50 protein-coding genes (1 of these 50 running past the window's edge) are annotated in these 57452 nt (G+C 62.7%); 40 read left to right on the forward strand and 10 right to left on the reverse strand.

Annotation, left to right across the window (positions count from 1 at the left end; genetic code table 11):
• On the forward strand, positions 1-225 hold a 225-nt coding region (locus OX460_RS27745; protein ID WP_289900579.1), incomplete at its 5' end, for a hypothetical protein.
• On the opposite strand, the gene OX460_RS27750 is transcribed toward OX460_RS27745, so the two are convergent.
• Positions 203-763, reverse strand: coding sequence for an acyloxyacyl hydrolase (locus tag OX460_RS27750; RefSeq protein WP_077408864.1), 561 nt, complete (start codon positions 761-763; stop codon positions 203-205). The two genes, OX460_RS27745 and OX460_RS27750, sit on opposite strands and share 23 nt — an antisense overlap.
• 119 nt (positions 764-882) lie before the next feature.
• Between OX460_RS27750 and OX460_RS27755 the strand changes: the two genes are divergently transcribed.
• Positions 883-1767: an NAD(P)-dependent oxidoreductase gene (locus OX460_RS27755; RefSeq protein WP_289900639.1), complete on the forward strand. Its 885-nt coding sequence runs from the start codon at positions 883-885 to the stop codon at positions 1765-1767.
• Between the two features lies 1 nt (position 1768).
• Here the strand turns inward: OX460_RS27755 and OX460_RS27760 are convergent, their stop codons facing one another.
• Complete coding sequence (locus OX460_RS27760; RefSeq protein ID WP_289900580.1) at positions 1769-2962, reverse strand: M20 aminoacylase family protein; 1194 nt, start codon at positions 2960-2962, stop codon at positions 1769-1771.
• A gap of 207 nt (positions 2963-3169) precedes the next feature.
• Between OX460_RS27760 and OX460_RS27765 the strand changes: the two genes are divergently transcribed.
• From OX460_RS27765 to OX460_RS27780, 4 genes are all read left to right on the forward strand, one after another.
• Positions 3170-5245 carry a molybdopterin oxidoreductase family protein gene (locus OX460_RS27765; protein WP_289900581.1) on the forward strand — a complete coding sequence of 692 codons (2076 nt, stop codon included), beginning with the start codon at positions 3170-3172 and terminating at the stop codon, positions 5243-5245.
• 2 nt (positions 5246-5247) lie between these two features.
• On the forward strand, positions 5248-6297 hold the full coding sequence (locus OX460_RS27770; RefSeq protein ID WP_289900582.1) for an aminopeptidase: 1050 nt from the start codon (positions 5248-5250) through the stop codon (positions 6295-6297).
• A 277-nt stretch (positions 6298-6574) separates the two neighbouring features.
• On the forward strand, positions 6575-8257 hold the full coding sequence (locus tag OX460_RS27775) for a long-chain fatty acid--CoA ligase (protein ID WP_099666194.1): 1683 nt from the start codon (positions 6575-6577) through the stop codon (positions 8255-8257).
• A gap of 55 nt (positions 8258-8312) precedes the next feature.
• Positions 8313-9995, forward strand: coding sequence for a long-chain fatty acid--CoA ligase (locus OX460_RS27780; protein WP_289900583.1), 1683 nt, complete (start codon positions 8313-8315; stop codon positions 9993-9995).
• Here OX460_RS27780 and OX460_RS27785 read toward each other — a convergent pair.
• Positions 9992-11164, reverse strand: a complete 1173-nt coding sequence (locus tag OX460_RS27785; RefSeq protein WP_289900584.1) for an acyltransferase family protein — start codon at positions 11162-11164, stop codon at positions 9992-9994. The genes OX460_RS27780 and OX460_RS27785 overlap by 4 nt on opposite strands.
• Positions 11165-11322: 158 nt before the next feature.
• Between OX460_RS27785 and OX460_RS27790 the strand changes: the two genes are divergently transcribed.
• A complete protein-coding gene (locus OX460_RS27790; protein WP_289900585.1) occupies positions 11323-12189 on the forward strand; it encodes a LytTR family DNA-binding domain-containing protein in 867 nt (288 codons plus the stop codon).
• Here the strand turns inward: OX460_RS27790 and OX460_RS27795 are convergent.
• Positions 12186-13778, reverse strand: a complete 1593-nt coding sequence (locus tag OX460_RS27795) for an alkaline phosphatase D family protein (RefSeq protein WP_289900586.1) — start codon at positions 13776-13778, stop codon at positions 12186-12188. The two genes, OX460_RS27790 and OX460_RS27795, sit on opposite strands and share 4 nt — an antisense overlap.
• Positions 13779-13820: 42 nt before the next feature.
• Positions 13821-14261 (reverse strand): acyl-CoA thioesterase, encoded by a 441-nt coding sequence (locus tag OX460_RS27800; protein WP_052139932.1) that lies wholly within the window; start codon positions 14259-14261, stop codon positions 13821-13823.
• Between the two features lie 61 nt (positions 14262-14322).
• Here OX460_RS27800 and OX460_RS27805 point away from each other — a divergent pair, with 61 nt between their 5' ends.
• From OX460_RS27805 to OX460_RS27855, 11 genes are all read left to right on the forward strand, one after another.
• The gene (locus tag OX460_RS27805; protein WP_289900587.1) at positions 14323-16173 is read left to right on the forward strand and encodes an ABC transporter ATP-binding protein/permease; all 1851 of its coding nucleotides are present in this window, start codon (positions 14323-14325) and stop codon (positions 16171-16173) included.
• A gap of 195 nt (positions 16174-16368) precedes the next feature.
• Positions 16369-17325, forward strand: coding sequence for an amino acid ABC transporter substrate-binding protein (locus tag OX460_RS27810; RefSeq protein ID WP_099666199.1), 957 nt, complete (start codon positions 16369-16371; stop codon positions 17323-17325).
• A 99-nt stretch (positions 17326-17424) separates the two neighbouring features.
• On the forward strand, positions 17425-18174 hold the full coding sequence (locus tag OX460_RS27815; RefSeq protein ID WP_289900588.1) for an amino acid ABC transporter permease: 750 nt from the start codon (positions 17425-17427) through the stop codon (positions 18172-18174).
• A gap of 1 nt (position 18175) precedes the next feature.
• On the forward strand, positions 18176-18868 hold the full coding sequence (locus OX460_RS27820) for an ABC transporter permease subunit (RefSeq protein ID WP_099666200.1): 693 nt from the start codon (positions 18176-18178) through the stop codon (positions 18866-18868).
• A 19-nt stretch (positions 18869-18887) separates the two neighbouring features.
• On the forward strand, positions 18888-19613 hold the full coding sequence (locus OX460_RS27825; RefSeq protein ID WP_099666201.1) for an amino acid ABC transporter ATP-binding protein: 726 nt from the start codon (positions 18888-18890) through the stop codon (positions 19611-19613).
• Positions 19614-19650: 37 nt separating this feature from the next.
• Positions 19651-21099 carry an amidohydrolase family protein gene (locus OX460_RS27830; RefSeq protein WP_289900589.1) on the forward strand — a complete coding sequence of 483 codons (1449 nt, stop codon included), beginning with the start codon at positions 19651-19653 and terminating at the stop codon, positions 21097-21099.
• 151 nt (positions 21100-21250) lie between these two features.
• Positions 21251-22303, forward strand: coding sequence for a dihydroorotase (gene pyrC / locus OX460_RS27835; RefSeq protein WP_289900590.1), 1053 nt, complete (start codon positions 21251-21253; stop codon positions 22301-22303).
• 7 nt (positions 22304-22310) lie between these two features.
• Complete coding sequence (locus tag OX460_RS27840; RefSeq protein WP_289900591.1) at positions 22311-23129, forward strand: DUF3025 domain-containing protein; 819 nt, start codon at positions 22311-22313, stop codon at positions 23127-23129.
• 1 nt (position 23130) lies between these two features.
• Positions 23131-24120 carry a Gfo/Idh/MocA family oxidoreductase gene (locus OX460_RS27845; RefSeq protein ID WP_289900592.1) on the forward strand — a complete coding sequence of 330 codons (990 nt, stop codon included), beginning with the start codon at positions 23131-23133 and terminating at the stop codon, positions 24118-24120.
• An 11-nt stretch (positions 24121-24131) separates the two neighbouring features.
• Positions 24132-25346, forward strand: a complete 1215-nt coding sequence (locus tag OX460_RS27850) for an MFS transporter (protein ID WP_289900593.1) — start codon at positions 24132-24134, stop codon at positions 25344-25346.
• The gene (locus OX460_RS27855; protein WP_255206293.1) at positions 25346-25471 is read left to right on the forward strand and encodes a hypothetical protein; all 126 of its coding nucleotides are present in this window, start codon (positions 25346-25348) and stop codon (positions 25469-25471) included. The genes OX460_RS27850 and OX460_RS27855 overlap by 1 nt, the downstream gene beginning before the upstream one ends.
• Positions 25472-25478: 7 nt before the next feature.
• On the opposite strand, the gene recG is transcribed toward OX460_RS27855, so the two are convergent.
• On the reverse strand, positions 25479-27581 hold the full coding sequence (gene recG / locus OX460_RS27860) for an ATP-dependent DNA helicase RecG (protein WP_289900594.1): 2103 nt from the start codon (positions 27579-27581) through the stop codon (positions 25479-25481).
• Between the two features lie 177 nt (positions 27582-27758).
• Between recG and queA the strand changes: the two genes are divergently transcribed.
• The 9 genes from queA (at position 27759) to OX460_RS27905 (ending at position 36144) form a co-directional block, all read left to right on the forward strand.
• The gene (queA, locus tag OX460_RS27865) at positions 27759-28814 is read left to right on the forward strand and encodes a tRNA preQ1(34) S-adenosylmethionine ribosyltransferase-isomerase QueA (protein ID WP_289900595.1); all 1056 of its coding nucleotides are present in this window, start codon (positions 27759-27761) and stop codon (positions 28812-28814) included.
• A 1-nt stretch (position 28815) separates the two neighbouring features.
• Entirely contained in the window at positions 28816-29955 is a 1140-nt protein-coding gene (gene tgt / locus OX460_RS27870; RefSeq protein ID WP_077408846.1) for a tRNA guanosine(34) transglycosylase Tgt, read from the forward strand.
• Between the two features lie 196 nt (positions 29956-30151).
• Positions 30152-30484 (forward strand): preprotein translocase subunit YajC, encoded by a 333-nt coding sequence (yajC, locus tag OX460_RS27875; RefSeq protein WP_077408845.1) that lies wholly within the window; start codon positions 30152-30154, stop codon positions 30482-30484.
• Between the two features lie 97 nt (positions 30485-30581).
• Positions 30582-32447: a protein translocase subunit SecD gene (gene secD / locus OX460_RS27880; RefSeq protein ID WP_251351345.1), complete on the forward strand. Its 1866-nt coding sequence runs from the start codon at positions 30582-30584 to the stop codon at positions 32445-32447.
• Between the two features lie 90 nt (positions 32448-32537).
• Positions 32538-33560, forward strand: a complete 1023-nt coding sequence (secF, locus tag OX460_RS27885) for a protein translocase subunit SecF (RefSeq protein WP_099666210.1) — start codon at positions 32538-32540, stop codon at positions 33558-33560.
• Positions 33561-33634: 74 nt separating this feature from the next.
• A complete protein-coding gene (locus tag OX460_RS27890) occupies positions 33635-34384 on the forward strand; it encodes a hypothetical protein (RefSeq protein ID WP_251351344.1) in 750 nt (249 codons plus the stop codon).
• The gene (locus OX460_RS27895; RefSeq protein ID WP_251351343.1) at positions 34381-35082 is read left to right on the forward strand and encodes a YafY family protein; all 702 of its coding nucleotides are present in this window, start codon (positions 34381-34383) and stop codon (positions 35080-35082) included. Before OX460_RS27890 ends, OX460_RS27895 begins: the two co-directional genes overlap by 4 nt.
• Positions 35083-35156: 74 nt before the next feature.
• Entirely contained in the window at positions 35157-35783 is a 627-nt protein-coding gene (locus tag OX460_RS27900) for a glutathione S-transferase family protein (protein WP_289900596.1), read from the forward strand.
• Positions 35784-35979: 196 nt separating this feature from the next.
• The gene (locus OX460_RS27905; protein ID WP_289900597.1) at positions 35980-36144 is read left to right on the forward strand and encodes a hypothetical protein; all 165 of its coding nucleotides are present in this window, start codon (positions 35980-35982) and stop codon (positions 36142-36144) included.
• On the opposite strand, the gene OX460_RS27910 is transcribed toward OX460_RS27905, so the two are convergent.
• From OX460_RS27910 to OX460_RS27920, 3 genes are all read right to left on the reverse strand, one after another.
• Positions 36141-36989 (reverse strand): HDOD domain-containing protein, encoded by an 849-nt coding sequence (locus tag OX460_RS27910; RefSeq protein WP_046684532.1) that lies wholly within the window; start codon positions 36987-36989, stop codon positions 36141-36143. The two genes, OX460_RS27905 and OX460_RS27910, sit on opposite strands and share 4 nt — an antisense overlap.
• Positions 36990-37280: 291 nt before the next feature.
• Complete coding sequence (locus OX460_RS27915) at positions 37281-37565, reverse strand: hypothetical protein (protein WP_070220679.1); 285 nt, start codon at positions 37563-37565, stop codon at positions 37281-37283.
• A gap of 45 nt (positions 37566-37610) precedes the next feature.
• Positions 37611-38045, reverse strand: coding sequence for a MarR family transcriptional regulator (locus OX460_RS27920; protein ID WP_289900598.1), 435 nt, complete (start codon positions 38043-38045; stop codon positions 37611-37613).
• A gap of 131 nt (positions 38046-38176) precedes the next feature.
• Here OX460_RS27920 and OX460_RS27925 point away from each other — a divergent pair, with 131 nt between their 5' ends.
• The 10 genes from OX460_RS27925 to OX460_RS27970 all read left to right on the forward strand — a co-directional run bounded on the left by OX460_RS27925 (position 38177) and on the right by OX460_RS27970 (position 53192).
• The gene (locus OX460_RS27925) at positions 38177-39121 is read left to right on the forward strand and encodes a helix-turn-helix domain-containing protein (protein ID WP_289900599.1); all 945 of its coding nucleotides are present in this window, start codon (positions 38177-38179) and stop codon (positions 39119-39121) included.
• 140 nt (positions 39122-39261) lie between these two features.
• A complete protein-coding gene (gene astC / locus OX460_RS27930) occupies positions 39262-40503 on the forward strand; it encodes an acetylornithine/succinylornithine family transaminase (RefSeq protein ID WP_289900600.1) in 1242 nt (413 codons plus the stop codon).
• A gap of 94 nt (positions 40504-40597) precedes the next feature.
• The gene (locus OX460_RS27935; RefSeq protein ID WP_251351340.1) at positions 40598-41629 is read left to right on the forward strand and encodes an arginine N-succinyltransferase; all 1032 of its coding nucleotides are present in this window, start codon (positions 40598-40600) and stop codon (positions 41627-41629) included.
• 13 nt (positions 41630-41642) lie between these two features.
• The gene (astA, locus tag OX460_RS27940) at positions 41643-42695 is read left to right on the forward strand and encodes an arginine N-succinyltransferase (protein WP_287777029.1); all 1053 of its coding nucleotides are present in this window, start codon (positions 41643-41645) and stop codon (positions 42693-42695) included.
• Positions 42688-44184, forward strand: a complete 1497-nt coding sequence (gene astD / locus OX460_RS27945) for a succinylglutamate-semialdehyde dehydrogenase (protein WP_289900601.1) — start codon at positions 42688-42690, stop codon at positions 44182-44184. Before astA ends, astD begins: the two co-directional genes overlap by 8 nt.
• Positions 44185-44193: 9 nt before the next feature.
• Positions 44194-45534 (forward strand): N-succinylarginine dihydrolase, encoded by a 1341-nt coding sequence (gene astB / locus OX460_RS27950; RefSeq protein ID WP_289900602.1) that lies wholly within the window; start codon positions 44194-44196, stop codon positions 45532-45534.
• A 153-nt stretch (positions 45535-45687) separates the two neighbouring features.
• Complete coding sequence (locus tag OX460_RS27955) at positions 45688-50415, forward strand: NAD-glutamate dehydrogenase domain-containing protein (protein ID WP_289900603.1); 4728 nt, start codon at positions 45688-45690, stop codon at positions 50413-50415.
• Positions 50415-51446 (forward strand): succinylglutamate desuccinylase, encoded by a 1032-nt coding sequence (locus OX460_RS27960; protein ID WP_289900604.1) that lies wholly within the window; start codon positions 50415-50417, stop codon positions 51444-51446. Before OX460_RS27955 ends, OX460_RS27960 begins: the two co-directional genes overlap by 1 nt.
• Positions 51447-51592: 146 nt before the next feature.
• Complete coding sequence (locus OX460_RS27965) at positions 51593-52573, forward strand: DUF2167 domain-containing protein (protein ID WP_289900605.1); 981 nt, start codon at positions 51593-51595, stop codon at positions 52571-52573.
• A gap of 109 nt (positions 52574-52682) precedes the next feature.
• Positions 52683-53192, forward strand: coding sequence for a DUF1993 domain-containing protein (locus OX460_RS27970; protein ID WP_251351333.1), 510 nt, complete (start codon positions 52683-52685; stop codon positions 53190-53192).
• Here OX460_RS27970 and OX460_RS27975 read toward each other — a convergent pair.
• Complete coding sequence (locus tag OX460_RS27975; protein WP_289900606.1) at positions 53189-53761, reverse strand: glycine zipper 2TM domain-containing protein; 573 nt, start codon at positions 53759-53761, stop codon at positions 53189-53191. The two genes, OX460_RS27970 and OX460_RS27975, sit on opposite strands and share 4 nt — an antisense overlap.
• Before the next feature lie 163 nt (positions 53762-53924).
• On the opposite strand from OX460_RS27975, the gene OX460_RS27980 reads away from it, so the two are divergent.
• The 3 genes from OX460_RS27980 to OX460_RS27990 all read left to right on the forward strand — a co-directional run.
• Positions 53925-55037: an NADH:flavin oxidoreductase/NADH oxidase gene (locus tag OX460_RS27980; RefSeq protein ID WP_251351331.1), complete on the forward strand. Its 1113-nt coding sequence runs from the start codon at positions 53925-53927 to the stop codon at positions 55035-55037.
• Positions 55038-55198: 161 nt separating this feature from the next.
• Positions 55199-56782 (forward strand): ATP-binding cassette domain-containing protein, encoded by a 1584-nt coding sequence (locus OX460_RS27985; protein WP_289900607.1) that lies wholly within the window; start codon positions 55199-55201, stop codon positions 56780-56782.
• Between the two features lie 254 nt (positions 56783-57036).
• On the forward strand, positions 57037-57452 hold the 5' portion of the coding sequence (locus OX460_RS27990) for a RidA family protein (protein ID WP_076571881.1). It continues 43 nt past the right edge of the window; 416 of the gene's 459 nt are visible here — the first part of the coding sequence; its start codon is at positions 57037-57039; the stop codon falls past the right edge of the window.

The following is a 57452-nucleotide window of genomic DNA, read 5'->3' on the forward strand; positions in this document are numbered from 1 at the left end:
ATCCCGAACAGGACCGTGAAACAACTTTGCGCCGATGATAGTGCTGCAACCAGTGTGAAAGTAGGTTATCGTCAGGCTTGTTATTCGAAAAAACCCCTTCCGGTGATCCGGTTGGGGTTTTTTTTACGTCTGGCGGTTTTGTCAGCAGATAGGCGTAAAAAAAGGCACCGCTACGCGGTGCCTTGTTCATTTGTCATAACCATTAAAAATGGTAAGCGACTTTGACATTCATGTAATTGACGCCGCTATTCGGTTTCTTGTAGCCGCCGTTCGAGAAATGCTGGATCTTCGCAGCGACTTCCCATTTGTTATTGAAGATATAGCCAACGCCGATATGGTCGCCGAACTGGAAGTGGGTCGACAGGCGGTTATCGTCGTTATCGTACAGCTTGGACAGCATGTGTACGCCAATGCCGCCTTCCGCATAGAAGCCCAGCTTGTTCGTGTTTTCAAAGCGGAACACGGGGGTAAAGCCCAGGTCCCACAGCTTTTGATGCTGGCCGGGGACATTGCGATAGCTCTTGCCATCCCAGCCGCCGATGCTGGCATCCCAGTAACCGCTCAGTTGTGTGCCATTCGATACGAACCAGGCCTTATCCCAGTTCGAGGTCACGCCGGCGCGTACCATTTGTACCTTCACGCCCTTGGCATATTCGCCGTAGACGGAGTCGATCAGTTTGTCGTCGGCGGCAAAGCCGGCGTTGGCTGCCATCAGCGCGGCAACGGCGGCGATGGATTTGAGGATATTCTTCTTGAAGGACATAGAGGCTTTCATCGTAAAATTGGCCGTAAGGCTCGTCTTGTTTGCGCAGACATCCAGTTTTGCACAGTGTTCCCGCCACCCGTTTGATTTCAGAGGTTCAATTGACATTCTCTACAAAAATCGCATTTCTCGGTATCGGTCTGATGGGGGATCCGATGGTCCGGTGCCTGCTGCGCGCTGGATATTCTGTCACAATTTGGAATCGCACGCACAGCAAGGCCCAAGTCCTGCGTGAGGCAGGGGCGCAGCCCGCCGTTTCCGTGGCCGGGGCGGTCAATGGCGCGGATGTGGTCATTTCGATGCTGGAAGCCGGTCCCATCGTGGCGCAGGTGCTGCAAGAGGCGCTGCCAGCCTTGCGTGCAGGGGCGCTCTGGGTCGATATGAGTTCCACCAAGCAAGCAGAAGCCCAGCAATTCCATGCCACCTTGCAGGCGGCAGGCCATGCCTTCATCGATGCGCCCGTGTCGGGTGGCGTCGGCGGGGCACAGGCGGGCACCCTGGCCATCATGGCCGGTGCCAGCACCAGCGATTACGCGCGGGTTGCAGTGATTCTGTCGGCCATGGGGCGCCCGACCCTGGTGGGGCCGGCCGGCAGCGGCCAGGTCGCCAAGCTATGCAATCAGCTGATCGTCGGCGCCACCCTGAATATCGTGGCGGAAGCGTTATTGCTGGCGCAGGCGGCCGGCGCCGATGCGAGCGCCGTACGTGCAGCGATACGTGGCGGTTTTGCCGAGAGCAAGATTCTGGACGTGCATGGCCAGCGCATGCTGGAGCGCAATTTTGTTGCCGGTGGACAGGTGAAAAGCCAGATCAAGGACATGCACAACATCCTCGCGGCAGCCGAGGCGGCCCACGTCACCTTGCCGGTGACGCAATTGGTGACGCAGCGCTATGAAACCCTTGCCGCCAGCCACCCGACGGCAGACCACGCGGCGGCCTTGCTGGCCCTGGAAGCGTTGAATCCGGGCCAGCGCCTGGGCACCGGTCCGGATAAGCTGAGCTGATTTACGTGACGGGCAGGCTCGCTTCGGCCAGCTTGACCCAGAAACTGGCGCCGATAGGCAGCAGATTGTCATTGAAGTCGTAGCTGCCATTGTGCAAGACGCACGGACCCAGGCCGTGGCCGCCATCGCGGTGTTCGCCATCGCCGTTGCCGATGAAGATATAGCAGCCAGCTTTTTCCTGCAGGAAAAACGCGAAGTCTTCCGCGCCCATGGTCGGTTCGACATTCGCGTTGACCTTGTCGGCACCGACCACGCTTTTCATCACTTCGACGGCAAACGCCGTTTCCTTCGCGTGGTTGACCAGCGGCGGGTAGTTGCGCTTGAAGTGGAAATCGACTTCCGCGCCAAAGGCGGCGGCCGTGTGCACGGCGATCTCGCGCATGCGCTCTTCGATCAGGTCCAGCACGGGCGTGGTGAAGGTGCGCACGGTGCCGACCAGGCTGGCGTCATCGGGAATCACATTGGTGGCGCTGCCCGCATGGATTTGCGTGATCGACAGCACGGCCGTGTCGAGCGGACTTTTGTTGCGCGTGATGACGGTTTGCCAGCTTTGCGCGATTTGCACGGCTACCATGACGGGGTCGATGCCCTTGTGCGGCTGGGCCGCGTGCGCGCCCTTGCCTTTGACGGTGACGTGGAATTCATTGCTGGACGCCATCATTGGCCCTTCCACCACGCTCAGGGTACCCGTTTCCGCGCCTGGCCAGTTGTGCATGCCGTAGATGGCATCCATGGGAAAGCGTGTAAACAAGCCGTCTTCGATCATTTCGCGCGCGCCGGCGCCGCCTTCTTCCGCCGGCTGGAAGACGAGGTAGACCGTGCCATCGAAGTTGCGGTGTTGCGCCAGGTAATGGGCGGCGCCGAGCAGCATGGCCGTGTGGCCGTCGTGGCCGCAGGCGTGCATCTTGCCCGGATGACGTGAAGCATGCTCGAAGGTATTCATTTCCTGCATCGGCAAGGCATCCATATCGGCACGCAAGCCGATGGCGCGCTTGGACGTGCCATGCTGGATGATGCCGACCACGCCAGTGCGGCCCAGGCCGCGTACCACGGGAATGCCCCATTCCGTCAGTTTGGCGGCGACCACGTCCGAGGTGCGCTGTTCTTCGTAGCACAGCTCGGGATGCGCGTGCAGGTCGCGGCGGATACCTTGCAGCTCGGATTGAAACGCCAAGATCGGATCAACTAGTTTCATGGGACTCTCCTGTGGATGCTGGCGCGCAGCAATGTATGGCGCGCCGGACCGCGCTTGTTTGATCAAAAACAGACACGGCTAATAGTGCATTGTAGCCCTTGTTTGCCGGGTAAATCCAGCGCACGGACGTGCTTGCCACGGCGCCAACAGCAAGCGCGCGGAATGGTTTACAGTATCGCCTTCCCCCAACGTTTTTGGATTGCCCCCATGACCACCACCCAAGTGCGCGCCGCCTGCCCGCTCGACTGCCCCGATACCTGCGCCTTGCTGGTCACCGTGACCGACGGGGTGGCAACAGCCGTCAAGGGCGATCCCGACCACCCGACCACGGCGGGCGTGCTGTGCACCAAGGTGTCGCGCTTCACGGAGCGCACCTACCATGCGGACCGGCTGCTGCATCCGCTGCGCCGCGTGGGCAAGAAGGGGGAAGGCAAGTTCGAGCGTATCAGCTGGGAAGAAGCGCTGCAGACCATCGCGGCCCGCTTGAAACCGATCGCCGCGCGCGATCCGCAGGCGATCTTGCCGTACAGCTACTGCGGCACCATGGGCCTGGTGCAGGGCGAGTCGATGTCGTCGCGTTTCTTCAACCAGCTCGGTGCTTCCTTGCTGGACCGCACCATCTGCGCCTCGGCGGGCGCCACGGGCTACCGCTACACGGTGGGCGCCAGCATCGGCACGGACCTGGAACAGTTCCAGAACGCCAAGTTGATCATCATCTGGGGCGGCAACCCGATCGCCTCGAATTTGCACTTCTGGATGCGCGCGCAGGAAGCCAAACGCAATGGCGCCACCCTGATCGCCATCGATCCCTACCGTTCGTTGACGGCGGAAAAGTGCCATCAGCACGTCGCCTTGCTGCCGGGGACCGATGCGGCCCTGGCGCTGGGTTTGATGCATGTCTTGATTGTGGAAGATTTGCTCGATCATGATTACATCGAGCGCTACACTGTAGGCTACGATGCCTTGAAACAGCGGGCCCTGGAATGGCCGCCCGAACGGGTGGCTGAAGTGTGCGGCATCACGGCCACGGAAGTGGTCGACTTGGCGCGCCTGTACGGCCAGGCGTGCCGCTCCGGCGAGGGCGCCGCCATCCGCGCCAATTACGGCGTGCAGCGCGTGCATGGCGGTGGCATGGCCGTGCGCAATATCGCCTGCCTGCCCGCGCTGACGGGCGCCTGGCGCCATCCGGCCGGCGGCATGCAGCTGTCGAGCTCGGGTTCCTTCCCCATCAACCGCAAGGCCCTGCAGCGCCCCGATTTGCTCAAAGGCACGCCGCGCACTATCAATATGAGCACCATCGGCGACGATCTGCTGAAAACGGCGTCGCCCGAGTTTGGCCCGCAAGTCGAAGCCGTGATCGTCTACAACTCGAATCCGCTGGCGGTGGCGCCCGATTCCTCGAAAGTGGCGCAGGGTTTTGCCCGCGAAGACTTGTTTACGGTCGTGCTCGAACATTTCCAGACCGATACCGTCGACTACGCGGACATCGTGTTGCCCGCCACCACGCAGCTGGAACACGTCGATACGCATGCCACCTATGGCCACCTGTACATGATGGCGAACAATGCGGCCGTGGCGCCGCTGGGTGAAGCGAAGGCGAATACGGAAATCTTCCGCCTGCTGGCCCAATACATGGGCTTTGACGACCCGTGCTTCCAGGAAAGCGACGATGCGCTGGCGGCCAAGGCATTCGATGCGACGGATGCGCGCGCCGTGCATTTCGACTGGGAATCGCTGAAACGCACGGGCTGGCAAAAGCTGGCCATGCCGGAAGCGCCATTTGCCGAGGGGCGTTTCCCCACGCCATCGGGCAAGTGCGAGTTGTATTCGGAAGCCATGGCGCTGGCGGGCCTCGATCCCTTGCCCGCGTATATCGCGCCCCACGAATCGCTGGCCAGCAATCCCGCGCTGGCGGCCCGCTATCCGCTGGCCATGATTTCCCCGCCGGCGCGCAATTTCCTCAATTCCACTTTCGTGAACGTGAAAAGCCTGCGCGCGGCCGAAGGCGAGCCCCACCTCGATATCCATCCCGACGATGGCGCCGCGCGCGGCATCGTGGCCGGCGACATGGTGCGCATCTTCAATGACCGCGGCAGCTTTGTGGCCAAGGCCAGGGTGACGGACAAGGCGCGACGGGGCCTGGTGGTGGGCTTGTCCGTGTGGTGGAAAAAACTCGCCAGCGACGGCAAGAACGCCAACGAAGTGACCAGCCAGCGCCTGACGGACATGGGCCGCGCGCCGACCTTCTACGATACGCTGGTTGAAGTGGAAAAGGCTGCCTGACCATGGCGCGCTGGCCGGCCCGCTTGCTTGTCGGCACGGTGTGCCTGCTGCTGGGCGGCTGCACGCAATTGCGCTACTACACGCAAGCGGCGCAGGGGCAATATGCCCTGTGGTCCGGCGCGCGTCCCATCGGCGACTGGCTCGATGACCCCGCCACCGAGCCGCGCCTGAAAGTGCGCCTGGCCAAGGCACAGCAGATCCGCCGCTTTGCCGTCAGCGAGCTGGACTTGCCCGACAATGGCAGCTACAAGAACTATGCGGCGTTGCGGCGCCCGTTCGTGCTGTGGAACGTGGTAGCCACGCCGGAATTGTCGCTGCAGCCGCTGCAATGGTGTTTTCCAATTGCCGGCTGCGTCAGCTATCGCGGCTATTACAGCAAGGAGGAGGCGCTCGCGTATGCCGACGAGTTGCGGGCCCAGCATTACGACGTGCAGGTGGGCGGCGTGCCCGCATATTCTACCCTGGGCTGGTTCGACGATCCCCTGCTGTCGACCTTTATCAATTACAACGATGCGGAGCTGGCGCGCCTGATCTTTCATGAACTGGCGCACCAGGTGGTGTACGTGCCTGGCGACTCGGCCTTCAACGAGTCGTTTGCCGGTGCCGTGGAAGAGGCCGGCGTGCAGCGCTGGCTGGCGCGCGAGGGCAACGACAGCATGCGCACGGCGTATGCCCAGTATGCTGCGCGGCGGCAGGATTTCCTGGCCTTGCTATTGAAATACCGGGGCGAACTGGAGTCCGTGTATGCGAGCGACGCCAGCGATGCGGACAAGCGCGCGCGCAAGGCGCAGGTATTTGCGGCATTGCAAGAAGCGTATCAGGTCCTGAAGAAAAACTGGGGTGGTTTTGCCGGTTACGACCGCTGGTTCGAGCAGCCGTTGAGCAATGCGCACCTGGCTTCCGTGTCTACCTACAATGAATTTTTGCCTGCCTTCAAAAAATTGCTGGAAGAAAAAAAGAACTTTCGTGCTTTTTATGCTGCAGTGCACACAATGGCCCAGATCAAGAAGCCTGAGCGCAGGCAGGCGCTGGAACAATTGTCCAGCCCGTGACCCGTAAAGATTGTCCCGGACGTCAAGGCGAACGATCCTGCAACAGCGTATTTATCATGTTGCAGTGCAGTACAAAATACCCCTAGAGTTGCCGCTCGAATACTGTTGAAAGCGCTTGCATGGAAGCCCGGCGCCCGATAGCATCGCATTAGTAGCATAGAGCAATTGCTCGTCAGAATGCTCAAACTGACTGCAGGACGACAGAATCCGCAGCAATGATCCGCGCCGGCAGGGTGCGTCGGCTCCCCCCACGATTATTCGAGACAAGAGGCACAGGATGGAAAAAATTTGGCTGAAGTCGTATCCTCCCGGCGTCCCCGCCGACATCGATCCTGATCAATATCGTTCGCTGGTGCATTTGCTGGAAGAAGCGTTTCAGAAATATGCGGATCGCAATGCCTATGTCTGCATGGACAAATTCCTCACCTATGCCGAACTCGACACCTATTCGCGCCAGCTGGGCGCCTGGCTGCAAAGCCGCGGCCTGAAGAAGGGGGCGCGCGTCGCCCTGATGATGCCGAACGTGCTCCAGTATCCGGTGGCGATCGCTGCCGTGCTGCGCGCCGGCTACACGGTGGTCAACGTCAACCCTTTATACACGCCGCGCGAACTCGAGCATCAGCTCAATGATTCGGGCAGCGAAGCCATCATCGTGCTGGAAAACTTTGCCCACACCCTGGAACAGGTGCTGGGCAAGACGGCCGTCAAGCACGTCGTCGTCGCCAGCATGGGCGAAATGCTCGGCGGCTTGAAGGGCATGATCGTCAATTTTGTCGTGCGCAACGTCAAGAAGATGGTGCCCGCGTATTCCTTGCCGAACGCCATGCGCTTCAAGCAGGCGCTGGCGCTGGGCAGCCGCATGAAACTCACGCCCGTCGAGCTGAGCGTCCATGACGCTGCCTTCCTGCAATATACGGGCGGCACGACGGGCGTGTCGAAAGGCGCGACCTTGAGCCACCGCAATGTGATTGCCAATGTGCTGCAGAGCGAAGCGTGGTCGGGCGCGGCGCTCGACCAGAACAGCAAGGAACAGATGATCGTCGTCTGCGCCTTGCCGCTGTACCATATCTTTGCGCTGACGGCGTGCGCGATGTGGGGCACGCGCGTGGGCGCCCTGAATATCCTGATCCCGAATCCGCGCGATATTCCGGGCTTGATCAAGGAGCTGGGCAAGTACAAATTCAACCTGCTGCCAGCGGTCAATACTTTGTATAACGCGCTGGTGAACCACCCCGATTTCGCCAAGCTCGATTTCTCGGGCTTGAAGATCGCCAATGGCGGCGGCATGGCGGTGCAGCAAGCCGTCAACGACAAGTGGCTGCAAGTGACGGGCGTGTCCATCATCGAAGGCTATGGCTTGTCGGAAACGTCGCCTGTCGCCACCTGCAACCGCGCCGACAGCACGGCGTTTTCCGGCACCATCGGCTTGCCCGTACCCTCGACCGACATCGCCATCCTCGACGATGACGGCAAGGAAGTGCCGCTGGGCCAGACGGGCGAAATCGCCATCCGCGGCCCGCAAGTGATGAGCGGCTACTGGAACCGTCCCGACGAGACGGCCAAGGTCATGACACCCGATGGCTACTTCAAGTCGGGCGACGTGGGCATCATGGACGAGCGCGGCTACGTGAAGATCGTGGACCGCAAGAAAGACATGATTCTCGTCTCCGGCTTCAATGTGTATCCGAACGAAGTCGAAGCCGTCATCGCGGCCCATCCTGGCGTGCTCGAATGCGCCTGCGTGGGCGTGCCGGACGAACACTCGGGCGAGGCCGTGAAAGTGTTTGTTGTGCGCAAGGATCCGAACCTGACCCAGGCAGTGCTGGCCGCGTACTGCAAGGAACAATTCACGGGTTACAAGCGGCCGAAATACATCGAGTTCCGCGATGAACTGCCGAAGACCAACGTCGGCAAGATTTTGCGTCGCGCCCTGCGTGACGAAACAAAGATAGCAGCATAAACAGTGTGGGATGCGCCAGGAGGCGCGTCCCTTTTACAGATAAAGATGAGGCGAGATGGACAAGATTTGGTTGAAGTCGTACCCGGACAGCGTTCCCGCAGAGATTGATTGCACGCAATACCGTTCCGTCACGCATTTGCTGGAAGAGTCGTTCCAGAAATATGCGGACCGCAACGCCTTCGTGTGCATGGATAAATTCCTCACCTACCGCGAGCTTGACCAGCTGTCGCAGCAGATGGGTGCCTGGCTGCAAAGCAAGGGCCTGCAAGCGGGTGCGCGCGTGGCGATCATGTTGCCGAACGTGTTGCAGTATCCGGTGGCCATGGCGGCGATCTTGCGCGCCGGCTACACCGTGGTGAACGTGAATCCGTTGTACACGCCGCGCGAATTGCAGCACCAGCTGATCGATTCGGGCAGCGAAGCGATCATCGTGCTGGAAAACTTCGCCACCACGGTGGAACAGGTGCTGCCGCACACCCAGGTCAAGCATGTGATCGTCGCCACCATGGGCGACTTGCTCGGTGGCTTGAAGGGCACCATCGTCAACTTCGTCGTGCGCAAGATCAAAAAAATGGTGCCCGCGTTTTCCTTGCCGGGCGCCATCAGCTTCAACAAGATGCTGGCCGAGGGCTCCCGTTTGACCCTGACGCCGGTGCAGCAGGGACATGACGATATCGTCTTCCTGCAGTACACGGGCGGCACGACGGGCGTGTCGAAAGGCGCGATGTTGTTGCACCGTAACGTGATCGCCAACGTGCTGCAAAATGAGGCGTGGATGTCGCCCGTGATGACCAAGGAAATGCGCGCCACCTCGATGGGCTTCATGTGCGCGTTGCCCCTGTATCACATCTATTCGCTGACGGTCAGCGCCCTGATGGGCATGCGCCTGGGCGGCATGAGCGTGCTGATCCCCAACCCGCGCGATATTCCCGGTTTCGTCAAGGAATTGTCCAAGCACAAGATCGTCGTCTTCCCGGCAGTTAATACTCTGTATAACGCGCTGCTGAACAATGCCGACTTCGCCAAGCTCGATTTTTCCAGCTATAAAGTGTGCAATGGCGGCGGCATGGCCTTGCAGCGCAATGTGGCCGAGCGCTGGCTCAAATTGACGGGTTGCCCGCTGATCGAAGGCTATGGCATGTCGGAAACGTCGCCTGTGGTGACGGGTAACCGTGTCGACATCACGGAATTCACGGGCACCATCGGCTTGCCTTTCCCGTCGACGGAAGTCGCGATTTTGAACGACGATGGCGTGGAAGTGCCGCTGGGCGAACCGGGCGAGATCGCCGTACGCGGCCCGCAAGTGATGGCGGGCTACTGGCAGCGTCCGGACGAGACGGCCAAGTCGATGACGGCCGACGGCTATTTCAAGACGGGCGACGTGGGCGTCATGGATGAGCGCGGCTACGTGAAGATCGTGGACCGCAAGAAAGACATGATCATCGTTTCCGGCTTCAATGTGTATCCGAATGAAGTGGAAGACGTGGTTGCGTCGTGCCCGGGCGTGCTGGAATGCGCCTGCATCGGCGTGCCGGACGCCAACTCGGGCGAAGCCGTGAAAGTGTTTGTCGTGCGCAAGGATCCGAACCTGACGGTGGAACAGATCCGCGAGCATTGCAAGCATGAGTTGACGGCGTACAAGAAGCCGAAATACATCGAGTTCCGCGATGAATTGCCGAAAACCAATGTCGGCAAGATCTTGCGCCGTCAATTGCGCGACGAAAAGAAAGCGGCTTAACTCGCTGCCAGGGCTGTGTCCGCCGCCACGGCTTGCCGTGGCCGGGCGGGCAAGCCGAAGCAGGGACGCAGCCAGCTCACCTTGCTGATCAGCAGCGAGGTGCCCAGCCAGCAGGCAGCCACCGTGCCTGCCAATATCAGCAGCGGCTCGAGCACGGGGCCCAGTTTTAACGGCACCACCCAGTAGGCCAGCAGCACGATTGCGCTCTGGTGCAAGATGTACCAGGGAAAGACGGCCTGGCGCGCCCATGGCAGCCAGGCAAACGGTTTATTCAGCAAGGTGTGCGACCAGCCCAGGATGGCGCAGATGGCCAGCCACATGTACAGGTTGCGCATGGGCCAGGAACCAAACGAGGCCCAGGTCAGCAGGTTTTCCGAAGCCACCAGGTCAAAACCCAGATACACGGCAAACGCGCAGGGCGCCAGCAGCAGCGCCTGCCAGCGCAAGCGCGCCAGTTCCTGCCACACTCCCTTGTCATTGCCCAGCCACCAGCCATACAGATACATGGTGAAATAGATGGCGTGCGCGTACCAGTCCTTGAGCAGCGCATGGGTTTCCGGATAGCGCAGCTTCAGGAAAGCCGTTGCCGCCAGCGTTGGCAGGGCGGGCAGGACCAGCAGGCGCCAGCCGCGCAGGCCCGCAAACAGCGGTCTTGCCTTGGCCAGTAGCGGCTGCAAGGCCACCAGTACGATGGTGTACAGCAACAGATACACCAGATACCACAGATGGTTCCAGGTAAAACTGGTTTTCCAGCCCGTAAATGCGCCGGCCGGCCAGGTGTGGCCGCCAAAGTAATGCAGCAGGAATGGTCCATAGCCAGGCTCGACCAGACCGTTGCTGACGCCCTCGCAATACGGTTGCACGGGGATCACCACCAGCACGCCAAACAGCAAGGGCAGCAACAGGCGCTTGATCCGGCGCCACAGGAACGCACCGCTGGACGTGTGCGTCATCATGGCGCAAGACACGCCGGAAATGAGGAACACGATTTCCATGCGCCACCGGTTGATAAAGACCATGGGAAAGTTCAATGTTTCCGTCAGGTAAGTACTTTTCATGTGGAAGGCGGCGCCATCCAGGTACAGCATGGCCGTGTGGTAGACGATCAGCAGGCTGAAGACAAGAAAGCGCAAGGCATCGATATCGTAACGGCGGGAATCTGTGGTCATGGTCGTGGGGTCCGTCGGCAAGGGAATGCCCCAGCATAGGCAGGCCGCACGGGGTGAACCAGCGAAAAGTGATCAATCGCGGGCTGTTTGTGACGAGCGGTGGCGCTGGGACGGCTTTGGGACCTTACAATCATGCAACTTATTCACTGTCCGCCGCCATGCGTCTCTCTTCCACCGATTTATTGCAACGATATCAACGCTGGCGCCAGATCGCCGAGCCAGCTTTCTGGATCGTCCTGTATCTGCTGCAAACGTCGCTCAACTGCTGGATCAGCTGGGCCGACCGCGTGCGCGCCGGGCTCGATACGCCCTTCTGGGAAGTGGCCGTGTGGGAGTGGAGCAGCAACCTGGTGCTGCTGGCGCTGGTACCGGTGGTGATCCTGGCTAACCAGTTTCGCCCCTTGCACCTGGTTTTCCAGAGGCAGAACTTGCGCTGGCACCTGGCCGCGTCGCTGGTCTACAGCCTGGTGCATGTGCTGGCCATGGTGGCCTTGCGCAAACTGGCTTACTGGAGCGCCGGCAGCGACTACGATTTCGGTAACTGGTGGCGCGAGTTGCCGTATGAATATGTCAAGGATGTGCGTACTTACTTCTCCATTTTATTGTTCACGGGCTTTTACCAGTTGCTGTTGATGCGCTGGCAAGGCGAGGCGACCCTGCTGGGCGAACCCGACGAAGGGCCTGCCGTGGAACCGGTGCAGCAGCCGGAACGCTTTCTGGTGCGCAAGCTGGGCAAGGATTTTCTGTTGCCGGCCTTTGAAATCGAGTGGATACAGGCGTGGGGCAATTATGTGAATCTGCATGTGCGCGGCCACGACTATCCGCTGCGCTCGACCATGGCGGCCATCGAGCGCCGACTCGACGGCAAGCGCTTCCTGCGCGTGCACCGCAGCTATATCGTCAACCTCGACTTCGTGCAGGCAATCACACCGCTGGAATCGGGCGATGCGCGCGCGGTGCTGTCCACGGGCGGCGAAGTGCCCGTCAGCCGGCGCTACCGCGACGCCTTGAAAAGCATAGGCTAGATGCGTTGTACGCCAGCCTTGCCGTCCTGGACGGTGAAACTGGCCAGTGTCGCGATGGCCGAAGCGCTGTCGCGCACGTTCTCCAGGCCTTGGAACAGGGCCGTGGTTTTCTCCGGCGTGATGTCCAGCAACATATACCCGCGCTTGTCGCTGCGTCCGTAGCGGATGTGCGGGTTCATCGCCACGTACTGCTCCGTGCGTGCTTGCGGGCGGGAACTCGACGTGATTGAGGTACCGCAAAACTCGGTGGCCAGCACGGGATTATCCTTGCCGGCAGGGCGCATGGCGTTGCGGCTCAGTTCGGTGGCATAAAAGGTGTGCACGTCGCCCGACAGCACCAGCGGGTTGCTGGCCTTGCTGCTGCGCAAGGCGTCGAGCAAGTGCTGGCGCGCCATCGGATAGCCATCCCAGCCATCGGTCCAGATGCGTTCGTCGCCGGGCCGCAGGATGGGTACCTGGCTCGATTGCGCCATCAGGGTTTGCTGGGCCAAAATGTTCCAGCGCGCGGGAGAATCATCGAGGCCGGCTTGCAGCCAGCGCTGCTGTTCCTCGCCCAGCATCGTGCGGTCGGGCTTGCGCAAGTCGGGACAGTTGCGCGTGGTGACGGAATTCGAGCCGCCGCGGCCCGGCTTGGCGCACGCGTGGTAGGCGCGGTATTGCCGGTCGTCCAGCACGTGGAAGCGCGCCAGGCGGCCCCAGTCATAGCGCTGGTAGATGCGCATGTCGACAAAGCCCCGTCGGCCCAGCGGCAGCAGCCGTAGCGGCATGTGTTCATAGAATGCCTGGTAGGCGGCCGCGCGGCGCTGCAAAAAGGTGGGTGTGAGCAATTCGTCACGGTCATTGCCGTAATCGTTGGCCACTTCATGGTCGTCCCAGGTGACGATCCACGGCGCGGCCAGGTGTGCACCCTGCAAGTCGCGGTCGCTCTTGTATTGCGCGTAGCGGGCGCGGTAGTCGTCCAGAGTAAAACTTTCATGCGTGCGCACGGCCCGGCTCGGGTGCTGCAGCTGGTATGGACCCCATTCGTAGATGTAGTCGCCAAGGAAGGCCACCAGGTCGGGCGCGGCGGCGGCGATGTGCCGGTGCGCCGCGTAGGCGCCGAATTCCCAGTGCTGGCACGAGGCGACGGCCAGTTTCAGCGAAGAAGGCATGGCGCCAGGCTCGGGCGCCGTGCGCGTGCGGCCCACGGGGCTGACGGCGTCGCCCAGCATGAAGCGGTACCAGTACCAGCGTCCGGGCGCCAGGCCGCCCACATCGACGTGCACGCTATGCGCGAGGGCGGGCGTGGCCGTGGCCTGGCCCTTGGCGGCGATGCGCCGGAACGCCTCGTCGTCCGCCACTTCCCAGCGCACGTTCAGGGCGATGGCGGGCGTGGCGCTGGCATGCAGCGGGTCGTAGCAGATGCGCGTCCACAGCACGACGGCGTCCGGCAAGGGCGAGCCGGAAGCGACGCCGAGCGCAAACGGGTAGCCGGCGCCATTCAGGCGCGTGGCGGCGTTCGCGCTGGAACCGGACAGCACGCTGCCGGCGGCGGCCAGCGCACCGATGCGGGCGGCGCTCTGCAGGAAGATGCGGCGCTGGCTATCCATGCCGTCTGAAAATAAAACGTGGGATTAATGTAACAGCGACAATCAAGGCGACAGCAAGGTCTCGATCGGCGGCACTTTGCGCGGTTTGCGGTCGGAGTCCGTCGCCACATAGATCAGGGTGGCTTCCGTGACTTTCACGATGCACGCCTGCAGGCGGTTGCGTTCGGCATACACCTCGACATTGACGGTGATCGAGGTATTGCCAACCTTGACGATGTCGGCGTAGAAGGAGAGCAGATCGCCGACGAAGACGGGGTTTTTGAAGACGAAGGAGTTGACGGCGATGGTGGCGACACGGCCGTTGGCGCGCCGCGTGGCCGGCAGGGAACCGGCGATATCGACCTGCGCCATGATCCAGCCGCCGAAGACGTCGCCGTACACATTGGCGTCGGACGGCGCGGGCATCATGCGCAATTCCGGCATTTTTCCGGCGGGCAGGCCGGAGGCGAGGCAGTTGTCGGGACGGTCGGGGGAGGTGCTCATCTTTTATTCTCATGAAAGGCTACAATTGCCCCGATTGAACCATAAAAAGCCGACCTTCGCCATGCGCCGTTCCCAGACTCCCCCTCCGCCCCGCTCGCCAGCCTCCGCCAGCCACAGCGATTTCGCCACCATCAAGACCTTGCTGCCGTATCTGTGGGTCTACAAATGGCGGGTGCTGCTGGCGCTGCTATGCCTGGTGGGTGCCAAGCTGGCCAACGTGGGCGTGCCCCTGATCCTGAAAAAACTCGTCGACGCGATGACGATCACGGCGGCCCATCCGCAAGCGCTGCTGGTGTTGCCGGTCGGCTTGCTGGTGGCGTATGGCCTGCTGCGCCTGTCAACCACCCTGTTTACGGAGTTGCGCGAATTCCTGTTTGCCCGCGTCACGCAGCGGGCCGTGCGCACCATCGCCCTGCAAGTGTTCCGCCACCTGCATGCCTTGTCCCTGCGCTTTCATTTGAACCGGCAAACGGGCGGCATGACGCGCGACATCGAGCGGGGCACGCGCAGCGTGGGCTCGCTCATTTCCTATACCCTGTTCAACATCCTGCCGACCCTGGTGGAAATCACCCTCGTGCTCGGCTACCTGGTCTTGCACTACGACATCTGGTTCACCGTGATCACGGCGGTGGCGCTGGTGTCCTACATCGCGTTTACCGTGCTGGTGACGAACTGGCGTACGCATTTCCGCCGCACCATGAACGACCTCGATTCCAAAGCGAATACCAAGGCCATCGATTCGCTGATCAACTATGAAACCGTCAAATATTTCGGCAACGAGGATTACGAGGCGAAGCGCTACGACGAGGGCTTGCAGCGCTATGAATCGGCCGCCGTGAAATCGCAGACTTCCTTGTCCCTGCTCAATACGGGCCAGTCGCTGATCATCGCCACGGCTGTTACCCTGATCCTGTGGCGCGCCACTGTGGGCGTCATCAACGGCACGATGACCCTGGGCGACCTGGTGCTGGTGAACGCCTTCATGATCCAGCTGTATATTCCCCTCAATTTCCTGGGCGTCATTTACCGCGAAATCAAGCAAAGCCTGGCCGACATGGAACGCCTGTTTTCGCTGCTGAACGAGAACCGCGAAATCGCCGATACGCCGGAAGCCAAGCCGCTCGTCACGCGGGGCGCGGCCGTGCGCTTTGCGCATGTGGATTTCAGCTATGAAGCCAAGCGGCAAATCCTGTTCGACGTGGATTTCCAGATTCCCGCCGGCACCACGACGGCCGTGGTGGGGCATAGCGGCTCGGGCAAGTCGACCCTGTCGCGTTTGCTGTTCCGTTTCTATGAAGTCGATGGCGGCGGCATCACCATCGATGGCCAGGACTTGCGCGCCATCACGCAGGATTCCCTGCGCGCGGCCATCGGCATCGTGCCGCAAGATACCGTGCTGTTCAACGACACCATCGAATACAACATCGCCTACGGCAAGCCGGGCGCCAGCAAGGACGCCATCGTGGCGGCGGCGAAAGCGGCGTCGATCCATGATTTTATTGAAAGCTTGCCAGATGGATACAACTCCATGGTGGGCGAGCGAGGGCTAAAACTGTCGGGCGGCGAAAAGCAGCGCGTGGCTATCGCCCGCACCTTGCTGAAAGACCCGGCTATCCTGATCTTCGACGAAGCCACCTCGGCGCTCGATTCCAAGGCCGAGCAGGCGATCCAGTCTCAGCTGAAGGACATCGCCAAAAACCGCACCACCCTGGTCATTGCGCACCGTTTGTCGACGGTGGCGGATGCCCAGCAAATCCTGGTGCTCGACCATGGCCGCATCGTCGAGCGGGGCACGCATCCGCAATTGCTGGCGCTTGATGGCTTGTACGCGCAGATGTGGCAACGCCAGCAGGCAAATATGGACGACGAGGTGCAAGAAGACGAGTTGGCGGGGCTGGTGCCGGCAAAATAAATCGGGAAGGCGAAATCAGTAGGAAAAATGCTACAGCCGCGCCGATTCAGGCGCGCGTATAGCGCCTATTTGCGGGCAATCGCAGAAAACGGCTAGTCCAGCGCTGAAAATGAAATAAAATTAATTCCATTGGTGGCGTCTGCACCACAGTTGTTTCGTTCGGAGTCCATCCGGTTTGTCCGCCCAGGAGAATTTATGAAATTGACCAAAATCATCGCCACGCTGCTCAGCGTCGGTGTCATCAGCAGCATGTCGCCAGTCCAGGCTCAGGAATTGACCGGCACCTTGGCCAAGATCAAGAAAGCCGGTTCCGTCACCCTCGGCGTGCGCGACGGCTCCGTGCCTTTCTCCTATCTCGATGACAAGCAGCAATACCAGGGTTATTCGATCGACCTGTGCATGAAAGTCGTCACGGCCCTGCAAAAGCACCTGGGCCTGAGCGAACTGAAAGTGGTGATGAGCCCCGTCACGTCGGCCAACCGCATCCCGCTGATGGCCAACGGCACCATCGACCTCGAATGCGGCTCGACGACGAACAACCTGGAACGCCAGCAGCAGGTGGCATTCGCCCCCACCATGTTCGTCATCGGCAACCGCGTGCTGTCGAAAAAAACCTCGAATATCAAGACCCTGGAAGACTTGCGCGGCAAGACCCTGGTCGCCACGGCCGGCACGTCGACCATCAAGCAGATGACCATCCTGAACAAGGAAAAAAACCTGGGCATGACGATTGCTGTCGGCAAGGACCATCCTGAATCGTTCCTGATGCTGGAAACGGGCCGTGCGGTGGCCGAAGCCAATGACGATATCCTGCTGGCGTCGCAAGTGGCCAACTCGAAAAACCCGAACGACTACGAAATCACCAAGGAAGCGCTGTCGGTCGAGCCGTACGGCATCATGCTGCGCAAGGGCGATCCAGCCTTCAAGAAAGTGGTCGATGACGCGCTGATCCGCCTGTACAAGAGCGACGATATCAACCGCATCTACGCGAAATGGTTTACCTCGCCGATCCCGCCGAAAAACATCAACCTGAAATTCCCCATGCCGCCGCAATTGAAGGCGGTCTTCACGAATCCGACCGATTCGGGCGACCCGGCTGCGTATGCGGCCGTACCGGAAGCGCAGAAGACCTCGGACAAACGGAAAAAATAACAAGAGTGCGTAACAAATCGGGGGGCGCAAGCCTCCCGTTTTATTTACGGGACGGGTGGCGGACAAGCCGCTTTCCTTGAGCTGCATGGAAGGATGATCATGAATTACAACTGGAATTGGCTCATTTTCTGGGAGATTTCTCCCGATGGCGTGGGCACGTACATGGACACCCTGTGGTCCGGCCTCGTCTGGACCCTGGCCACGGCCGGTGCGGCGTGGATCATGGCGCTGATATTGGGCCTGGTGATCGGCACCATCCGCACCCTGCCGAACAAATGGCTGGTGGGCGTGGCCAATGCCTACGTCGAATTGTTCCGCAACGTGCCGCTGCTGGTGCAGATGTTCCTCTGGTATTTCGTCATGCCGGAGCTGCTGCCGCCTGACCTGGGCGCCTGGGTCAAGTCGCTGCCGAATGCGCCGTTCGTCACGGCCGTGCTGTGCCTGGGATTCTTTACTTCGTCGCGCGTGGCCGTGCAGGTAACGACGGGCATCGAGGCGCTGCCGCGCGGGCAGAAACTGGCCGGCACGGCGCTGGGCCTGACGCTGCCGCAAACCTACCGCTTCATTTTGCTGCCGATGGCCGCGCGCGTCATCATGCCGCCGCTGACCAGCGAATTTTTGAACATCATCAAGAACAGTTCCGTGGCGCTGACCATCGGCCTGATCGAACTGACGGCCAGCGCGCGCGCCATCCAGGAGTTTTCCTTCCAGGTGTTCGAGGCGTTTTCGGCCGCCACCATCATCTACGTCGTCGTCAACCTGCTGGTGGTGGTGCTGATGCACCTGATCGAGAAAAAGGTCGCGATCCCGGGTTTCATCGTCGCCGGCGCCAAGACGGGAGGACATTGATATGTTCGGTAATTTCGACTTCGATGTCATCTCCCGCTCGTGGGTCTACCTGTTCCAGACCGGCATGGTCTTCACCCTGAAACTGACGGCGCTGGCCATGGTCGGCGGCATCGTGCTGGGCACCCTGCTGGCGCTGATGCGCCTGTCCGGTAACCGCATCGTTTCGGGGGTGGCATCGAGCTACGTCAATCTGATACGCTCGATCCCGTTGGTGCTGGTGATCTTCTGGTTCTACTTCCTGGTGCCGTATATCGCCGCCTGGGTCATCGGCGCGAACGAACCCGTGAAAGTGGGCGCGTTTCCTTCCGCGCTGATCACCTTCATCATGTTCGAGGCAGCCTACTATTGCGAGATCATGCGCAGCGGCATACAGTCGATTCCGCGTGGCCAGGTGTGGGCCGGCCAGGCGCTGGGCATGAACTACCGGCAAACCATGGGCAGCATCGTGCTGCCGCAAGCGTTCCGCAACATGATCCCCGTGCTGCTGACGCAGACCATTGTGCTGTTCCAGGACGTGTCGCTCGTGTACGTGTTGTCGATTCCCGATTTTGTCGGCGCCGCCTCGAAGATCGCCCAGCGCGACGGCCGCCTGGTGGAGATGTACGTGTTTGTCGCCGTCGTGTATTTCGTGCTGTGCTATGCCTTGTCGTTCCTGGTAAAACGCCTGCAGAAACGCGTCGCCATCATTCGCTAACCGTAAAAGAAAGAACAAGATGATTGAACTCAATAACGTCAGCAAATGGTATGGCCAGTTCCAGGTACTCACCGACTGCACCACCAATGTCGCCAAGGGCGACGTGATGGTCATTTGCGGCCCTTCCGGCTCGGGCAAGTCGACCCTGATCAAGACCGTCAACGGCCTTGAGCCGATCCAGCAGGGACAGATCATCGTCGATGGCATCAGCGTCAACGATCCGAAAACGAATTTGTCGAAACTGCGCGCGCGCATCGGCATGGTGTTCCAGAATTTCGAGCTGTTTCCGCATTTGTCGATCCGCGAAAACCTCACCATCGGCCAGATCAAGGTGCTGGGCCGCAGCGCCGACGAAGCCAATGCCAAGGGCTTGAAATACCTGGACCGCGTGGGCCTGCTGTCGCAGCAGGATAAATTCCCGGGCCAGCTGTCGGGCGGCCAGCAGCAGCGCGTGGCGATCGCCCGTGCGCTGTCGATGGATCCGATCGCCATGCTGTTCGACGAACCCACGTCGGCGCTGGACCCGGAAATGATCAACGAAGTGCTCGACGTGATGGTGGGCCTGGCGCAGGAAGGCATGACGATGATGGTCGTCACCCACGAAATGGGCTTTGCCAAGCGTGTGGCCAACCGTATCGTCTTCATGGATCAGGGCAAGATCATCGAAGATTGCAGCAAGGATGACTTCTTCAACACGACGCGCTCGGACCGCGCGCGCGATTTCCTCGCCAAGATCATCCACTAAATTTCCATCACTTTGAAGTAGAGTACCAATGCATGTCATGAAAAAAATAGCCGGCGCCATGCTGGCGCTGGGCCTGCTCGCCCATGCCCACGCGGCCGACAAGATCGCCGTTGACATCGCCCTGCGCGACGCCACCCTGATCGACGTTGCTGGCGGTCGCGCCGTCAACGGCAAGACCGTGCTGCTCAAGGGTGACAGCATCGTCGCCGTCGTCGACGACGCGCAGTTGCGCAGCTACGCGCCGAAGCAGACCATCCGCCTGCCCGGCAAATACCTGATGCCGGGCCTGTGGGACACGCATGTGCACTTTGGCGGCGGCCCCGAGCTGATCGACGAGAACAAGCAGTTGCTGCCCCTGTACCTGGCGCACGGCATCACCACGGTGCGCGACTGCTCGGGCGACTTGCCCGACACGGTGCTGGCATGGCGCCGGCAGATCAACGCAGGTCAGTTGCAAGGGCCGACCATCTTCACGTCGGGCGCCAAGCTCGAAGGCATCAAGCCGTTGTGGAAGGGCACCATCGAAGTGGGCACGCCGCAGGAAGTCACGCGCGCGCTCGACGGCCTGCAGGCGCAGCAAGTGGACTTCGTGAAGATCACGGAAAACACGCTGAAGCCTGAGCTGTACCTGGAAGCGCTGCGCCAGGCGCGCGAACGGGGCATGCGCACCTCGGGCCATATCCCTGTGCAGCTCACATTGGAGCAGATGGCCGATGCGGGCCTGGGCACGATCGAACATCAATCGTATTTGCTGCGCGCCACCACGCCGCGCGAGCAGGAACTGACGGACAAGGTGGCCGCCGGCGCGATGACGGGCAAGGAAGCCATGCACGCAAGCGTGCAAAGCTACGACGAGCCGACGGCGCGCAAGGCCTTCAGCTACCTGGCCGCGCGCGGCACGGCCATCGTGCCTACCCTGTGGGGTTCGCGCGTGACGGCTTACCTGGACCGCGAAGACCACACGCACGATCCGGCCCTGCAATACATCGGCAAGGGCTTGCGCGCCACCTACGACTGGCGCGTGCAGCGCGCCGCCAAGGATGGCCCGGAAGCCATCGCCCAGCGCCACACGCAGTTCGAGCAATCGGCAAAGCTGCTGCCGATCTTGCAGCAGCAGGGCGTGAGCATCATCGCCGGCACGGATGCGGGCTTTTTGAATTCCTTCGACTACCCGGGCCAGGCCTTGCACGATGAAATCGGCCTGTACGTGCAGTATGGCTTGACGCCGCAGCAAGCCTTGCAGGCTGCCGTCATCAACGGTCCCCGCTTCCTGGGCAAGCTGGATCGCTATGGCAGCGTGGCGGCAGGCACGGCGGCCGACCTGCTGGTTCTCGACGCGAATCCGCTGCAGGACATCGGCGCCACGCGCCAGATCCGCCTGGTGGTCAGTCGTGGCCAGGTGTACGACCGCGCCGCGCTGGACCGGATGCTGGCCGATATCCGCGCCTGGGTGGCGAAGCAGGAGGCGCCGCCTGCCAAATCCTGATGCGCGTGTACTCTTGATATTGAAAACGGCCGGCGCATACCGGCCGTTTTGCCGTCCGGGAGGCCACGCATACAGGTGATCCTGGCCGGCGGGACGACCCCGCGGCTGGTAAAATGGCGCTATTCGCAATGACCGCCTGAGAGCAGCCGCCATGTCCACACTCGATCACACCCCAGCCTCCATCACCATCACCCGTCCGGATGACTGGCATTTGCATCTGCGCGACGGCGCCGTCATGGCCAGCGTGCTGCCGCACAGCGCGCGCCAGTTCGGCCGCGCCATCGTCATGCCGAACCTGAAGCCGCCCGTCACCACCACGGCCGATGCTAGCGCCTACCGCGAGCGCATCCTGGCCGCCGTGCCGCAAGGCGTGAACTTCGATCCGCTGATGGTGCTGTACTTGACGAACAACACCTTGCCCGACGAAATCCGCCGCGCGCAGGATAGCGGCATCGTGCAGGCCGTCAAATTGTATCCGGCCGGCGCCACGACGAATTCCGACCTAGGCGTGACGGATTTGAAAAATTGCTACAAGGTGCTCGAAGTGATGCAGGAAGTGGGCATGCCCTTCCTCGTGCACGGCGAAGTGACGGATCCGGAAATCGATATTTTCGACCGCGAAGCCGTCTTCATCGAGCGCGTGATGCGCCCGCTGCGCAGCGCCTTCCCGGCCCTGTCCGTCGTGTTCGAACACATCACCACCAAGGATGCGGCGCAGTACGTGGCCGAAGCGGAAGGCCCCATCGCCGCCACCATCACTGCGCACCATCTGCTGTACAACCGCAACGAGATTTTCAAGGGCGGCATCCGCCCGCATTACTACTGCCTGCCCATCCTCAAGCGCGAAGAGCATCGCCTGGCGCTGATGACGGCGGCCGCCAGCGGCGACGAGCGCTTCTTCCTCGGCACGGATTCTGCACCGCACGCGCAAGGCGCCAAGGAAATGGCCTGCGGCTGCGCCGGCTGCTACACGGCCCTGCATGCGATGGAAATGTATGCGGAAGCGTTCGAACGGGCCGGCGCGCTCGACAAGCTGGAAGCGTTCGCCAGCTTCCACGGCCCCGCCTTCTACGGCGTGCCGCGCAACACGGACACCATCACCCTGAAGCGCGAAAGCTGGACCTTGCCGGCTTCGCTGCCACTGGGCGACAGCCATGTGATTCCGCTCAATGCGGGCGAGCAGATTAACTGGAAAATGGTGTAAATACTCCATGCTGCCATCGATAGACTGGACCCGTCCCTGGTTTGCCACGGTGCTGCCGGCGCGACGGCAGCTGGACCTACAGCGCGACACGGTGATCGCTGCATTGAACGGTCGGGCACGGGCGCTGGACTTGCGCAATCCCTCCGGTCTGCCGCTGGCTTTCGTGCCGCAAGCGGACCTGCCCGATGGCGTCGCCTACGAGGAGTTCATTGGCGCGACGGGCGGCGTACCCACGCGCGACAATCTGCACGATTTTTTCAACGCGCTCGTGTGGCTCACCTTCCCGCGCATCAAGCGGCAATTGAACGCGCTGCAGGCGGCGCAGATCGCCCTGTCTGGCGTGGGAAAATCGCGTGGTCCCGCACGCGACGGCGCGACGATTTTTGACGAAAATTCCGCCTTGCTGGTGCTGCGCGACAGCGATGCGGGGCGCGCGCTGGATGCGGCGTTGCGCGGGCATGACTGGCGCAGCGCGTTCATTGCGCAGCGCGACAAGTTTGACGCGGGCGGCGACGCCGAGGTCTGGCTGTTCGGCCACGCGCTGATGGAAAAACTGGTGGCGCCGCGCAAGGCCATCACGGCGCATACGCGCGTGATCTTCGCCGGCGACGCCTATTTCACCCTGGACGATGCGGCACGCCGCGCCTGGCTCGACGAGCGGGTGGCGCAGGATCTGGCGCAACAAGGCCTCACTACGGCGGACTTCACGCCGCTACCCGTGCTCGGTTTGCCCGGCTGGTGCGAGGGCCAGGACGACGATTTTTACAATGACGCGGCGGTGTTCCGCCCGAAGCGCAAGGTGGCTGGCGCAGAAAGAGAGCAATAGCATGGAAAATACCGTCCGCTGGGGCATCCTCGGCACCGGCAAGATCGCCCGCGCGATGGCCAATGGCTTGCGCGATGCGCCCGGTGCGCAACTGGTGGCGGTGGCTTCGCGCAGCGAGGCTGGCGCACAGGCCTTCGGCACCGAATTCGGCATCGAGCGTTGCCACGGTTCCTACCAGGCGCTGGCCATGGACCCGGATGTGGATGTGATCTATATCGCCACGCCGCACACCCTGCATGCTGAAAATGCCATGCTGTGCCTGGCCGCCGGCAAGCACGTCGTGTGCGAAAAACCGTTCACCATGAATGCGCGCGAAGCGCAGGCCGTGGTCGATATGGCACGCGACAAAAAACTGTTTTTGATGGAAGCCATGTGGAGCCGTTTCCTGCCCGCCGTGCAGGAAGCGCAGCGCATCATCGCCAGCGGCGAAATCGGTGTGCTGCAGCAGGTGCAGGCCGACATCGGCTTTGTCGCCAATTTCCCGCCCGAGCACCGCATGTTCAATCCCGAACTCGGCGGCGGCGCGCTGCTCGACGTGGGCATCTATCCGCTGTCGATGGCGGCCTTCTTCCTCGGCCCCGTATCGCAGGTACAGGCGCTGGCCGAGATGGGCGCCACAGGCGTCGATGAGCAGGTCGTGTTCTCGCTGCGGCACGCGGGCGGGGGCACCTCGTCCTGCGCCTGCAGCCTGCGCGCGCAGACGCCGACGGAAATGACCATTTCCGGCAGCCTGGGGCGGATTCGGCTGCCCAACCGTTTTTACAAACCCGACCACCTGATCGTCGAAACGATGGATGGCGAGCGCCGTGTCGTCGCCGCGCCCCATCTGGGCAATGGCTACGCGCACGAGGCGATCGAAGCGATGCGATGCATCCGCGCCGGCTTGCTGGAAAGTCCCGTCATGCCGCATGCGGACAGCGTGGCGCTGATGCACAACCTTGACACCATGCGTGGCCAGATCGGCCTCGTGTACCGAGCCGACCAGGCGTGAACAGGAACCCCATGACATTGCACCCATCCCGTCCCAGCCTGAAAACCGTCCTCATCGCCAGCGGCGTCGTGCTGACCCTGGCGATGGGCGTGCGCCATGGCCTGGGTTTCTGGATGCAGCCGATCTCGCAAGCGAATGGCTGGACGCGCGAAACGTATTCGCTGGCGCTGGCCATGCAAAACCTGATGTGGGGCGTCTTCGGCCCGTTCGCCGGCATGGCGGCCGACCGTTTCGGCACCATGCGCGTCGTCATCGTCGGCGCCATCAGCTACATGGCGGGCCTGGTGTGGATGGCGCTCGTGACGCAGCCCACGCTGTTCATCGTCGGTTCCGGCATCTTCATCGGCCTGGCGCTGGCCTGCACTGCCTTTGGCGCCATCAGCGGCATCATCGGCCGCAGCGCGCCGCCCGAGCAGCGCTCGTGGGCCTTCGGCATCTCGTCGGCGGCCGGCTCGTTCGGCCAGTTCCTGATGATGCCAGTCGAGCAGCAACTGATTTCCGCCGTGGGCTGGCAAAACGCCTTTTATGTGCTGGCCGCGCTGGTGCTGCTGGCCATGATCCCGATGGCCTTCTACTTGCGCGAGCCGCCCGTGTCGCACGCCGGCGGCCCGCAGCAAAGCGTGGGCGCCGCCTTCAGCGAAGCCATCGCCAGCCGTTCGTTCTGGCTGCTGCTGGCAGGGTATTTCGTGTGCGGCTTCCAGCTGGTGTTCATCGGCGTGCACTTGCCGGCCTACCTGAAGGACCAGGGCCTGATGAATCCGAATATCGCCGTCACGGCACTGGCGCTGATCGGCCTGTTCAACATCGTGGGCTCCTACTATGCGGGCAAACTCGGTGGCAAGATCGCCAAGCGCTACCTGCTGTCGGCCATCTACGTGACGCGCGCCGTGGTCATCACCGTGTTCCTGCTGGCGCCTTTGTCGGCGTGGTCCGTGTACCTGTTCGCCGCCGGCATGGGCGTGCTGTGGCTGTCGACCGTGCCGCTGACGAACGGCATCATCGCCGGCATCTTCGGCGTGAAGCATCTGTCGATGCTGGCGGGGATGGTGTTCTTCTCGCACCAGGTGGGCAGTTTCCTTGGCGCGTGGCTGGGCGGCTATCTGTACGAGCACCAGGGCAGTTACCACATCGTGTGGATGATCACCATCGGCCTGGGCCTGCTGGCCGCGCTGATCAACCTGCCCATCGACGAGCGCGCCGTCAAGCGCGTGGCGGTGGCCGCGTAATGGCCAGCTGGCGCACATGGCTATGGCGCCTGGCTGGCGCCGCGCTGCTGGCTCTTGTCTTCCTGGCCTATCTGCGGCCCGACTTCATGCTGGATCTGGCGAACCGCTTCTGGATGTGCATGTAGGGCGTACTTAGACTTTCAGGAATTCCTCTTTCCCGCCCAGCCAGCGGGCCAGGTGCGCTTCCACGGTGGCCGCGGCGGCCGTCGTGGTGGCGTGCAGCAGGTCGTGCGCCACGTCGCGCGCCTGATCTACTAACCATTGATCCGTTTCCAGGTCGGCGAAGCGCAGCATGGCCTGGCCGGACTGGCGCGCGCCAAGAAATTCGCCGGGGCCGCGGATTTCCAGGTCGCGGCGGGCGATTTCAAAACCGTCCGTCGTTTCGCGCATGGTCATCAAACGCTGGCGCGCCACGCCGCCCAAGGGGCCCTGATACAGCAGCAGGCAGACGCTGGCCGCCGTGCCGCGGCCCACGCGGCCGCGCAGCTGGTGCAGCTGCGACAAGCCGAAGCGCTCGGCGTGCTCGATCACCATCAGCGAGGCGTTCGGCACGTCGACGCCCACTTCGATGACGGTGGTGGCCACCAGCACGTGGATATGCCCGGCGATGAAGGCGTCCATCACTTCCTGCTTTTCCGCCGGCTTCAGGCGGCCGTGCACGAGGCCCACCTGCAGCGCGGGCAGGGCTTCGGCCAGCATCATGTAGGTGTCGGTGGCCGTCTGCAGCTGCAGCGCTTCCGATTCCTCGATCAGCGGGCAGACCCAGTACACCTGCCGGCCTTCCAGCGCGGCCGCATACACGCGGGCGATGACTTCGTCGCGGCGGTTCTGGTCGATGGCGCGCGTGACGATGGGACTGCGGCCCGGCGGCAGCTCGTCGATCACCGACACTTCCAGGTCGGCGTAATACGTCATGGCCAGGGTGCGCGGAATCGGCGTGGCCGACATCATCAGCTGGTGCGGCACGGCCGCGCTGTCGCCCTTGTTGCGCAGGGTCAGGCGCTGGCCCACGCCGAAGCGGTGCTGCTCGTCGACGATGACCAGGCCCAGTTTGGCAAACAGCACATTGTCCTGGATCAGCGCATGCGTGCCGATCACCAGTTGCGCTTCACCCGATTCGATCAGGGCCAGCGCCGCCGTCTTTTCTTTTTTCTTCAGGCTACCCGTCAGCCAGGCCACCTTCACACCCAGCGGTTCCATCCAGGCGGCGATCTTGCGGAAGTGCTGCTCGGCCAGTATCTCCGTGGGCGCCATCAGCGCGGCCTGGTAGCCGCTGTCGATGGCTTGCGTGGCCGACAGGGCGGCGACGACCGTCTTGCCGCTGCCGACGTCGCCTTGCAGCAGGCGCTGCATCGGGTAGGGCTGGCGCAGGTCGGCGCGGATTTCCTCGAGCACGCGCGCCTGCGCACCCGTCAGCTTGAAGGGCAGGGCGGTGCCGAAGGCGTTCGATAAAGTCCCGACGACGGGCAGCGAGGCGGCGCCTTTCGAGCGGCGCGCGCGCTGGGCGCGTTTGAGCGACAGCTGCTGCGCCAGCAGTTCATCGAACTTCATGCGCACCCAGGCCGGGTGCGAGCGGTCCATCAGCGCGCTTTCATCGATATCCTGCGGCGGATAGTGCAGCAGGTGCACGGCGGCGCGGAACGGCGACAGCTGCATGTCGCGCAGCAGATGATCGGGCAAGGTGTCTTGCCAGTCGATGCGGCGCATGGCGTCGGCGATTTCGCGCCGCAGCACGTGCTGCGACAGGCCTTCGCCGGACGGGTACACGGGCGTCAGGGCTGTGGGCAGCGGCGCGCCTTCGTTGACCACCTTATACGTCGGGTGCACCATCTCGGCGCCGAAGAAGCCGTGTTTGAGTTCTGCGCGCGCGCGTACCCGCGTGCCTTCGGCCAGTTGCTTGACCTGGCTGCCATAAAAATTCATGAAGCGCAGCAACAAATTGCCCGTTTCATCGGCGATCGTCACCAGCAATTGCTTGCGCGGCTTGAAATTGACTTCGCACTTGGTGACGATACCCTCGACTTGCCACGACTCGCCGCCGCGCAGGCAGGCGTCGCGTATCGTGTAGACCTTGGTTTCATCCTCGTAGCGCATCGGCAGGTGCAGCACCAGGTCCATATCCGTGCGCAAGCCCAGTTTGGCCAGCCGGCTTTCCGTGCTGACCACTTTTTTGGCGGCTTTCGGCTTCGCGGCGGGCTTGGCTGCGGGAGGAAGATCGGGCTTTGGATCGGACATATGCAAGGTTTTGGTGCCGCTAGCGTAAAATAGAGGGTTGTCCGGCACACCCTGTGCGTACCGCAGTCGTAGTTGTTGCGGCGGATTATTGTAATGCCTGTATAGGCGCACAGTATAGTGCCAGATGTTCCATTGCGCACTCCTAATCATTTTTGACGTACTTTTGAAGCAAAACGCATGTATTCGCTTTCCGATTTCGATTTTAATTTGCCGCAAGAAAACATTGCGCAAACTCCGTTGGCCGAGCGCAGCGCCTCGCGCCTGTTGCATCTGGACGGCGACGCCCTGGTTGACCGCAGCTTTGCCGATATCGTCGGGCTGTTGCAGGCGGGCGACCTGCTGGTGATGAACGATACGCGCGTGCTCAAAGCGCGCTTCTTCGGCGTCAAGGAAAGCGGCGGCAAGATTGAGGCGCTCGTCGAGCGCGTGCTGGACGACCGCACCGTGCTGGCTCAGGTGCGCGCCTCGAAGTCGCCGCCGCCCGGTTGTCGCATCCGCCTGGCCGATGCCTTCGACGTGACCGTCGGCCAGCGCGCCGGCGAATTTTTTACGCTGCACTTCGACGCCGACGTGTTCGAGCTGATCGAGGCGCATGGCCGTTTGCCGCTGCCGCCCTATATCGAGCACGATGCGGACGAATTTGACGAAACGCGCTACCAGACCGTGTTCAACAAGGTGCCCGGCGCCGTGGCGGCACCGACGGCCGGCCTGCATTTTGACCAGGCCTTGCTCGACCAGCTGAAAGCGAAGGGCGTCAACTTTGCCTATGTGACCCTGCACGTGGGCGCCGGTACCTTCCAGCCCGTGCGCACGGAAGTGCTGGCCGAACACAAGATGCATACCGAGTGGTACACCATGCCGCAGGAAACCGTCGACGCCGTGCGCGCCGCCCAACTTGCCGGGCGCGACGTGGTGGCCGTCGGCACGACCAGCCTGCGCGCGCTGGAATCGGCCTCGCAAAGCGGCCAGCTGGTGGCGGGCAGCGCCGATACGGCCCTGTTCATCACGCCCGGCTATGCATTTAAAACGGTAACGCGCCTGATCACCAACTTCCATTTGCCGAAGTCGACCCTGCTGATGCTGGTGTCGGCCTTTGCCGGCTATGAGCCGATCCGCAGCGCCTACGCGCATGCGATCGCGCAGAATTACCGTTTCTTCAGCTATGGCGACGCGATGCTGCTCACCACGCAATCGCGCGCTGCGCTGAACCTTGATACTCCCGTGAAAGACTGACATGCTGGAATTTAAACTACTCAAGACCGACACGAGCGGCCTGACCAAGGCACGCCGCGGCACCTTGAAACTCAACCATGGCATCGTGCAGACGCCGATCTTCATGCCAGTGGGCACTTACGGTTCCGTGAAGGCCATGTCGCCGCTGGAACTCAACGAGATCGACGCGCAGATCATCCTGGGTAACACGTTTCACCTGTGGTTGCGTCCAGGCAACACCGTCATGGAGAAATTCGGCGGCTTGCACGGTTTCATGGGCTGGAACAAGCCGATCCTGACGGATTCGGGCGGCTTCCAGGTGTTTTCGCTGGGCGCCATGCGCAAGATCACGGAAGAGGGCGTGCATTTCAATTCGCCCATCAATGGCGATAAATTGTTCCTCTCGCCGGAAGTGTCGATGCAGGTGCAGCGCGTCTTGAATTCCGACATCGTCATGCAGTTCGACGAATGCACGCCGTACGAAATCCAGGGCCGTCCGGCCACCATCGAGGAAGCGGCCAAGTCCATGCGCATGTCGCTGCGCTGGGCGCAGCGCTCGAAGGATGAATTCCACCGCGGCGAAAACCCGAATGCGCTGTTTGGCATCGTGCAGGGCGGCATGTTCGAAATGCTGCGCGACGAGTCGCTGGCCAAGCTGGAAGAGATCGATTTCCCCGGCATCGCCATCGGCGGCCTGTCCGTCGGCGAGCCGAAGGAAGACATGATGCGCATGCTGGCCCACGTGGGTCCGCGCTTGCCGGCCAACAAGCCGCATTATCTGATGGGCGTGGGTACGCCGGAAGACCTGGTCGCGGGCGTATCGAACGGCATCGACATGTTCGACTGCGTCATGCCGACGCGTAACGCCCGCAATGGCTGGCTGTTTACCCGTTTTGGCGACATCAAGATCAAGAACGCCAAGTACAAGGAAGACCAGGCGCCGCTGGACGAGACCTGCAGCTGCTACGCCTGCCGCAATTTCTCGCGCGCGTACCTGCACCATTTGCATCGCTCCAAGGAAATCCTCGGTGCGCGCCTGAACACCATCCACAACCTGCATTACTACCTGGACTTGATGCGTCAGATGCGCGAGGCGCTGGACGAAGACCGTTTCCACGCGTTTACCCTGCAATTCCATGCGGAACGCGCACGCGGAACTTAAGAAAAGCTTAGCTTGAGTCCTGGCTGCGGCATGGCCGGAAGTTTTGTGTATTGGTGCTTGGACTGGGGCGATAAAGCATTGCATAATGCTTTTTTAGCCCCATTTAAAGTTGCCATGCCTGCAATTCGGGTTATGACGTATAGCCAATGCTAGAATACAGCGCTATTTTTTCAAACTGATTAGAACTGGAGTCACCGTGTTTTTCATTTCCAACGCTTATGCGCAAGCCCCAACCGAAGCCCTGGGCCTCGGCGGCAACCTGACCAGCTTCCTGCCGCTGGTATTGATGTTCGTGGTCATGTATTTCCTGATGATCCGCCCACAGCAAAAACGCGCCAAAGAACAACGGGCGATGATGGACGCGCTGGCCAAGGGTGACGAAGTCGTCACCGCCGGCGGCATGCTGGGCCGTGTTTCCAAGGTAGTGGACGCTTACGTCACCATCGAAGTGGCGGCCGGCACCGAAATCACGGTGCAAAAGAGTTCCATCACCACCTTGCTGCCTAAAGGCACCCTGAAGGCGCTGTAATTCCTCGCTGTCATTGCCTTGGCAATGATAGATCCGGGGCGGCTATCGGCCGCCCCTCGCGACGCCTCCGACGCTCAACACTGAACGCTGAATCACTATGAATCGCTATCCTGCCTGGAAATACATCATCATCGTCGTCGCCTTATTGCTGGGCGCACTCTATACGGCGCCCAACTATTTCGGTGAGTCACCGGCGCTGCAAGTAACCAGCGGCAAGTCGACCGTCAAAGTGACGGGCGAGCTGATGACGCAAGTCGAGCAAATATTGACGAAAGAGAACGTCAAGTCGGAAGGTGTCACCATGGATGGCGCCGGCAATCTCGCCTCCGTGCGCGTGCGTTTTGCCGATCCCGATACCCAGTTCAAGGCAAAACTGGTGCTGGAAAAGGATCTGAACCCCGATTCCACCGATCCCGCGTTCATCGTGACGGTCAACCTGCAAGCCAATACCCCAATGTGGATGCAAAAATTGCATGCCTTGCCCATGTTCCTGGGCCTGGATTTGCGCGGTGGCGTGCACTTCCTGATGCAGGTCGATGCGAAAGCCGTACTGAACAAGAAAGTCCAGGGCGTCCAGTCCGCCGCGCGTAGCGTGTTGCGTGACAAGAATATCCGCCATGCGGGCATCGAGCGCGTGGGCGACAGCGTGCAAATCAACTTCCGTGACGCCGAGACGCGCCTGAAGGCAAAAAATGTCCTGTCCGACCAGATGACGGAACTGGCGTTCGTCGATGCGGGCGAAGGCAGCGATTTGAAACTGAACATCACCCTGAAACCGGCGGCCCTGAAGGCAACCATCGACGAAGGCGTCAAACAGAATATCTCCACCCTGTCCAAGCGCGTCAACGAGCTGGGCGTGGCCGAGCCGCTGATCCAGCAGCAAGGTCCTGACCGCATCGTGGTGCAATTGCCTGGTGTGCAGGACGTGGCCCGCGCGAAGGCCATCATCGGCCGCACGGCGACTCTGGAAGTGCGCCTGGTCGATGAAACCATCGTGCCTGGCACCGAACTGTCGAGCGCCATCCCGTTCAACTCGGAACTGTTCACCGTCGGCAAGGGCGTCCCTGTCGTGCTGGCGAAAGACGTGATCCTGACGGGCGACTATATCTCCAGCGCCACGGCCAGCTTCGACCAGAATCAGCAAGCGGCCGTGTCGATCGACCTGAATGGCGACGGCGGACGCAAGATGCGCGAAGCGACGCGCGAGCGCGTCGGCAAGCGCATGGCCATCGTGCTGTTTGAAAAAGGCAAGCCGGAAGTGCTGTCGGTTGCGACCATCCAGCAGGAACTCGGTTCGCGCTTCCAGATCACCGGCATGGGCGGCGCGGAAAACGCGAATGAACTGGCGCTGCTGTTGCGCTCGGGCGCTCTGTCCGCACCGATGACCGTCATCGAAGAACGCACGATCGGACCGCAGCTGGGCGCGGAAAACATCGCCAAGGGCTTCCACTCGACCCTGTACGGCTTCATTGCCATCGCCATCTTCATGATCGCCTACTACATGCTGTTCGGCGCCTTCAGCGTACTGGCCTTGGCCACCAACCTGCTGCTGCTGGTCGGCTTGCTGTCGATGATACAGGTGACGCTGACCTTGCCAGGTATCGCCGCTATCGCGCTGGCGCTGGGCATGGCGATTGACGCCAACGTGCTGATCAATGAACGTATCCGCGAAGAGCTGCGCGCCGGCAATACGCCGCAAGCGGCGATCGCCGCCGGCTTCGACCGCGCCTGGGCCACGATTCTCGATTCGAACGTGACCACCCTGATCGTCGGCCTGGCGCTGCTGGCCTTCGGCAGCGGCCCGGTGCGCGGCTTTGCCGTCGTACATTGCCTGGGGATCCTGACCTCGATGTTCTCCTCCGTTTTCGTCTCGCGCGGCGTGGTCAACCTCTGGTATGGCCGCAAGAAAAAGCTGACGACCTTGTCGATCGGCACGGTCTGGGTACCGGGCACCAGCAAATAAGCCAGGGCTCCGACTTACCGAATAGCGTCAACAGCGATAGCGTCCGGCAGCCCAGCCGCCGGACGCACAGAACAGAACTCAGAGGATTTCATGGAATTTTTCCGGATCAAAAAAGATATTCCCTTCATGCGCCATGCGTTGATTTTCAACGTCATTTCGGCCGTGACCTTCATTGCCGCCGTCTTCTTCTTGTTCCACAAGGGCTTGCACCTGTCCGTGGAATTCAAGGGCGGCACCCTGATGGAGGTCAAATACCCGAAAGCGGCCAACCTTGAAGGCATACGCGGCACCCTGATCGGCCTCGGCTATGAAGAGCCGGGCGTGACCAGCTTCGATACGGCGCGCGACGTGATGATACGCCTGCCGGTGGAAAAGGGCGTGACTGCCGCGAATACCTCGCAGCGCGTGTTTGAAACGCTGTGCAAGGCCGAGCAAGGCACGACCAAGGGTATCGATACGGTCACCGACAAGGGCGAGCACGTCATCAAGACCGCCTGCGTGGACCCTGCCGGCAACGAAGCGCTGGTGCTGCAGAAAGTCGAATTCGTCGGCCCGCAAGTGGGCGAGGAACTGACGCAGAACGGCTTGAACGCGCTGGTGATGGTTGTCGTGTTTGTGATGATCTACCTGGCCGTGCGCTTCGAATGGAAATACGCCGTGTCGGCGATTATCGCCAACTTGCATGACGTGGTCATCATCCTGGGCTTCTTTGCCTTCTTCCAGTGGGAATTCTCGCTGACGGTGCTGGCGGCCATCCTGGCGGTGCTCGGTTATTCCGTCAACGAATCGGTGGTGATCTTTGACCGTATCCGCGAAAACTTCCGCAAGCAGCGCAAGGCTTCCGTGCATGAAGTGATCGACAACGCGATCACCAGCACCATTTCGCGTACCATCATCACCCACGGTTCCACCCAGATGATGGTGCTGTCGATGCTGGTCTTCGGCGGCCAGACCCTGCACCACTTCGCGCTGGCGCTGACCATCGGTATCTGCTTCGGTATTTACTCCTCCGTGTTCGTCGCGGCCTCGATCGCCATGTGGCTGGGCGTCAAGCGCGAAGACTTGATCAAGCCGGTCAAGGAAAAAGACGAAACCGACGGCGCCGTGGTGTAAGCGCAGGGTTTTTTGCAGGTCGAATGAAGAACGATCACCGTTTGCGGTGGTCGTTTTTTTTATGGCGGATGACGATGAAGCGTTTTTTATGGGTAGGTTTGATGGCGGGCATGACGGCGCTGGCCGGCGCCGCCGATTTCAGCCGCACTGGCAGTGATAGCATCGCCATGCGCGGCCCGATCGCCGCGGGCGACGTGGCCAAGCTGCAAGGGTTGGCAGCGCCAGGCACCACGCTGTTGCGCGTCAATAGCGATGCAGGCGACCCGCAGGCGGCCATGCAACTGGGCCGCTATCTGCGCCAGCAGCAATGGCGTATCGCCATCGACACCGTCTGCGCGGGCAGCTGCGCCCTGTACGTCTTCCCGGCCGCGCGCCATATGCACATCCCCGCCGGCGCCGTGCTGGCGCTGCAGGAATCGGCGTTCCTGCGCGCGCAGGCCGGCCCGGAGCGCATGCGCCGCAGCCTGATCGAGGCGGGCGTGCCTGCCGATGCGCTTGACCGTGAAACGGCGGCGCTGGCGGCCCAATTGGCAGAGACGGCAGCGCTGGAAACGGCGTTTGCCGCGGAGCTGGGCATTGCGCCCGCCTTTTACCGCGATTTTCGGCAAGTGGCAGCGCAGGCCGAGAGCGTGCGCCAGCGCTTTCCCGACCAGGAGGCGGCCGTCTACTGGTGGCCAGCCGCCGCCCGGCTGCAGCGCTGCTACGGCATCGCCGGCGTGCAAGAGGGGACGCGCGCGGCGCGCCTGGCGTCCGACGGCTATCTGTACGTGCCGGCCCTGTCGGCCCTGGTCATGGGCGACCAGGTTTTGCAGGCCTGTCCATGAGCCGCAGCGGCCGCCTGTTCCTGCTGATGGACGCCATGCGCGCCAGGCGCGTGCCCGTCACGGCGGCCCAGCTGGCGCAGCAGCTGGGCGTTTCCGAGCGCACGATTTATCGCGATATCCAGACCCTGGCCGAATTGGGCGCCCCCCTGCAGGGCGAGGCCGGCATCGGTTATGTGCTGCGCCGTGGCGCCTTCTTGCCGCCGCTGATGTTTGGCGCCGATGAACTGGAAGCGCTGGTGCTGGGCGCGCGCTGGGTGCGCCGGCAGGGCGATGCCGGCCTGGCGCAGGCGGCCAGCAATGCCCTGGCCAAGATCGCGGCCGCCTCGCCGCGCGACTTGCGCGACAGCATGGCCGAGACCAGCTTGTGGGTGCCGCTGGGGCGCCCCGCCGATGGCACGCAGCCGGCCGACCGCTACGTGCAGCCCGTGCGCGAGGCCATCCGCTACGAACAGAAGCTCACCCTGGGCTACCAGGATGAGCATGGCAGCGCCACCTCGCGCACGGTGTGGCCGTTTGCCCTGGCGTTTTTCGAAGGCAAGCGCCTGCTGGCCGCGTGGTGCGAGCTGCGCGGCGATTACCGGCATTTCCGCATCGACCGCATCGCCAGCGTGCAGCAGCATGACGAACGCTATCCCACGCGGCGCCATGTGCTGCTGGATGCCTGGCGCAAGGCGCATGATATCGATCCTGAATCCTGATTTGCGCTCCTGACAAAAACTGTCAGTGCCTGGGCCTACGATGGTGGCTTCTTCACTCACCGGAGCCATCCATCATGCGCCTGTACCACCACCCCATGTCCTCGAATGCCCGCCGTGCCTTGATGACGGCGATCCACCTCGGCTTGCCTCTGGAACTGGCGGAAGTCGACCTGATGAATGCGGACGACCGCCGCCGCCTCGCCGAGCTGAACCCGAACGGCAAGGTGCCCGTGCTGGCCGATGGCGCTTTCCTGCTGTGGGAATCGTGCGCCATCATGCAATACCTGGCCGAGCAGATGCCGGGCCAGACGATTTATCCGCAGGCGCCGCAAGCCCGCGCCGACGTCAACCGGTGGCTGTTCTGGGCCGCGCAGCACTTCGCGCCCGCCATCAGCGTGCTGGCCTGGGAACGCGCCTGGAAGGGCATGACGGGCAATGGTCCGGCGGATCCGCTGGAGGAGGCGCGCGGCGAGCGCGATCTGCATGAATGCGCCGTGGTGCTGGACGCGCATCTGGCGGGACGCGGCTGGCTCAGCGGAGAAGATGTGACCCTGGCCGATTTCGCCGTGGCCGCGCCGCTCATGTACAGCGAGGCCGTGCGGCTGCCGCTGGCGCAGTACCAGCATATCCAGACGTGGTTTGCCCGCGTGCGGCAGCTGCGCGCCTGGCAGGAAACGGACGTGCAGCTATCGCCGGGATAATCTGCGCGCTAAGTGTGCCAGCGCACGGAGCTGGCGCGGCGCACGGCATAAGATAGGGCTGTCTCTTTCAGGACATCCCTAGCTTTGGACTTTACCCGCTTTCGAGCGGGTTTTTTTTGTCCGGTGTTTGAGGGTGGCTTGATAATTTGATACTTGCTGCACATATGGGGCCTCTCCCACTGCCAGCAGGTACGCCATGTTCATGCCACGCCATCCGAAACCCCTGTTGAGTACCAAGGCGGTTGCCACGCAAGTCGTCCAGCAAAAGCAGGGAATGAAGGCCATGGACAAGCATGTGCTGATCGTCGACACGGTCAAGCCGGCGGCACCGCCGCCAGCGGCCAGCAAGCCGGCAGGCTAGTGCACGAGCACCTTCAGCAGCGACTGCACTTCATCGTCCGATTCTTCCATGATGCTCGACAAGGTAGCATCGTCGCCGATCAGGCAATCGATGCTGCGCGCGGCGCGGGCGGCCCGTACGGCGATGGCGGCCGGGCTTTCGTTGAGGGGCGACGAGACGGGCGCCAGGTCATTCGCCAGCAGCAGGGTATCGCCCAGCGATTCGGGCGGGATGGCGCGCAAGCCTTCCCACAGCGCATCGATGGCGCCCATCACCGCTTCCGGCACCTTCAGTTTGGTCAGGACGCCATGGCCGATCGCTTGTTCGCCATGTTCGACCCAGTCCTCCGGTTCGCCGTCGAGGATGCCGGGGAATTCGGCCGCGCGCGACAGCAGATAAAAGCCGCCCACTTCATGCATGATGCCGGCAAACAGGGCCGTATCGGGGTCCACCTTGGTGACGCGGCGGGCCAGTACCTGCGACAGGGCCGCCACGTGGGCCGTATGCTCCCACAACTGGTTGGCCTTCGCTTGCAGCACGGGATCAGTGATGGTGCTGCCCAGCTGGCGCACGATCAGCGATGCCACCACCGACTGCAGGGTACGCACGCCGAGCCGTTGCACGGCGTTGCGCACGCTGGTGATTTCATTGCCGGAACGGTTGAACGCCACGGAATTGGCGATGGCCACCGTGCGCGCGGCCAGCAGCGGGTCAGCCTGCACCAGCTTGGCAGCGGCCTCGATATGGCAGTCGGGATCGGCCAGCGCCTCTTGCAGCTTGAGCGAAGCGTCCACATTGGCAGGAAAGGTCAGCTCGCCACGAGCGGCTTGTGCGGCGATGCTTTTAAAGGCGTCGAGTCTGTTCATTGAAAAAATTATACTCCCAATATTTCCGTACGGAACTTTTTAACCGTGATCTTTTCGCAAACAGCTTGGCAAAAGGCAAGCAAATGCCCCGGAAGCGAAAAAAGGCATGCCCCTGTATCGGTGGCATGCCTTTTTTCTAACGACAGCGTTCGTCACGGCGCTGGACAGGACCATCGCGAGCGGATGGGATTTGTGGCCGAGAAGCGCAACCGTACTTTAGTACGGGGGCGCCGAGCCGGTGAGCATCGCCGGCCGCAAAGCGCACCGCGCAGCAGGTCCTGTTCAGTGCTACTACAGAGCTTCGCTGAAGATGGCGTCACAGCCTTCAACCAGCTCGTCGCTGTCTTCCAGTTCATCCGTCAGGCCCAGGTCGAACAATTCCTCGACGGCGTTCATGAAGCTGTTGTGCTTGGTGGCGCCGATCAGGCGGTAGATTTCGCCGTCTTCGTTGCGCACGCCGATGATCAGTTTTTCCTGGCGCACCAGTTCCGGCGTGCTGGCGTTGAGCAGCAGGTTGCCGATGATGTGTTTATCGAAATGAGCGGGCTTTTTGCCTTCGAGCAGTGTGGTTTTCAACTTGGTTTCCTTTGTCTTGTTTGAATGTCTATGCTTGGTGTATGGTCAGCCGTGGCCGTTGGCGATGGCGTGCTTCAAGCCCGCCAGGGTGGTTTCCAACCGCATGAAATCGTCTTCGGTATAGCCGTCGAACAGGCGCTGCCCCTGTTTTGTCAGTTTGGGGAACACGTCATGGAACACGTGTTCGCCCTCGCAGCTCAGGCGCACGTAATAGGAACGCTTGTCGCGTGGACAACGTTCACGGATCACCAGCCCCTTTTGTTCCAGCCGGTCCACCACGCCCGTCAAGGTACCCTTGGTGATCAGGGTTTTCTGGCCCAGTTCCTTGTAGGACATGCCACAGGTGTTGCCGAGCGTGGCGAGGATGTCGAATTGCGCATGCGTCAAGCCGTACTGGCGCACGAAGTCGCCAGAAAACCGCTCGAAGCCTTGCATGCATTCGGCCAGCAGCCGGATACTTTTTAAATATCGTTCACCCATGGGGGGGATTATATCCTTCCGCCCCGCTTTTTTCCGCCGCGCCAGGATGTGCCCTTGCATGAGGGGCTCGATGGGGCGGAAGTCCGGTATCATGTGGGCAACTCAGCCCTTGCCCCTGGCCCGCCTCGCCGATGTCCTTCGCTAATCTTTCCCGTATCGGCCTCGACAAACCGCTGCGTTTGCTGCTGGTCCATGCCGGCGATGCCGAGTCGATTACCTGGGCAGGCCTGGTGCAGCCGCTGCGCCTGTGCGCGCGGGCGCTGGGACCGGAAGCCCTGCAGCTGGACGTGCGCACGCCGGAACAGGTGGCCGCGCAGGGCGGCAACTGGCATATCGCACTGCTGGTGGCCGATGAAACGGAGGCGCCGCTGCACGTCGAGCTGTGCCGGGCCGTGATCGAACGCTGTCGCTCGGCGCCATTCTGGGGCGGCGTGGGCGCTGCCGTGCTGTGGCTGGCCGACGCGGGCGTCATGGATGGCGTGCGCATCGCCTTGCCCTGGGCCTTGTATGCCGATGCGGAAGCGAAGGCCGAACGGGCCATCCTGACGCCGCACCTGTTCGACATCGACGGTCCGCACGTTACCTGCTGCGGCGGCGCGGCCAGCATCGACTTTTCGCTGACCCTGATCGAGACCATCTTTGGCGCCGACGTGCAGGCGCTCGTCAAGGAAGCGTTGTGCGTGGACAAGGTACGCGGCAAGGAAGAGCGCCAGCGCGTGGCCCTGCAGGCGCGCTTCGGCGTGCTGCAGCCGAAATTGTCCGAAGCGGTGACCTTGATGGAAGCCAATATCGAGGAGCCGCTGTCGACCGATGACATCGCCAGCCTGGTGGGCCTGTCGCGGCGCCAGCTCGAGCGGCTGTTCAAGCAATACCTGGGCAGCCTGCCGTCGCGCTACTACCTGGAACTGCGCCTGCAACGTTCCAGGCAACTATTGCTTGATACACATTATTCCATCGTGCAAGTGGGCCTGATGTGCGGCTTTTCCTCCGGCTCGCACTTTTCCACGGCGTTTGGCACCCTGTTTGGCAATACCCCGCGCGAAGAGCGGCAGCGCAAGCTGATGCCCCCAGCTTGATCAAGGCAAGTCCGGCTGTGATGAATTGTGAAAATCCTTGTCGCAGATTCAAAAGAGTTTTAGCATCCCGCTTTTTATAATGCAGTACACACGTAGCTGTCGTAGCTGCGGAGTACCTAACATATTGATGGGGAAATGCTATGAATGCCAAGCTTGATTCGACCGTAACGGCTCGTCCAGTCACCCGGGAAACCTTTGACCAGGTCCTCGTTCCTACCTACGCCCCTGCTGCCATGGTGCCCGTGCGCGGTTCCGGCCTGGATCTGTGGGACCAGTCAGGCAAGCATTACCTCGATTTCACCTCCGGCATCGCCGTCAACAGCCTGGGTCATTGCCATCCGGCCCTGGTCGACGTGCTGACCAAGCAAATCAATAATTTGTGGCATTTGGGCAACGGCTACACCAACGAGCCTGTCCTGCGCCTGGCGCTGGCCCTGACGGAAGCGACCTTCGCCGACCGCGCCTTCTTCTGCAACTCGGGCGCGGAAGCCAACGAAGCGGCCCTGAAACTGGCGCGTAAGTATGCGCACACCAAGTTTGGCGCGCACAAGTCGCGCATCATCTCGTGCTTCAGCTCCTTCCACGGCCGCACCCTGTTTACGGTCTCCGTCGGCGGCCAGGCCAAGTACACGGAAGGCTTCGAGCCGCTGCCGCCGTCGATCGACCACATCGCCTACAACGACATCGAAGCGGCGCGCGCCGCCATCGGCGATGACGTGTGCGCCGTGATCGTCGAGCCGGTACAAGGCGAAGGCGGCGTGGTGCCAGGCAATCCGGAATTCCTCAAGGAGCTGCGCGCCCTGTGCGACAAGACGGACGCCCTGCTGATTTTCGACGAAGTCCAGAGCGGCATGGGCCGCACTGGCGCGTTGTTCGCCTACATGGGCTACGGCGTCACGCCGGACATCCTGACGGCCGCCAAGGCGCTGGGCAACGGCTACCCGATTGGCGCCATGCTGACCACGAATGAACTGGCGCAAACCCTGGCCGTCGGCACCCACGGCACCACTTACGGCGGCAACCCGCTGGCCGCCACCGTGGCCCTGACCGTGCTGGAAACGATCAACACGCCGGCGTTCCTGGCGCGCGTGAAAGAAGCGAGCGTCAACACCATCGCCATGCTGCAAGGCTTGATCACGGATTACCCGCAAGTGTTCTCCGTCGTGCGCGGCAGCGGTTTGCTGCTGGGCCTGGTAGTTACCGATGCCTTCAAGGGCCGCGCGAAAGACATCCAGAAAGCAGCCGAAGCGCAAGGCTTGATGGTGCTGATCGCCGGCATGGACGTGGTGCGCCTGGCGCCGGCCCTGATCGTCTCGGACGAACAGATTGCCGAAGCGGGCCGCTTGCTGCGCGTGGCCATCGACGGCATGCTGAAAGCCTGAGGCTAGCCTCGCTCCCTGTTTGATCACCGGCCCGCCGCTTTGCTGCGGGCCGGCTTGGTTCTACCCTGGCATTGTCTGCACTGAAGGAGTATCCATGTATGTTGTCCGTCCGGTAGAAATTGCGGATATCGCAGCCCTCGAAGCGCTGGCCGCGGTAACCATGCCGGGTGTCCATACCCTGCCGAAGACGCGCGAAAAAATCGCCGCCTCCGTCGAGCGCTCCATCGCCTCGTTTGCCGCCCATGTCGACATCCCCAGCGAAGAGTCGTATCTCTTCGTGCTTGAATCCCTGCTCGACAAGAGCATCGCCGGCACGGCCGCCATCTTCGCCTCGGCCGGCTCGAACGGTACCTATTTTTCCTTTCGCAACGACGTCATCCAGCAAGTCTCGCGCGACCTGAACATCAGTCACAGCGTGCATGCGCTGACCCTGTGTTCGGAGCTGACGGCGTACTCGCAGCTGTCCGGCTTCTATGTGCGCAACATGGAGCAGGCGGGCCTGGAGGCGGCCTTGCTGTCGCGCGCGCGGCTGCTGTTCGCCGTGCTGGCACCGCACCGTTTCGGCGATCGTTTCTTCGTGCCGCTGGCCGGCATCACGGACGCCAACGGCCAGTCGCCGTTCTGGGATGCGCTGGGCCGCAAGTTCTTCCAGATGGATTTCCTCGATGCGGAGAAAGTCATCGGCGGCGCGCGCAACCGCACCCTGATCGTCGAACTGATGCCGCATTACCCCGTGTACGTGCCGCTCTTGCCCGGCGACGCGCAGGCGGCCATGGGCCAGATCCACCCGAGCGGCGAACTGGCGTTCAATCTGCTGACGGAAGAAGGTTTCGAAGCCGACGACTACATCGACATCTTCGATGGCGGCCCGATCCTGCAGGCGCACAAGAATTCGCTGCGCTCGTTTACGGGCTCGCTCACGCGCCGTGTCGTCGCAGGCGTCACGCCCAGCCGCACGGGCCTGAAAGTGCATTACGCGATCGCTTCGGGCGCGGAGCGCAACTTCCGCGCCGTCACCTTCACCTGCGATGCGCTCGAAGGGCAGGACACCGTCGGCTTGCCGGCCGAGCTGCTCGAGGCGCTGGCCGTGGCCGAAGGCGACAGCGTCATCTGCGTACGCATCTAACCGAGAGAACATTATGCTAGTAGTACGCGCCATCAACGCTTCTGACCTGGATGCCCTGTACGGCCTGGCCAGCCAGGTCGGCACCGGCATGACCACCCTCAAGCCGGACATGAAAATGCTGGGCGACCGCCTGGCCATCGCCTGCGCCTCGTTTGCCGAAACGATCCCGCCCGAAAAGCGCGACTACATGTTCGTCATGGAGGATACCGACACGGGCCGTCTGGCCGGCGTGTGCGCCATCAAGGGCGCCGTGGGCCTGGACGAACCGTTCTACAACTACCGTATCGGCACGCTCGTGCATTCGAGCCGCGAGCTCGATGTGTTTACGCGAATGGAAACGCTGTACCTGTCGAACGACCTGACGGGCAGCACGGAACTGTGCTCGCTGTTCCTGCACCCCGATTACCGCAGCGGCAACAACGGCAAGCTGCTGTCGAAAAGCCGTTTTCTGTTCATCGCCCAGTTCCCGCACCTGTTCACGGAAAAGCTGATCGCGGAAATGCGCGGCTACCAGGCGCCGGATGGCAGCTCGCCGTTCTACGAGGGCCTGGGCCGCCACTTCTTCAAGATGGATTTCCACCACGTCGACGACCTGACGAGCCTGGGAAAAAAATCGTTCATCGCCGAATTGATGCCGCGCCAGCCCATGTACGTGGCCTACCTGCCCGACGAGGCGCAGGAAGTCATCGGCAAGGTGCATCTGAGCACGGCGCCCGCGCGCCGCCTGCTGGAGCAGGAAGGCTTGCACTTCGAAGGCTATGTCGACATTTTCGACGCCGGTCCCGTGCTGCAGGCGCGCGTCTCCGAGCTGCGCGCCATGCGCGACAGCATGCCGGCCGTGCTCGACGCCGAGGCGGCACCGGAAGCCTGTGGCGACCTTGCCCAGGCCGAGCCTTACCTGGTGTCGAACACCGACCTGAAAGATTTCCGCATGATCGTCACCAGCGCCAATCCGCACAGCGGCAAGATCGCGCTCGATGACGATGAATTGCATTTGCTGCGTAGCCGCAATGGCGACACCGTGCGCACCTTGTCACTCAACCCGAGGAAGCATCCCCATGTCTAAATCGTCCGACCTTCATTCATCTACCGCAGCATCGAACTTCATCAACGGCGCCTGGCTGCCAGGCACGGGCCGCGAACTGGTCACCATCGACCCGTCGAACGGCAAGCAGACCTGGGCCAGCCTGGAAGCGACGGAAAACGAAGTGGAGCAGGCTTGCCAGGCCGCCCGCGCCGCCTTTGAAGCATGGGCCGATACGCCCGTCGAAGAACGCATCGCCATCTGCGTGCGCTTCCGCGAGCTGCTGAAGGAGCACGCCGAAGCGCTGGCGCTGCTGATCTCGGAAGAAGTGGGCAAACCGCTGTGGGAATCGCGCACGGAAGTGGCCACCATGGCCAACAAGATCGATATCTCGGTGCAGTCGTACAACGCGCGCACGGGCATCACGCAAAGCAAGATCGCCGACGGCGACGCCGTGCTGCGCCACCGTCCGCATGGCGTGTTCGGTGTCTTCGGCCCGTACAATTTCCCCGGCCACCTGCCGAACGGGCACATCGTGCCGGCCCTGATCGCCGGTAACACCATCGTCTTCAAGCCCAGCGAATATGCGCCGCGCACGGCCGTCAAAACCGTGCAGCTGTGGCAGCAGGCGGGCTTGCCGGATGGCGTCGTCAACCTCGTCAACGGCGGGCGCGATACGGGCGTGGCCCTGGGTGCCAATACGCACCTTGACGGCGTGCTGTTTACGGGTTCCTGCCAGACGGGCATCAGCCTGCACCGCCAGTTCGGCGGCCAGCCGGGCAAGATGCTGGCGCTGGAAATGGGCGGCAACAACGCCCTCGTCGTGTGGGACGTGAAGGACGTGGACGCGGCGGTGCATCACGCGATTTTCTCCGCCTTTGTCTCCGCCGGCCAGCGCTGCACCTGCGCGCGCCGCCTGGTGGTGCAGGACAACGCTGCCGGTGCCGCGTTTGTCACGCGCCTGGTGGAAGTGGCCGCGAAACTGGGCATCGGCGCGTCCGACGCCCAGCCGCAGCCCTTCATGGGTCCAGTGGTGTCCAGTGCCGTGGCCGCGCGCCTGGTGCAGGCGCAGGCGGATATGGTCGCCAGGGGCGGCACCACCTTGCTGCAGATGCGCCAGCTCAATCCGCAGGCGGGCTTTGTCACGGCCGGTATCGTCGACGTTACCGCTGCTACCGGCATCCCTGACGAAGAGTGGTTTGGTCCCCTGCTGCAAGTGATCCGCGTGGCCGATTTCGATGCGGCCCTGAAGGTGGCCAACGCCACCGAATTCGGCCTGGCCGCGGCGCTCTTGTCCGACGACCCGGCCCTGTGGCAAACTTTTCAAACGCGCGCTCGCGCCGGCATCATCAACTGGAACCGTCCGACGACGGGAGCGGCCAGCACAGCGCCGTTCGGCGGCATCGGCAAGTCGGGCAACCACCGTCCGAGCGCCTATTACGCGGCCGATTACTGCGCCTACCCGGTCGCTTCGATCGAGAACAGCGCGCTGGAAATGCCAGCCAAGCTGTCGCCCGGCCTGAATTTTTAAGGAAATCCCATGCACAGCACGCGCGAATACAACTTTGACGGCCTGGTCGGGCCATCGCATAACTATGCCGGATTATCGTTCGGCAACGTGGCCTCGTTCAGCAATGTGAAAAGCGCTTCGAATCCGAAGCAGGCCGCCTTGCAGGGCCTGGCCAAGATGCGCGCCCTGGCCGCGCGCGGCTTTGCGCAAGCCTTGCTGCCGCCGCAGGACCGGCCGAATTTCCGCCTGCTGCGCTCCATCGGTTTCACGGGGACGGACGCCGAAGTGCTGGCGCGCGCCTACAAGGAGTCGCCCGTCATCCTGGCTTGCGCATATTCCGCCTCGCCCATGTGGACGGCGAATGCCGCCACGGTCAGTCCGTCGGCCGACACGCAGGATGGCCGCGTGCATTTCACGGCCGCCAACCTGAATAACAAGCTGCACCGCGCCTTCGAGCACGCGCAGTCGGCGCGCAGCCTGCGCGCCATTTTCAGCGACGACAGGCACTTCGCCGTGCACGAGGCGCTGCCCTCGACGCCGGCCTTTGGCGACGAGGGTGCGGCCAACCACACGCGCCTGGGCGCAAGCCACGGCGCGCCATCGGTTGAACTGTTCGTGTATGGTCGCGTGGAGTTCGACCCTTCCGCGCCATCGCCGAAGCGCTACCCGGCGCGCCAGACCCTGGAAGCGTCGCAAGCCGTGGTGCGCCTGCATGGCCTGGATGCGAAGCGCACCGTGTACGTGCAGCAGAATCCTGACGTGATCGACCAGGGCGTGTTCCATAACGACGTCATCGCCGTCGGCAATGGCAATGTGCTGTTCTATCACGAGCAGGCGTTTGCCGATGAAGAGGCAAGCCTGTCGCAGCTGCACCGCGCCGTCGCCGCCACGGGGGCCGATTTGCAGGCGCTGCGCGTGGACACGGGTCAGGTGCCGATCGCGGACGCCGTCAGCAGCTACCTGTTCAACAGCCAGCTATTGACGAAAGAGGGCGGCAAGATGGCGCTGGTGATACCGCAGGAGTGCCAGGAAAACTGCGCCGTGTCGCGCTACCTGGACGGCCTGGTGGCCAGCGGTGGAGCCATCGATGAACTGATACATTTCGATCTGCGCCAGAGCATGCGCAACGGCGGCGGGCCCGCCTGCCTGCGTTTGCGCGTGGCCCTGACGGAAACCGAGGCGCGCGCCATGCACCAGGGCGTGATCATGACGGAAACGCTGTACCATCGGCTGGTGCAGTGGGTGGAAAAACACTACCGCGACCATCTGGAGCCGGGCGACCTGGCCGATCCGCAACTGGCGCTGGAAGTGCATGCGGCGCTTGAAGAATTGACGATCATCCTCAACTTACCGGGATTGTACGACTTGTAGGCGATAGAAAATACACAGAAAAAATCCGAGACAGACTATCCGTAGCACAGACAGAATTGGACGGGCGACCCCCGTCTCTTGACACCGCTGCCGCCCAGCCACAAGCCCGAACGACAGCGTTGGACATTCACATTACCGTAATGGAGATGCAAGATGAATCACACGCCACAAGATTTGCGTACACAAACGCTGGAGTTGATTAACGCGGCTGGCAAGGCAGGCAAGGCGGCAGCGCCTGTCGTGCAACTGGTGCAGGCATGGCTCGACTCGCTCGACGCCGAAGACCTGGCCGACATCGCGCCGGACAGTCTGGCGCCCGTGCTGGTCGACGGCTTCACGCAAGCGGCCAAACGTACCGGCAATGGCTGCCAGATCGCCACCCTGCGCTATGCGGATGGCCGTGGCGGCATGGCGAGCGCCTTGCTGATCCTGAACGAAGACATGCCCTATCTGGTCGACTCCATCGTCATGGCCATGCGTCGCCAGCACCTGGCCGTGCGCGGCGTGATGAACACCGTGCTGCCCGTGCGCCGCGCCGCCGACGGCAGCGTGGAAGCGGTGCGCCAGCCGGGCGACCCGCTCGAATCGTATGTGCTGGTGCTGCTCGACGAAGAGCTGGCGCCGGACGCCCTGGCCGCGCTGGTCGCCGCCCTGGAGACGGTCGCGCGTGACGCCGCGGTGGTGCGCCGCGATAGCGCCGCCATGAGCGAGCGCCTGGCCGCTGTCGCCACGACTGCCGCCCAGCATGGCGAAGAAGGCGCGGAAGTGGCCGCCTTCCTGGAGTGGGCCCGCAGCGGCGGCTTTGAAGTGTTCGGCTACGCCTATTACCGCGTCAAGCCGGGCGTGCGCGAACTCGAACGCGACATTCCTAGCCGCGTCGGCGTGCTGCAGGATACGGCGCACCCCGTGTACGGCACCTGCCTGGCAAATATCCCGGGCGACTTCGACACCTTGGCCAAGCGCGACTCGGCGCTGTCCATCGTCAAGGCCGACGTGGCGGGTACTTTGCACCGCGACCAGCAGCTGGACTTCATCGGCGTGCGCGACATGGATGCGCAAGGCGCGATCCTGGGCGAGCATTGCTTCGTCGGCCTGTTCACCCGCGCCGGCAATTCCACCCCGCTGGCGGCGCTGCCATTTGCGCGCGGTCGCGTGGCCAAGGTACTGAGCCTGGCCGGCGTGCGCCAGCAAGGCTTCCGTGCCGAGAAATTCCGCGAAATCCTCGAATCGCTGCCGCGCACGGAAGCGCTGGAAGCGGACCTCGATTGGCTGGCGCAAGTGTGCGGCGCCGTCGTCTCGCTGTACAAGCAGCCGCGCACCAAGGTCTTCGCGCGCCGCGACGTGTATGCGCGCCACCTGAACGTGCTGGTCTATCTGCCGCGCGAGCGCTACAGCGCCAGCGTGGCATCGAGCCTGGCAAAGGCCCTGCAAGCCAGTTCCGGCGCCACGCATGTGAGCACGCAGACCCTGGTGGCCGACGGCCCGCTGGCGCGCGTCTACCTGATCGCCCACGCCGCGCGCTACCCGCTGGATCTGGAAACGGACATCGAACAGCCGCTCCTGAGCGTGCTCGATGGCTGGCATAACGGTTTTGCCGCCGTGGCCGACGCCGTGCCCGACGTGGCCCTGCGCACCAGCCTGCGTAAACTCTGCGCTACTTTGCCGCTCGATTACGTGGCCGCCACCGCGCCGGCCATCGCCTTCCGCGACCTCGACACCATCCTGCGCAATACCGACCCGGCGCACGTGGCCGTGCGCATCGAGACCGGTGCCGTTACCACCATTCGTTTGTACTCGGCCAACAAGGTGCCGCCGCTGTCGACCATCCTGCCGGCTCTGCACAATGCGGGCGTGGCGATCGACCGCGAACAGGCGTATTCGGTTTCGCTGTCCGACGGCACGCGCTATTTCGTCACCAGCCTGACGGTCGATGCCGCCAGCGCGGCGAAACTGGCGCAGCCATCCGTCGTCGCTGTGGCGCAGGAATTGTTTGCCGCCCTGTTCAACGACACGGCCGAAGATGGCCGCCTGAACGGCCTGGTCATCGAAGGCGGCTTGTCGACGCGTGAAGTGCAACTGGTGCGCGCCTACACCAGCTACTGGCGCCAGACGGGCAGCCGCTTCTCGGTGCGCTACATTGCCGAAAGCCTGCGCAAGCAGCCGGCCCAGGTCAAAGCCCTGGTCGACGCTTTCCTGCAGCGCTTCGATCCTGCGCTGTCCGACGCGCAGCATGCGGCCGCCCTGGAGGCCATCGCTATCATCAAGGCCGGCCTGCCCTCCGTGAACCATGCGGACACCGAGGAAATCCTCGGCGCGCTGGCCGACTTGATCAGCGCCACGCTGCGCACCAGCTACTTCCAGAACAATCAAGCCGGCGACAAGATCATCTTCAAGTTCGACACCAGCAGCCTGGCGCTGGTGCCGGAACCGCGTCCTTACCGCGAGATTTTCGTCTTCTCGCGCCGTTTCGAAGGCGTGCACCTGCGCGGCGGCCCGGTCGCCCGTGGCGGCTTGCGCTGGTCCGACCGCATGGAAGACTACCGCACCGAAGTGCTGGGCCTGGTCAAGGCGCAGATGGTGAAGAATGCCGTCATCGTGCCGGCCGGCGCGAAGGGCGGTTTTGTCTGCAAGATGATGCCGAAGGACGCCGTGCGCGAAACCATCGCGGCCGAAGGCGAAGCCGTCTACCGCCTGTTCATTTCCAGCCTGCTGGAAGTGACGGACAACCGCTCGCTTGGCAATATCGTGCCGCCGGTCGATACCGTGTGCTTCGACGAAGCCGACCCGTATCTGGTGGTGGCCGCCGACAAGGGCACGGCCACGTTCTCGGACATCGCCAACGGCATCGCCGTGCAGCGCGGTTTCTGGCTCGGCGACGCGTTCGCTTCGGGCGGCTCGAACGGCTACGACCACAAGAAGCTGGGCATCACGGCCAAGGGCGCATTCGAAGCCGTGAAGCGCCACTTCTATGAAATGGACCACGACCTGAACACCACCCCGATCACCATGGTCGGCGTGGGCGACATGTCGGGCGACGTGTTTGGCAATGGCGTGCTGCTGTCGCGCCAGCTGAAACTGGTGGCCGCGTTCGACCACCGTCACATTTTCCTCGACCCGACACCGGACGTCGCCGTCTCGTTCGATGAACGCGCGCGCCTGTTCGCCTTGCCGCGCTCCTCGTGGGACGACTACAACAAGGACTTGATCTCGGCAGGCGGCGGCGTGTATCCGCGCTCCGCCCGCACGATCGAACTGTCGCCGCAAATCCGCGCCGCACTCGATATCGCCGAAACCTCGCTGCCGCCGGAAGAACTGATGCACCGCATCCTGAAGTCGCCCGTGGACCTGTTCTACAACGGCGGCATCGGTACCTACATCAAGGCTTCCACCGAGACGCACGCACAGGTGAAGGACCGCGCGAATGACCATATCCGCGTCAGCGGCAATGAGCTGCGCGTGAAAGTCGTGGCCGAAGGCGGCAACCTGGGTGCGACGCAGGCCGGCCGCATCGAATTCGCGCTGGCGGGCGGACGCATCTTTACCGATGCGATCGACAACTCGGCCGGCGTGGATTGCTCGGACCATGAAGTGAACGTGAAAATCTGGCTGGACGTGGAAGTCAATGCGGGCAAGCTGACGGAAGCCGACCGCAATCGCGAGCTGTATGCGATGACGGACGACGTCGAGCGCCTGGTCTTGCGCGACAACACGCAGCAGACGCATTTGCTGGTGCGCGAATTGCAGGCGCAAAGCGAAAGCGCCGTACAGGATGGCTATGCCGCCCTGATTGCCAGCCTGGAAGAAGAGGGCGCCCTGTCGCGCGAACTGGAGCAATTGCCGTCGGTGGCCGAACTGGCACGCCGCAAGGCCGACGGTCGTGGCTTGACCACGCCGGAACTGGCCGTGGTGATCGCCAACGTGAAGAACCGCTTCAAGCGCATCCTCTCAAGCCTGCCGTTGACCGGTGAAACCTGGGCCGAGCCGGTCCTGAAGCCTTACTTCCCGTCCTTGCTGGTGGAAACCCGTTCGGCGCTCGACCACCCGCTGGCCAACGCCATCCTGGCGACCGTGCTGGCCAATGAAGTGATCAACCGCTGCGGTCCGCTGATGATCCGCAACCTGGCGGCGGAACACGGCGTGGACGAATCGACCGTGATCCTGGCCTGGGGCCAGGCATGGGTGGCGCTGAACCTGGCGCCCGTGTTCGACGCGCTCGATGCGGACGCGCTGACGATCCCACGCGACGTGTCGATCAAGGTCGATGCGCAAACGCGCGTGCTGCAGCAGACGATGATCGCCGGCGTGCTGTCGGTGCCTGCCGAACAGTTGCGCGGCGCCGGCCTGGCCGAACTCACGCGCCTGTTTGGCGCGGAATCGAAGCGCGACCTGCTGAAAGCCGTCGGCATCAAGTCGGAAGCCGCACTGGTGCCGGGCTTGACGCCGGCCTTCGTGCAGGCGTGGGATGCGGTCGATGCGCTGGAAGTCGTCGCCGGCTTCCTGTTCCCGGCCCTGTCCGTGCCGCGTCCTGCCTCGATGGACCTGGCGGCCTTCCTGCAAGTGGGCCTGGCCCTGCGCAGCCAGGCGGGTATCGGCACGCTGGAGCGTGGCTTGAAGCTGGCCGCGCAAGGCAAGTCGCAGGAACAGTTGCGCAACTACGCGCAGCAAGCGCTGCGCCGCACGCAACAGCGTCTGCTGACGCAGGTGCTGGCGCGCGCAGAGCAAGGCAATGCAGGCCAGGCTGTCGATGCGGTGACGGGCGCGCTGGGCCTGTCGGCCTATGTGGCGGCGACGGAACTGGAGCAAGCCATGCTGGACGTGTGGACCTTGTCGGAAGCCGTGAATAAAATCACGGCGAAACCCACAGCGGAAGCGGCGGTGTAATGACGCAAGCAGTAACGCAGGTAGTAACCCAGGTAGTAGTGGGCGCTGGCGGCTTGCCGCCAGCCGTGCAGGCGCTGGCGCAGGCCGATTTCAGCGGCGTGGCGCAGCTGTTCGCCAACGCCGGTTTCACGGTGGCCTTGCCGGCGCCCGGCATGCTGCAAGTCGTCAAGCCGCAGGCCGATGCGGGACGCGCCAGCGTGGCCGTCTCGGTGGGCGTGCATGGCGACGAAACGGGGCCGATCGAAGTGCTGGCGCATCTGCTCGACGCCCTGTCGCGCGATGCGTCGGCGCTGGCCGTCGATTTGCTCGTTTGCGTGGGCAATGTCGATGCGATCCGGGCCGGCAAGCGTTTCATCGACGCCGACCTGAATCGCATGTTCCGCCCCGTGCGGGGGAGTTTGGCGCAAGCGGCGGAAAGCGCGCGCGCCGATGAAATGATCGCTGCGACAGCAGCGTTCTTTGACGCGGCGGGCCCCGTGCGCTGGCACCTGGACTTGCACACGGCCATCCGGCCTTCCGTGTACCCCACGTTTGCCATCGTGCCCGACCTGGTGGCCGACGACGCCAAGGCACAGCTGATCGACTGGCTGGGCCAGGCGGCCATCGGCGCCATCATCATGAACCCGCAGTCGGCCGGCACCTACAGTTATTACTCGGCCGAGCATTTCGGCGCGGCTGCCAGCACGGTGGAGCTGGGCCGCGTGGGTACCCTGGGGCAGAACGATTTGTCCCTGTTCGACGATGTGTCGCGGGCGCTCGATGGCTTGCTGCGCGGCTTGCCTGCGCAGCCCGTCAAGGCGCAACCGCACGTGTTCAAGGTGGCGCAGGAAATCATCAAGCACAGCGATGAATTCCGCATGGCGTTTGATCGCAGTACGCAGAATTTCACCTCCCTGCCGCAGCACGCCGTGATCGCCAGCGATGGCGACCATGTCTACACGGTGCAGCATGCGGAAGAGCTGGTGGTGTTTCCGAACCCGGACGTGCGCGTGGGCTTGCGCGCGGGCTTGATGGTGGTGCGTACTTCCTGATCTTTCAGTCATGCATAGCATCAGGCGCCAGCCGGGGAAACCCGCCTGGCGCTTTTTTGCCAAAAAGATGCCGCACAGAAATAATTATCCATTAAGCAACCAATTGGTTTAAAATATTTTCCCTTTTGCAATTTATTGGACCGTTCATGTTGAAACGCCTGCTGACAGCCCTGCTGTGCCTGACCCTCTCGGGCCTGACGGCTGCCGCCCCTGCCGATGAGAAGGCTTCTGTGCCGGAAATGACGGCCGAGCAATTCCTCGCCCAGTTGCACCTGCAGCGCGGCAAGATCACCTTGCCGGGCGGCATCGCCACCCTGGATTTGCCCGCCAACTTCCGTTATCTGTCGCCGACGGACGCCGAGCGCGTGCTGGTCGATGCCTGGGGCAATCCACCGGGCATGGTATCGCTGGGCATGATCGTGCCCGCCAAGACCAGCGTGCTCGAGCGCGACAGCTGGGGTGTCATCGTCACGTATGAAAAGGAAGGGCATATCAAGGATGACGATGCGGACAGCATCAAGTACGACGAATTGCTCAAGGATATGCAGGCGTCCGTGCTGGAAAACAATGCGGAGCGCAAGAAGCAGGGCTATCCCGGCATCCATTTGATGGGCTGGGCGGAAAAACCCAGCTATGCCAAGGATACGCACAAGCTGTACTGGGCCAAGGACTTGATGGTCGATGGCGGCGAACACTCGCTCAACTACAACGTGCGCGTGTTGGGCCGCGAAGGCGTGTTGAACCTGAACGCGATCGCCAGCATGCAGCAGATCGAGGCGATCAAGAAAGAGATGCAGCAAGTGACGGCGTTCACGGAATTTACCGAGGGTAACCGCTACACGGATTTTGACAGCAAGACGGACAAGGTGGCCGAATATGGCCTGGCGGCGCTGGTGGCGGGCGGCGTGGCCAGCAAGCTGGGCCTGTTTGGCAAACTGCTGGCGCTGTTGCTGGCCTTCAAGAAAGTGCTGATCCTGGCCGTGGTGGGCGGCGGTGCGGCCATCGTCAAATTTTTCGGCGGCAAGCGCAAGGAGAAGCCGGCGCCGCAGCCGCAGCCAGTACCGCAGCCGGAAGCGGCGGAACAGCCCGGCCATGCGTCGGATGGCAAGGTAAACCTGGACAAGTAATAGCAACTGGGCCGCTCGGTGCGCTGGCGCACAGGAGTGGCGTTGCGCGCGCTGCCGGAAGACGGCGCCTCGGGTACACTGGCTCATCGTTCATTCTCAGGAGTCCGCCATGTCCGTGTCCATGTATCAGGCAACCATTCCCGTCTTCATCCGCGGCTTGCGGGTCGTTTCGGCCTTGCTGGAAAAGGCGCAAGCCCATGTGGAGGAAGATGGCATCGTGCCCGAGATTTTACTGGGCGCGCAGCTGGCGCCCGACATGCTGGATCTGACGGCGCAGGTGCAGCGCGCCAGCGACACGTCGAAGATGTCGGTCGAGCGCCTGAGCGGCGTGCCGGCGCCGAAGTTCGAGGATAACGAAGCGTCATTCGAGCAGCTGCAGGAGCGCATCGCCAACACCATCGCCTACATCGACAGCGTGAATGCGGGCCAGATGGCGGGCAGTGCGCAGAAGGAAGTGGTGCTGAACTGGACCGACGAGGGCAGGAAATTCTCGGGCGACAATTACCTGCTCAGCTTTGCTTTGCCGAATTTTTATTTCCACGTCTCCATGGTCCACGCCATCCTGAGAAACAATGGCGTGGCCGTGGGCAAGCTCGATTATCTGGGACCGTACGATTAACGCTGTGGCTGCTGCTGAACCTGATTCTGCACCGCGTTGCCCAGCATGCCGCCGCCGATCACGCCGGCCACCGTCGCCAGCGCCTTGCCGCGGCCGCCACCGACCTGATTGCCGATCAAGCCGCCGATGACGGCTCCCGTGCCGATGCCCACGTAGTTCGGTTGTGCCGGCGCCGGTGCAGGCACTGGCTGCGGCTGGCGTACGGGTTCGCGGTAAGCCGTGTCGCGGTAGCCATCATTGTTATCGTTGTAGGCAGGACGCGCCTGCGCCACTTGCGTGTGGTGCACGATGCGCTTGTGCACGACGGGCGCCGGGGCTGGTGCCGGGGCGGCTTGCGCCACGACAGGCGCGGCGAGCGGGGCCGCCACAGGCGCTGCCAGGGCAGCGGCGCTGGCCGGCGTCATGGCGGCCACGTCGGCAGGGATGGCTGGCGTGGCAGGCACGTTCGCCCGCGAATTGGGCAGGATGCCGGCGATGGACGCCGCGCCCACCAGGCACAGGACGGTCACGGAAATGGCGGCGCCGGCCATCAAGGGGTGGATGCGGCTGGCGGTAGTCGTCGTGTTCATGTGTTCTCCTGGGGGGCAAGGTGTTGCGCTGTTGTTGATGTGTCCAGATTAACGGTCGCGCCGGCCCAAGGCTAGCCCTTGCGCTGTATCAAACGTAAGCAGGTGTAAGCCGCACTTTCCAAAGCACAGTAGAATCGGTGCATTCCCTTTTCCGGAGTCCGCCATGAGCCAGTTATTCACGCCATATGCACTGGGGCCGCTGCTCGTGGCCAACCGTATCGCCATCGCGCCCATGTGCCAGTACTCGGCCGACAACGGCAACGCCACCGACTGGCACATGATCCACCTGGGCCACCTGGCCCTGTCCGGGGCGGGCTTGCTGATGACGGAAGCGACGGCCGTCTCGCCCGAGGGACGCATCTCGGCCGAAGACCTGGGCCTGTGGTCGGACGCGAACCAGGCGGCGCTGGCCAACGTGGTGCAGGCGATCCGCCGCCACGCGCCGATTCCACTGGTGGTGCAGCTGGGCCACGCGGGACGCAAGGCGTCGAGCCGCGCGCCCTGGCAGGGCGGCGCCTGCGTGCACCTGGCCGAGGGCGGCTGGCAAACGGTGGCGCCGTCCGCCATCGCCCATGCACCCGGCGAAACCGTGCCCATCGCCCTCGATGAGATGGGTTTGTTGCAGATCAAGGGCGCGTTTGTCGCGGCCGCCCAGCGCGTGCATGCGCTCGGCATCGAAGGCATCGAACTGCATGCGGCGCACGGTTATCTGCTGCACCAGTTCCTCTCGCCCCTGTCCAATCACCGTACCGACGTGTATGGCGGCAGCCTGGAAAACCGCATGCGCTTTCCGCTGGAAGTATATGAAGCCGTGCGCGCCGCCGTGCCCGACAGCGTGGCCGTGGGCGTGCGCCTTTCCGCCACCGACTGGGTCGATGGCGGCTGGGAAATCGAACAAAGCGTGCGCTTCGCGCAGGAACTCAAGCAACTGGGCGCCGACTTCATCCACGTCTCCAGCGGTGGCATTTCGCCGCAGCAGCAAATTCCCGTGAGTCCCGGCTACCAGGTGGCGTTTGCCGAGCGCATCAAGCGCGACAGCGGCTTGCCCACCATCAGCGTGGGCTTGATCACGGAAGCGCAGCAGGCGGAAGACATCGTTGCGCAAGGTCAATCCGACATGGTGGCGCTGGCGCGCGCCATCCTGTTCGACCCGCGCTGGCCCTGGCATGCGGCGGCCCAGCTGGGCGCGCAAGTGCAGGCGCCACCGCAGTACTGGCGCTCGCAGCCGCGCGAGTACAAGCACCTGTTCGGCGACACGACCCTGGGGCAGCGCTAACAGGCTTGCTCTGCTACACTGACGCATCTTCCCCATTTCTCCAGGACACTTCGACATGCGCCATTGATACTGCCGTGCTGTGCACGGCCTCGCCCTTCCCGCCACAGCGCCTTTGCGCCGCGCGGGTTCGCCAGCCCTGTCTGCACGTACAAGGAGTATCCATGCCCGCATTACTACAACTCGACCGTCTTTCCTTTGTGCTGCCCGATGGCCGCACCCTGTTTTCCGATTTGCAATTCGCGTTTGCCCCGCAACGTATCGGCCTCGTCGGCGATAACGGCGTGGGCAAGAGCGTGCTGGCGCGCCTGCTGGCATGCCAGGCGCAGCCGTCTTCTGGCGCCGTGCGCTGTGACGGCGCCGTGCATTACGTGGCGCAGGAACTCGATCCGCAGCGCTATCCCACCGTGGCGGCCCTCGCCGGCGTGAGCAGCTTGCTGGCGGCGCTGGCGCGCATCGCCGAAGGCAGCATCGACGAGGCCGACTACACCCTGGTGGGAGACCGCTGGGATGCCCACGTGCGCTTGCGCCAGGCGCTCGACGCGCTCGATTTGCGCCATGTCGATGCCGACACGCCGACGGCTGGCCTGAGCGGTGGCGAGCGCCAGCGCATCGCCCTGCAAGGCGCCTGGCTGTCGCAGGCGGACTGGCTGGTCCTCGATGAGCCGAGCAACCACCTTGATGTCCATCAACGTGCCCGCCTGGTGGCGCAGATGGCGCGCTGGCCAGGCGGCTTGCTGCTGATCAGCCATGACCGCGGCTTGCTGCAGCACGTCGATGAAATTGTCGAGCTGTCGCCGCAGGGCTTGCGCAGCTATGGCGGCAATTACGCCATGTTTGCGCAGCAGCGCGCGCTGGAGCAGGCTGGCTACGCCGCCGCCCTGCAAGCGGAAAAGGCCGGCGCCAGGCGTGAACAGCGCGAGGCGCAGCAGCAGGCCGAACGCCAGCAGAAACGGGTGACGCGCGGTGAGCGCGAGGGCCGCGAAGGCAATCAAAGCAAGCTGCTGCTGGACGCAAAAAAGGAGAAAAGCCAGGATAGCCAGGGCAGGCTGCGCGTGCGTGCGCAAGAGGCGCAGCAGGCGCGCCAGCAAAGGGTGATGGACGCCAGCGCCCGCTGCGCGCCCGAGGCCGAACGGCTGCTGCTGGCGCCCGGGAGTGGCGTGCCGAACGGGAAACTGATCCTGGAGCTGCGCGAATTGGTCTTGCCGCATGGCCAGACGCACGCCATCAACCTGGTGCTGAGCGGCCCGCGCCGCGTGGCCGTGACGGGAGGCAATGGCAGCGGCAAGTCGACCCTGCTGCGCGTGATCGCGGGACAGCTGGCGCCCGCCAGCGGCGCGCTGCGCTGCCATGCGCAGGTGGCCTGGCTGGACCAGCATGCTGGGCTGCAAGACGGCGAGTGGAGCGCCGTGCAACGCTTGCAGGAACGCAACAGCCTTGTGCCGGAAGGCGAGTTGCGCACGCGGCTGGCGCTGCTGGGCATTGCCGGCGCGCGCGCTACCATGCCCAGCCGTTTGCTGAGCGGGGGCGAACGCATGAAGGTGGCGCTGGCGGCCGAACTGTATGCGCAGACGCCGCCGCAATTGCTGCTGTTAGATGAACCCGACAATCATCTGGACCTGGCCAGCCTGCAGGCGCTCGAGCAGATGCTGCTGCAATATCAGGGGACGTTACTTGTGGTTTCGCATGACCAGGCATTTCTGCAGGCGATAAACCTTGACCCGGAGGGCTTGACATTGCACAAGTGACAATTGAATGAAAAAATACACGCTCGATGCCTGGAGAGCATGCTTCATGAACCGATGCTGAATTTTGTTTGATTGTCGGTATAATCCACTGAATAACCGGGCCTATTTGTGAACTAAAACTGCTGGTTCACCAATATGATGACGTTTAATCTGGCACTGTTGTCGGTCACTGCCGCGCTGCCAGGGCGTCATCCTCCGTGCCCTGCCGTGCATGAATTTTGGTTTCGCTTATATTGTTTTCTTGGAGAAATAGCATGTCGTTTTACGAAAAACTCAAAGCCCTCAACATCGAATTGCCAGTCGTTGCCGCACCAGCTGCCGCTTACGTGATGCATGCCCGCACGGGCAACACCGTCTTCCTGTCCGGCCACCTGGCCAAGAAGGATGGCAAGGTCTGGGTGGGTCAACTGGGCAAGGACGTCACCACGGAAGAAGGCAAGATCGCCGCGCGCGGCATCGCCATCGAACTGATCGCCACATTGCAAGACGCGTGCGGCGGCGACTTGAGCAAGGTCAAGCGCATCGTCAAGGTCATGAGCCTGGTCAATTCCACTTCCGAATTCACGGAACAGCACCTGGTGACCAATGGCGCCTCGGAACTGTTCGTCGAAGTCTTCGGCGACAGCGGCAAGCACGCCCGCTCCGCCTTCGGCGTGGCGCAAATCCCGCT

The sequence above is a fragment of the Janthinobacterium sp. SUN033 genome, from assembly GCF_030397595.1.
Lineage (GTDB): Bacteria > Pseudomonadota > Gammaproteobacteria > Burkholderiales > Burkholderiaceae_D > Janthinobacterium > Janthinobacterium kumbetense.

Excerpts from the sequence above, each read along its gene's own strand:
- OX460_RS27780 (WP_289900583.1), top strand. The coding sequence starts at position 8,313 with ATGGACAAGATTTGGTTGAAGTCGTACCCGGACAGCGTTCCCGCAGAG.
- OX460_RS27840 (WP_289900591.1), top strand. The coding sequence starts at position 22,311 with ATGCTGCCATCGATAGACTGGACCCGTCCCTGGTTTGCCACGGTGCTG.
- astA (WP_287777029.1), top strand. The coding sequence starts at position 41,643 with ATGCTAGTAGTACGCGCCATCAACGCTTCTGACCTGGATGCCCTGTAC.
- OX460_RS27970 (WP_251351333.1), top strand. The coding sequence starts at position 52,683 with ATGTCCGTGTCCATGTATCAGGCAACCATTCCCGTCTTCATCCGCGGC.
- recG (WP_289900594.1), bottom strand. The coding sequence starts at position 27,581 with ATGTCCGATCCAAAGCCCGATCTTCCTCCCGCAGCCAAGCCCGCCGCG.
- OX460_RS27955 (WP_289900603.1), top strand. The coding sequence starts at position 45,688 with ATGAATCACACGCCACAAGATTTGCGTACACAAACGCTGGAGTTGATT.
- pyrC (WP_289900590.1), top strand. The coding sequence starts at position 21,251 with ATGTCCACACTCGATCACACCCCAGCCTCCATCACCATCACCCGTCCG.
- OX460_RS27825 (WP_099666201.1), top strand. The coding sequence starts at position 18,888 with ATGATTGAACTCAATAACGTCAGCAAATGGTATGGCCAGTTCCAGGTA.
- OX460_RS27750 (WP_077408864.1), bottom strand. The coding sequence starts at position 763 with ATGTCCTTCAAGAAGAATATCCTCAAATCCATCGCCGCCGTTGCCGCG.
- tgt (WP_077408846.1), top strand. The coding sequence starts at position 28,816 with ATGCTGGAATTTAAACTACTCAAGACCGACACGAGCGGCCTGACCAAG.
- OX460_RS27800 (WP_052139932.1), bottom strand. The coding sequence starts at position 14,261 with ATGAGCACCTCCCCCGACCGTCCCGACAACTGCCTCGCCTCCGGCCTG.
- OX460_RS27900 (WP_289900596.1), top strand. The coding sequence starts at position 35,157 with ATGCGCCTGTACCACCACCCCATGTCCTCGAATGCCCGCCGTGCCTTG.
- OX460_RS27850 (WP_289900593.1), top strand. The coding sequence starts at position 24,132 with ATGACATTGCACCCATCCCGTCCCAGCCTGAAAACCGTCCTCATCGCC.
- OX460_RS27910 (WP_046684532.1), bottom strand. The coding sequence starts at position 36,989 with ATGAACAGACTCGACGCCTTTAAAAGCATCGCCGCACAAGCCGCTCGT.
- OX460_RS27790 (WP_289900585.1), top strand. The coding sequence starts at position 11,323 with ATGCGTCTCTCTTCCACCGATTTATTGCAACGATATCAACGCTGGCGC.
- queA (WP_289900595.1), top strand. The coding sequence starts at position 27,759 with ATGTATTCGCTTTCCGATTTCGATTTTAATTTGCCGCAAGAAAACATT.
- OX460_RS27905 (WP_289900597.1), top strand. The coding sequence starts at position 35,980 with ATGTTCATGCCACGCCATCCGAAACCCCTGTTGAGTACCAAGGCGGTT.
- OX460_RS27810 (WP_099666199.1), top strand. The coding sequence starts at position 16,369 with ATGAAATTGACCAAAATCATCGCCACGCTGCTCAGCGTCGGTGTCATC.
- OX460_RS27795 (WP_289900586.1), bottom strand. The coding sequence starts at position 13,778 with ATGGATAGCCAGCGCCGCATCTTCCTGCAGAGCGCCGCCCGCATCGGT.
- OX460_RS27805 (WP_289900587.1), top strand. The coding sequence starts at position 14,323 with ATGCGCCGTTCCCAGACTCCCCCTCCGCCCCGCTCGCCAGCCTCCGCC.
- OX460_RS27980 (WP_251351331.1), top strand. The coding sequence starts at position 53,925 with ATGAGCCAGTTATTCACGCCATATGCACTGGGGCCGCTGCTCGTGGCC.
- OX460_RS27985 (WP_289900607.1), top strand. The coding sequence starts at position 55,199 with ATGCCCGCATTACTACAACTCGACCGTCTTTCCTTTGTGCTGCCCGAT.
- OX460_RS27975 (WP_289900606.1), bottom strand. The coding sequence starts at position 53,761 with ATGAACACGACGACTACCGCCAGCCGCATCCACCCCTTGATGGCCGGC.
- astC (WP_289900600.1), top strand. The coding sequence starts at position 39,262 with ATGAATGCCAAGCTTGATTCGACCGTAACGGCTCGTCCAGTCACCCGG.
- secD (WP_251351345.1), top strand. The coding sequence starts at position 30,582 with ATGAATCGCTATCCTGCCTGGAAATACATCATCATCGTCGTCGCCTTA.
- OX460_RS27830 (WP_289900589.1), top strand. The coding sequence starts at position 19,651 with ATGAAAAAAATAGCCGGCGCCATGCTGGCGCTGGGCCTGCTCGCCCAT.
- OX460_RS27920 (WP_289900598.1), bottom strand. The coding sequence starts at position 38,045 with ATGGGTGAACGATATTTAAAAAGTATCCGGCTGCTGGCCGAATGCATG.
- OX460_RS27815 (WP_289900588.1), top strand. The coding sequence starts at position 17,425 with ATGAATTACAACTGGAATTGGCTCATTTTCTGGGAGATTTCTCCCGAT.
- OX460_RS27925 (WP_289900599.1), top strand. The coding sequence starts at position 38,177 with ATGTCCTTCGCTAATCTTTCCCGTATCGGCCTCGACAAACCGCTGCGT.
- OX460_RS27855 (WP_255206293.1), top strand. The coding sequence starts at position 25,346 with ATGGCCAGCTGGCGCACATGGCTATGGCGCCTGGCTGGCGCCGCGCTG.
- OX460_RS27895 (WP_251351343.1), top strand. The coding sequence starts at position 34,381 with ATGAGCCGCAGCGGCCGCCTGTTCCTGCTGATGGACGCCATGCGCGCC.
- astD (WP_289900601.1), top strand. The coding sequence starts at position 42,688 with ATGTCTAAATCGTCCGACCTTCATTCATCTACCGCAGCATCGAACTTC.
- OX460_RS27845 (WP_289900592.1), top strand. The coding sequence starts at position 23,131 with ATGGAAAATACCGTCCGCTGGGGCATCCTCGGCACCGGCAAGATCGCC.
- OX460_RS27890 (WP_251351344.1), top strand. The coding sequence starts at position 33,635 with ATGAAGCGTTTTTTATGGGTAGGTTTGATGGCGGGCATGACGGCGCTG.
- OX460_RS27820 (WP_099666200.1), top strand. The coding sequence starts at position 18,176 with ATGTTCGGTAATTTCGACTTCGATGTCATCTCCCGCTCGTGGGTCTAC.
- OX460_RS27765 (WP_289900581.1), top strand. The coding sequence starts at position 3,170 with ATGACCACCACCCAAGTGCGCGCCGCCTGCCCGCTCGACTGCCCCGAT.
- OX460_RS27935 (WP_251351340.1), top strand. The coding sequence starts at position 40,598 with ATGTATGTTGTCCGTCCGGTAGAAATTGCGGATATCGCAGCCCTCGAA.
- OX460_RS27785 (WP_289900584.1), bottom strand. The coding sequence starts at position 11,164 with ATGACCACAGATTCCCGCCGTTACGATATCGATGCCTTGCGCTTTCTT.
- OX460_RS27960 (WP_289900604.1), top strand. The coding sequence starts at position 50,415 with ATGACGCAAGCAGTAACGCAGGTAGTAACCCAGGTAGTAGTGGGCGCT.
- astB (WP_289900602.1), top strand. The coding sequence starts at position 44,194 with ATGCACAGCACGCGCGAATACAACTTTGACGGCCTGGTCGGGCCATCG.
- secF (WP_099666210.1), top strand. The coding sequence starts at position 32,538 with ATGGAATTTTTCCGGATCAAAAAAGATATTCCCTTCATGCGCCATGCG.
- OX460_RS27965 (WP_289900605.1), top strand. The coding sequence starts at position 51,593 with ATGTTGAAACGCCTGCTGACAGCCCTGCTGTGCCTGACCCTCTCGGGC.
- OX460_RS27770 (WP_289900582.1), top strand. The coding sequence starts at position 5,248 with ATGGCGCGCTGGCCGGCCCGCTTGCTTGTCGGCACGGTGTGCCTGCTG.
- OX460_RS27760 (WP_289900580.1), bottom strand. The coding sequence starts at position 2,962 with ATGAAACTAGTTGATCCGATCTTGGCGTTTCAATCCGAGCTGCAAGGT.
- OX460_RS27775 (WP_099666194.1), top strand. The coding sequence starts at position 6,575 with ATGGAAAAAATTTGGCTGAAGTCGTATCCTCCCGGCGTCCCCGCCGAC.